Genomic DNA, 57,671 nt, shown 5'->3' on the forward strand with positions numbered 1-57,671 from the left:
TGGCACATAAATCTGTTGTAAGTCTGTTGGGTTTGCTCGTAATTCTCTTGGGTATCGTACTCGTACACCATATCGCTCTCGACCTTCTACCGTTTGGGTTAAGACCATACCACCAACTGCTACTTTTAATACATCTTGAACATCTTGTATCGAAATGCCATAACGTGCAATTTTCTCTCTATCAATATCAATTAACAAATAGGGTTTACCAACAATACGGTCTGCAAAAACAGCTTCTTTTTTAACACCTTCAGCTTCCTTGATGATGTTTTCTAATTGCACACCAAACGCTTCAATCTGCTTTAAGTCTTGACCTTTTACTTTAATTCCCATAGGTGCTCTCATTCCTGTTTGAAGCATTACCAATCGGGTTTCAATAGGTTGTAGCTTTGGTGCAGAGGTTACGCCTGGCAATTTGGTAACTTTTACAATTTCATTCCAAATATCATCTGGTGATTGTATTTCAGGTCTCCAATTACGGTAGAACTCGCCATCATCGTCTGGAATGAGTTGTTCTTTTGCTTTAAGAGATTGCCACGCTTCACGCTGTTCCGCTCGCAATGACATTCCGTTTTTTAACACATATTCACCATCATCATTGACTTTATAGCGTTGGCGTACTCCGTTTTCATTCAGCATATATTCTGGTTTATACTGAATGATATTTTCATACATCGACAAAGGTGCTGGGTCTAACGCTGATTCTGTTCTACCTGCTTTACCAACTACGGTTTCAATCTCTGGAATACTGGCTACTGCCATATCTAATTGCTGTAAAACACGTTTATTTTCTTCCACGCCAGAATGAGGCATCGAGGTTGGCATTAGTAGAAATGAGCCTTCATTTAAAGATGGCATAAACTCTTTGCCTGTATTTTTCATAATGAAAAAACCTGCAATTACAATAGCCGTTGGTACAGATAAAAACAATAACTTATTATCTAAACACCACCTTAAAATACGTGTGTAGTATTTTATAAATAATGAGAAAACACCTAATAAACCAAAGCAAATAACACTCACAAAAATGAGATTCCAAAAAATGCTTTTATCAACGCCTAATGGTCTCCAATATTCGGCTAAAAAGAATACAATAGCTGATGCTGAAATAATGATATTGATAAGATTCGCTTGTTTGTCTGTTATCTTACTTTGAAGATTGAGAAATGCTGTAATCCCAAACGCAATTAAAATTAATCCTAACCAATACCCATAGATAATTGCAGCGATACCTAATGCTATTAAAACAGCATTTAAAACATATTTAAAAGTATTTTTAATGCTTTTCTTTCGGAATAAAAATGCAGCAAACGGTGGAATTAAAAACAACGCTACTATTATAGAAGCTGTTAATGCAAAAGTCTTTGTGAAGGCTAATGGTCTAAACAGTTTTCCTTCCGCTCCAATCATTGTAAATACAGGAATGAAACTGATAATAGTTGTCATAACTGCGGTTACGATTGCACCAGACACTTCAGCTGTTGCGTTATAGACTACTGTGTTTATGGGTAACTTTTTATGAGATTCCTCGTCGCTCGTTCCTTGCTCTGTCGGAATGACATTTTCGTTTTCATCCAAATGCCTTATAATGTTTTCTGATAGTATGACACCTACGTCGACCATTGTACCAATAGCAATAGCAATACCTGATAATGCGACAATATTAGCATCGACACCAAAGAGTTTCATAGCTATAAACACCATTAAAACCGCAACAGGTAATAGTCCAGAAATTAGTACGGAAGCACGAAGATTAAACACCATAATAATTATTACTAAAATGGTAATCAATATTTCAAGAGTTAAGGCTTCGTTAAGTGTGCCTAAAGTTTCTTGTATCAATTCTGTTCTGTCATAAAAAGGCACTATGGTAACTTGTGATGTTCTTCCATCTGCCAAAACTTTTGAAGGTAAACCTGCACTTAATTCATTTATTTTGGCTTTTACATTGTTAATGACTTCCATTGGGTTTGCGCCATAACGAGCTACCACTACTGCACCAACAACCTCTGCACCTTCTTTATCCAATAAACCACGTCGAGTTGCAGGACCTAATGAGACTTTTCCAATATCCCTTATCTTAATTGAAGTATAATCTTCGGAAGTGACTACTGCATTTTCGATGTCTGAAATGGATTTTACATACCCCAAACCACGAACTAAATATTCGGCTTGGTTAATTTCCAAAGTCTGTGCACCAATATCCTTGTTGCTTTCTTTAACCGCTTTTACAACGTGATGTAATCCAATATTATATTGACGCATTAATTCTGGATTCACATCCACTTGGTATTCTTGTACGTAACCGCCAATAGAAGCTACTTCAGATACACCACTTGCAGAGGATAGCGCATATTTCACATAGTAATCTTGAATACTCCGTAATTCGTGTAAATCCCATCCACCAGTAACATTTCCCTTTTCATCGCGACCTTCTAAAGTGTACCAAAATATTTGTCCTAATCCTGTGGCATCTGGACCTAACGCTGGATTAACACCTTCGGGTAATAAACCACTTGGTAAGGAATTAAGTTTTTCGAGAATACGACTTCTGCTCCAGTAAAATTCTATATCCTCTTCAAAAATGATATAGATGCTTGAAAACCCAAACATAGAGGAACTACGAATGGTTTTCACTCCAGGAATACCCAATAATGATGTGGTTAATGGATAGGTTATTTGGTCTTCTATATCTTGTGGGGAACGACCATCCCATTTGGTAAAAACGATTTGTTGATTTTCACCTATATCGGGAATAGCATCTACTGCTACAGGGTTACTTGGCAAAAATCCTGTATCCCAATTAAAAGGTGCATTAACAGTTCCCCATCCTATAAAAAGAACAAGTAATAAAACTGCAACGAGTTTGTTTTCTATTAAAAATTTGATGCTTTTATTTAGCATTAGCTTTGATTATTAAACAGTTAGACATTGGTTTGATACCTAATAAACTTCAAAATAATCGATTGAATTAGTTTCTATTTCCTTTATATTTCAATATAAAATAGAACCGTAACTTTGGCTATGCTTATATTTTCTATTTCATCTAAAGAAAATATAATTCAAATTCACTATCAATCATTTTAAAATTCATTCGGTATTAAGAAAACACCGAATACAGCGAATTATCCTTACGACATAAAGCCATAGGATAAAACAGTCTATTGTTTAAAAATCAAATTAAATAAGTCTCGTCAATCTTGTAGAGTTGCCTTATGACGAGTGGCGGTTTGTATTCTTCGTAAGAAGAAACGTTATTTTCTAAACCTTCAAAAAGGTTAATGTAAGTGTAAACAAATGAAGCTATAAATACTTGTTGTTCAAATGTGATTTTGTCAACTTGCAATTGTAATTCATCTTGACCTTCAATTGTTAATTGTTCATCATCACAACAATTTTTCTTGGTAATAGAACATCCTTCAGTAGATGGTTTTTCCATTTCCATTCCGCAACCTTTGGCTTTATGAAAAATAGCAGTTTCTACTAACGTATCTCCGCAATAATGCATATTCACAGTAAATGACATTGTAGAGCATAACACTACAAAAGCCATTGCTAAAGACATTATTTTATGGAAAAATTGCTTCATTGTAATTGCGAAGTTACGAAATTTTAACAACTATTGATCTTGTTTAACAGAAGTTTAATTGACTAATCTGCTTAATCCCAACTCATTCGTTGTAATCGAACTGCATTTAAAATTGCTAATAATGCTACTCCTACATCTGCAAAAACAGCTTCCCACATTGTGGCTAAACCACCTGCTCCTAAAATCAAGACAATAACTTTAACACCAAATGCTAAAATGATATTCTGCCAAACAATTTTACGTGTAGAACGACTAATCCTAATAGCCCTCACTACTTTTGATGGTTGGTCTGTTTGAATAATGACATCTGCTGTTTCAATAGCTACATCACTACCTAAACCACCCATTGCAATACCAACGTTACTTGCTGCTAAAACTGGTGCATCGTTAATACCATCACCTATAAAAGCTACTTTATTTTCAGGATTTTTCTTTAAAATTTCAACTTCGTTTAACTTATCTTCTGGAAGTAAACCACCTTTTGCATTTTCGATGTTCAACTCTTTAGCGACTTGTTGCGTAATGGAATCTTTATCACCGGAAAGCATCATAATATTTTTAATGCCTACTTTGTGTAATGCTGTAATAGTTTCTTTTGCATCCTCTTTTAATTCATCTGCTATGACTACATAACCTGCAAATTGATTATCGATTGCAACTAATACTATCGATTCTACAATAGATTCCGTTTCCGTTGGAACATCAATATTATTGGCGGTCATTAAGGCTTTATTACCTACTAAAACTGTTTTACCATTAACAACGCCTTTTAAACCTTTACCTGCAATTTCAGAAACGTCTTGTGCTTCAAAATCTTCTCCTTCAGCTTTGTACTCTAAAATGGCTTTTGCAATTGGATGCGTGGATTGCTCTTCCATCGCCATTAAGTATTGCATAAATTCGGTTTCATTCCAACCGATTGCTTTTACTTCTTTGATTTTAAAAACACCTTTGGTTACGGTTCCTGTTTTGTCCATTACCAAAGTATTTATCTTGGTCATTGCATCTAAAAATGAAGCACCTTTAAATAATATTCCATTTTTTGAAGCTGCTCCCAATCCACCGAAATATCCTAATGGAATTGAAATCACTAACGCACAAGGACAAGATATTACCAAGAATATTAATGCTCTGTATAACCAATCTCTAAATATATAATCATCTACAAAAAAGTAAGGTATAAAAGTAACACCAATAGCCAAGAACACTACAATTGGTGTGTAGATACGAGCAAACTGTCTAATGAATAATTCTGTTTTAGACTTACGAGCTGTAGCATTTTGAACCAAGTCTAATATTCTCGCAATAGAACTGTCTTCAAACTTATTGGTTACCTCAACTTCAATAACACTTTCTAAATTGATACTACCTGCGTAAACCTTTGCTTCTTTCTGAATGGAATCTGGTTTGCTTTCGCCTGTTAATGCTGCGGTGTTTAGAGATGCTTTTTCGGATAATAAAACACCATCCAATGGAATTTTTTCACCTACTCGAATTTGAATTTTTTCTCCAATGTTTACATCTTTTGGCGAAACACTTTTATAATCTCCCTCACGAAATACATTGGCTTCTTTAGGTCTAACATCTAATAATGCTTTTATATTTCCTTTTGCACGATTTACAGCAGCACTTTGAAATAATTCGCCTACTGCATAAAATAGCATTACTGCAACACCTTCGGGATATTCACCAATAACAAATGCACCAATGGTTGCTATAGACATTAAAAAGAACTCTGTAAAAACATCACCTTTTTTAATACTATTCCAACCCTCTTTTACAACAGGAAGGCCTACAGGTAAATATGCAATACCATACCAAGCAATACGAATCCAATCCTTAAAGAAGGAAACATCAAAATAATCTAAACCTATACCAATGATAAGCATTGTAAAACTTATGATTGCAGGTACATAGGTTTTGAATGCACTACCATTACCGTGATTATGACCATCATCGTGAGAATGTTGTTCTTCTGAATTTGGTTTTAAATCTCTTAAATTGACTTTCTTTTTTTTCATTTAGTTTTGTTTTAGCAACAACTTTTGTTTTGTTGAATTGGTGGACAAGGAACTGTACCATAAGAACAATACACACAACAATCACCTTCGTTTGGTTTTAGAACCGTTTTACAATTCTCGCACTCGTAAAAGAATTGACAAGCGTTAGTAGGCATATCTTCCACTTTTTTATGTCCGCAGTTAGGGCAAGTGATTTCCGATTTTAATATGGTTTTCATTAATTTTCTTTTTTATTAGTTACTTTATAACCTGTAGAATTAATTGTTTTCTCAATCTCCAATTCATTGGTTTTAGTTTCGTCAAACTCAATGATTGCGTTACCATTTTCGTATGATGTTTTTGAGTTTACAATTCCGTTAAGTTTATTTACTTCGTGGTTTACGTGAGCTTCACAACTGGCACAGGTCATTCCGCTTATTTTATACTCTGTTGTTTTTATATTTGATTTATCAACTATTATGATTTGTTTTTCGGTTTTTGGATATAACATACTTGAGTAGTATGGAAATGCCAACATCACAATTGCAAATACTGTTACAATACCTAAAAAGGTTTTTGACTGCATAAATTTTGGTTTTTCATCCGTTTCACATTCACAATCGATTTCTTTTTCTGGTTTTAATTTTTGATACCAAGCAAACAGAAGAACTACTATTGTTAGCCCAATTAAGTAAGGTCTAAATGGTTCTATCCAAGAAAAAGTTGAAGCTACACCGCTTGTTCCTGCAATTAATGCCAAAACAGGTGTGATACAACACAATGAAGCTGTGATTGCTGTTAGGATACTTGTAACCGCTAATTTATTTTTCATTCTATATCTAATAATTTTTCAATGTCATTTGGAATAGGCATCCGTTTTAATGGTGGCACGTTTGCTCCACCTGTATTGCCAAGTGGTACGTAATTTATAAATGATTTCCAGCCACCCACAAGCAACCTAATTATTTGTCCTATTACCTCTTTAGTGTCTTTATGTCGAAATCCAAATTTTAGCATTAACCAATGTGAATAGGTATGTTCTATTGGATAAGATTGACCTATGATATGACTGCGTTCTAAATGATACCAAGCATCACCAAATCGCTTATTTTCTAAACAGAAACTGTATTGGTTTAATTCTTCATTATACGCCTGTTTCAGATGTTTAGGTATTATAGTATTAAACTTCATATCCTCTAATTTTGTATAAATGTACTGTAATTATAAGTGCAATGGTTGTGCAATAATTAACCACTACACTTATCGCAAATACCTTTGACAACCAAGTTTACATTCTCTGAAACAAAACCATCAGGTACTTTAATTTGTGGTATTTTATGTTCTGTTAGGCAAATGGTTTCATTGCAATTATTACAATGGAAATGCAGGTGTAAATCGGTTTCAATTTCACAATTACATCCTTTTTCACAGAGCGCATATTTTGTAATTCCCGTACCATCGTCTATTTGATGAACTATTCCTTTATCTTCAAAAGTTTTTACTGTTCTGTATAAAGTAGTTCTGTCTGCTTTTTCAAACGCATTTTCTATGTCACTTAAAGTAACAGCGACCTCTTTTTCTGCAAGAAACTTATATATAAGCAAACGCATTGCTGTAATACGAATTTGTTTTGACTCTAATAATTGTTCTACTTCTTTCATTTTACAGTTTCATTAAGATTAATATTTCTCGCTTTACTAAATGCTTCCCATCCTTCTTTTAGTGCATAAGGAACAATAAGAAGTGCTGCAATAGGGTCTGCCATCCACCAACCGAACTGATTTACCAAAAGCAAACCTATAAGTACAACAACGGTTTGGTATAGGCAAATAAATGTGTCCTTTGCATCTGCTAACATTGCTGGACTATCAAGTTTTTTACCGTATTTTCTTTTGAAATAAATAAGGATAGGGTTTACTACCAATGAAACCAATAAAATAATTAATCCCATAGTGCTCCAGGTCGCAGTTTCTTGATTTATAAGTTTTGTAACAGAATCATAAGTAATAAAAATACAGACTAATGTGAAAGATGCTGCAATGACGTAGAGTGTAATTTTCTTTCGTTTTTTTACTTTTTCTTTATCAATACCTTCAATCTCTCCGTGTAATCGCCAACCTAAAGTTGCTGCGCTTATCACTTCGATAGTGCTGTCCAATCCCCAACCTATCAAAGCTGAACTGTTTGAAGCAAATCCTGCAATAAGAGATACGACCACTTCAATAACATCATAAATGACATTCCATATTTGAAGTGTTCTTGCCTTTTTTAAATCTTGTTGTCTTGTTGCATCCATAATTAATGTTCGTGTTCTGCTTCTCCTTTTTTCATTTCTGCGTTAAGGTAATAAGCATTATTATAAGCAAATTGTGTGTTACTTTCTATATCTTCAATAAATTGAACCGATACCCAATCACCATCTTTAGTACCTAATACAACTTCTATGGGTTTAAAACTCCAGTCGTTATTTTCTTTTTCTACTGAAAACACATAATATCTTTCACCTTCTTTTATAACTGCACTTTCTGGTAATGCCTTTGTTTGGGTATTATCTACTTGAATTTTACCTTGAATATACATACCAGGAATTAAGTTACCTTTTTTGTTTTCTATTTCTGCGTGAACGTGGACTGCTTTTGGGTTGTCCTCAAAGGTTTTGCTTACGGAATAGATTTCTGCGATAAGCTCTGCATCTGGTATGGATTGTACCGTAAAGTTAACTTTCTGACCTTTCTGTACTTTATAAACATCTTTTTCAAAAACCATTAAATCGGCGTGAACGTGATGCGTATTTACAATTTCAAATAATTCGGTTTGTGGCTCTACATATTGACCTGTTTTTACTTCAACTTTTTGCACAAAGCCTTCTATTGGACTTCGCAATGCTATGCGCTGTGCAATTGTTCCATTGCGAACTGATGTAGTGTTAACGTTGAGTATTCTTAATTGCGCTTCTAAACCATTAACCATTGCTTTTGATGCTTGATATTCTGCTTCTGCTTTCTGGAAATTAGCACCAGAACCAACACCAGCATCGTATAATTTTTGTTGACGTTCATAATTTTTCTTTGCAAGCTCGCTATTGCTATAAGCGTTTAAATAATCCGTTTGCGCTTGTATGATATTTGGGTGCGATAGATAAGCCACAACTTGACCTTTATTAACCTTATCACCTTCAACCACTTCAATTGAAACGACATTTGCACCAACAACAGTAGTAATAGCTGCTTCGTTTTGTGGTGGTACTTCTAACGTTCCGTTTGCTTCTACATAGCCGCTCATATTACGTAATGCTAACGTATCTATTTTCATTTTCAATGCATCGAATTGCTGTTGTGAAAGCATTACTTCGTCTTCATCGTGATGCTCTTCGTTAACTTCTGTTTTTTCTTCCTCATCGTGGGAATGACTACCATTCTCGTTATGATTTTCTTTATTTCCGCAAGCTGAAACAAATATGGCTAACACGATTACGGTAAGGATTTTATATATTTTGTTTTTCATTATCTTATTTATTAAAATATTGTAATTGAAATGTGCTTTCTAAATAGTTTACTAATGCAGTCTGTGCTTCCAGTTCCGATTGAATTGCTTCTTTTATCAACTGCGTAAATGCAGTATAATCAATTTCGCCTTCTCTATATGCCAGTAATGCACCTGTTTTTTGCTCTTTTGTTAATGGTAAAACTTGGTCTTTGTAAAACTCCCAAGATGTTTTCCATTTCATATAATTTTCTTTAGCCTGAACAAACCTTGATTGTACTTCCTGTTTTTTGAACGCTACATTGGTTTCTGCTATTTCTTTATCAATTCTAGCACTTCTAACTTGTGCTTTGTTAGTACCTGATAAAAACGGAATTGAAATTCCTGCTTGATAGGTGTAAAATCCTGAATTGCCATTTACTTTCTGTATACCACCTTGAAGATTGAACTTTGGCAAATTATCTGCTTTTGCAGCTTTATATTTAGCTTCCGCTTCATCTACAATGTTCTGCGACATACTGTACAATGGATGACTTTCAATACTGAACGTTTCCATATCACTATCTATCGCTACCTCAAATTCATCTGAAACTGTAAAAATTTCTTCTGATACCAACCACAAATTGAATTGCTGTAAGGCAATAAGATAATTACTATAGGCTTGCGCTTTTTTATTCTGAATTTGAAACGCTTGATTTTTTGCTGCCGAATATTCTAATTTAGAAATAGCTTCGACTTCATAATTTAAAGCTACTGCTTGCTCGAATTTGGAATAAATGGAATCCAATTCCTTATACAAATCATAGTTTTGTTTCATTTGATAGCAATTAGACCAAGCTTTTTTAACTTCCAATTCTAATTCCAACTCGGAAAGTTGAAAGGCTTTTTGTGCCAATTGAATGCGTTGTTCTTGTAGCTTCTTTTTAGAACCAATGCCAAATACATCGATATTTGATTGACCAATACCAATGGTTGTATAGATGCCATTTCCATTATCAATTTCTTCTCCACCTGTAAAAATTTGAGTCGTTCCGAAATCATAGGCAGTCGATTTTAATTGTTCTTGTTTTGTAATTTCCAACTGCTTTTGCTTCAATAATGGATAATTACTTTTTGCGAGTTTAACAGCTTCCTGTAATGAAATTTCGGGAATTGTATCATTCAACTCTTGTGCATTACTTTGTGGTGAAAAGCCAAATAGTAATAATACAACTGCTGTTGCTGTTACTAACTTTTTATTTGGCTTAAACGTAAAATATTTGTTTTCTACCCAATGATATAAAATTGGTAAAACAAATAAGGTAAGCAAAGTTGAAGTTAATAATCCACCAATAACTACAGTTGCCAAAGGACGTTGTACTTCTGCACCAGCTGATGATGAAATAGCCATTGGTAGAAAGCCTAATACATCTGTAAAAGCAGTTAGCATAATAGGTCTGATTCTTCGTTTAGTACCTTCAACTATTCTATCTTTTAGATTGGTTACACCTTCTTCTTTTAATTCGTTGAGTCCGCTTATCATTACCAAACCATTTAAAACTGCAACACCAAACAGCACAATAAAACCAACACCTGCCGAAATACTAAATGGCATATCACGTACCCACAACGCCACAACACCACCAATAGTTGCCATTGGAATTGCTATGTAAATCATTAAGGTCTGTGGTAAAGATTTTAATGCAAAATATATTAGTATAAATATGAGTAACAATGCAATAGGCACAACGGTTTGTAATCGGATGCTAGCACGTTCTAAATTTTCAAATGCACCACCATAACGAATAAAATAACCTGATGGTAATTCTAATTGTGCATCTAATTTTGATTTAATTTCAGTTACTAACGATTTTACATCACGTCCTCTAACATTAACACCTACATAGGTTCTTCTGTTGGTATTGTCTCTACTTATTTGCATTGGTCCTGCTTTATAGCTTACATCTGCAATTTCACGTAAAGGAATTTGAGCACCCGAAGGTAAATTGATGTATAAATTTTGAACATCAGAAATATCCCTTCGGTTTTGAGAACTTAAACGCACCACTAAATCGAAACGTTTTTCTCCTTCAAAAATGACACCTGCTGTACCACCTGCAAATGCAGATTGTATGGTCTGATTGAGCGTATTTATTTGAAGTCCGTATTGTGCCAATTTATTCCTGTTGTAATTAATGGTCATTTGTGGTAAACCTGTTGTGGCTTCCGCTTTCATATCACCAATACCTTCAGTACCTGCGATAATTTTAGATATTTCTTCGGCTTTTTGAGATAGAATATCAATGTCTTCACCATAAAGTTTTATAGCAATATCTTCACGAACACCTTCTAATAACTCGTTAAAACGCATTTCAATAGGTTGTGTAAACTCATAATTAACACCAGGAACCATTTCAACTGCTTCTTTCATTGCTTCAATCAATTCATCTTTTGATTCTATAGTAGTCCATTCACTTTTAGGTTTCAGAATTACAAAAACATCGGCAATATCCATAGGCATCGGGTCGGTTGGAATTTCGGCAACACCAATACGACTCACAATTTTATCGACTTCTGGAAATTTTGCTTTTACTATTTGTTCTATTTTGGTAGTAGTTTCAATAGTTTCTGTAAGTGAACTACCTGGTTTTAAAATAGCGTGAAATGCAATATCACCTTCATCGAGTTGCGGAATGAACTCGCCACCCATTCTTGAAAACATAAAAACGGTTATTCCGAACAACACAACTGCAATACCAATTACCCATTTCCCTTTTCGCAAGGCTCTAACCAATAAGGGTTGGTATTTATCTTCAACCCAATGCACAAATCTATCTCCATAAGATTTTTTATCGTTTTTAGGTGCTCTTAATATTAAAGCTGACATCATTGGCACATAGGTTAAACAAAGTACCATTGCACCAATCATAGCAAAAATAAAGGTCAAAGCCATTGGTTTAAACATCTTTCCTTCAATACCTTGTAAGGCTAAAATGGGTAGAAAAACGATAAGGATAATCAACTGACCGAAGAAGGCTGCATTCATCATCTTTTTTGAAGCATTAGAAGCAACTTTATCTCTTTCTTTAGATGTAAGTTGTTTCTTTTTCAAAACTTGTGATGCTATAAGAAAAACAGTGCTTTCAACAATAATTACAGCACCATCTACAATGATTCCGAAATCAATTGCTCCTAAACTCATTAGGTTTACCCAAACATCAAAAACATTCATTAAAATAAAAGCAAATAATAAGGATAATGGAATAGTAGAGGCAACTATTAAACCTCCTCGCCAATTACCTAATAAAAAGACCAACACAAAAATGACGATTAATGCACCTTCAATAAGATTAGTTGTTACTGTAGAAGTTGTTTCGCCAATTAATTTACTTCGGTCTAATAATGGTTCAATAATTACGCCTTCTGGTAACGACTTTTCAATTTGAGTCATTCGCTCTTTTACATTGGCAATAACATCATTGGAATTAGCTCCTTTTAGCATCATTACTAATCCACCTACAACTTCACCTTCACCATCTTGGGTTAATGCACCGTAACGAATTGCAGAGCCAAATTGTACCGTAGCAATATCGCCAATAGTGACAGGTATATTATTAATATTCTTGACAGTGATTTTTTTAATGTCCTCTAAACTTCTCACCAAGCCTTCACCACGAATAAAATTGGCTTGATGGTTCTTTTCAATATATGCACCTCCTGTATTTTGATTATTGGCTTCAAGTGCATTAAACACATCTGTAATGGTAAGGCCAATAGCATTTAAATCGTTTGGGTCAACCGCTACTTCGTATTGTTTTATTTTTCCACCAATAGCGTTTACTTCTACCACACCAGGAACCATTGCCATTTGACGCTGTACAATCCAGTCTTGCATTGAGCGTAAATCTGCAATGTTGTATTTGTCTTTAAACTCTGGTGCAACTTTTAGTGTGTATTGGTAAATCTCTCCTAAACCTGTTGAAATAGGACCCATTGTAGGTTCGCCAAATCCAGCAGGTATTTGCTCTTTGACTTCGTTTAGTTTTTCGGCTACTAATTGGCGAGGTAGATATGTTCCCATATCATCATCAAATACAATAGTAACCACAGATAAGCCAAAACGAGAAATTGACCTTATTTCCTGAACATCGGGAAGATTGCTCATTGCCACTTCAATTGGATAAGTAACAATTTGCTCAATATCTTCAGTACCTAAATTGGGGGATTGTGTTATAACCTGTACTTGGTTATTGGTAATATCTGGAACAGCATCTATTGGCACTTTGGTCATACTCCAAATACCTGTTCCGATTATGGTAAGCGTAAGCAAACCAATAATGAATTTGTTATTGATTGAAAAATCAATGATTTTATTAATCATAGAAAATGTATTAATTCAGTTAAAAAAAATGCAAATGCTTTCCTGAAAGTGAAAACATTAAAAAGGGATATAGCTATCCTTTAAAAACTGAATTAAGCTTGTGGCGGTTGCCAAATATTAGATTGGAAATCAAATCTATAATTTGACTGATAAGTAGACACTAATTTTGTGGTAATTTTATTGAAAGTTAATAACTGAAATATTGCCAAAGGCTCATAGCTAATTGACATACCACAACAATTACAAATACAAGTAACAGGACAAGAATCGTCACTATCCTCTTCATGATTATGTTCAGCAGTTATTTCCTCTTGCTGTTGGTCTTCTACATTTTGACCATCAGAACAAGGCATTGCAGATAATGCTAACATTGTTATAGCTAATATGAATGCTAAAAATTTCATAGTAGCAAATATACAAATTATTAAATGCAATGGTTGTGCAATTATTTTATTTAAGCCACAACCTTTACTTTCTCTTTTAGAGTTTCAAGATGCTTTAGCATATTGCTTTTACAACATACCTCACGAGCTAATTTAGGCGCGTGACCTATCACTTTGGTTAATTCCTTTATTATACTCATCTTATTAATTTCTACATATTTTTTTCTCTCGTAAAAATATTATCGTTTCTTATATAAACTTGTAAATTGTCTTATAATAAGCATTTTCTCATTTACTACAATAAAACCAAAGCCAATAGACCTTGTTGTTGATTGTTGCTAATTTGTTTGAAACAATAGAATAATAAGGGTTTTAAGAGTAAACAAGCTGTACACAATGTAGCAACAATTAAAAAAGTTGTTGTTGTTGTTGTTGTTGTTGTTGTTGTATGTTGTTATGTGGGTTTAATCAAATGTTGTAGTATGTTGTTATTATGTTGTTTAGTTTAATAACATAGCCAATGTAATAGAATAAGAAAACGTGTGATTGTTGTTTTAATGTTGTTGAGTTGTTTATTACCGTAAGTACTAGCTAGCATAGCATTACAGTAGTTTTGCAACAAATCAACTTAACTCTTTAAACATTTGTTTAGTAAAAGTATAATGACGACCTCTATGAGTGGTTTCTTCAACAATAGGAGTGTTTGAAACTGATGTTGACATATAATATTTAGTATATGTACTATTCTTAGATTCTAATTTATATTCATTTTTTATTAACTCAGATAATTTAAAAGAATTGGTTCTTATATTATTTTTACTAAGCTTATCTACCAAGTCTCCCAATGAATACTTTAATTCTTCTTTTTCAAACAAGGCAAACTCATCTGACAAAATTTGCTCTAATTCTTTATCTATAAAGGTTTTATTACCGTTAATTAATATATCTAATGCTTCTGTATGAATTTGCTCTTTAGTAAACCACATTCTTGTTTTTCTAGGACATGAAATCTTTCTTTTGTTTATAAAATGGATAAAGTGCGGTAACTCTTTTTTTAACGATTCTAAAAGGTCTGGGCGGTCATTTGTTAAATCGAATGGAATAATTTTTCTAACCCAGTATCTTACTTCTGAATTATCTATGTAAACAAAATTCTTTTCGTTGTTGGAACATAAAATAAACTTACCAAAAAAATTTCCCTCAACTTTATCTTTACCTTTAGCTTCGCTTTTATAAGTTTTTGCAGTAGATAGATTTTTCAACCTTTCACTATCTTCTCTTTTATCTAATAAAACTTCATCAACAGCAATAATTAACTTTGAAGCCCAATCTGAATTAAATCTACTTCTAAAATCCTCATTATTATTAATTGTCATATTATTTTGGAATATAGATTTTACCCAATTTAAAAAAGTGGTTTTACCTGTATTTCGCTCATTACTCACTAAACACAAAATTGGTAAAACTTGTGTTGGATTTTGCCATAAAACACTTAAGTAATCTAAGCCTAAAATATATTGCTCACCAAAAAAATGCTTGAGAAATTTTTCTGTTTCTGGAAAACTACCTTTTTCAATTTTATGGTCTAGTTTTTCATATTTATTATAAAATCCATTAATTACACGTTTATAATTAGTATGTGATGGGATTAAACAAAAACCATCATATTTTTTTATATCTTCAATGTACTCCTTACCATGGTCGGTTATAATTTCACTTTTTGACCAAGGATTCAACATTTTTATAGTGTCTTTGCTGTTTAATGGCATATTAACTTCTTTAAAGTAAGCTGTACCTATTCTTAAATATTTTTCACTCATAACTAAACGTTTACTGTTAAATTAGCCAATTTGGAATAATCTATTTTTTCAAATTTTGTTGTGAAATAAATTTTCACATCAACTCCTTGAATTGAACTATCTACCTTACACATTTTAATTATTTCTTTCTCAATTTGACAAAGTGGTAATCTTGGGTTATAGTTCATTACTTCTATTGCCAATTTTATTTTTGCTATTAAGTAACTTAATTTTTTAAATGAAAGCGCATTATTTTCATTTGCATATTGACTTAATAAGTCTTTGTGTATATCCTCTATTATATTTAAGCCATCTGGCTTATATGTTTTATTATTTTCCATTTCTTATTATTTATAAATTAATATTTGCTGAGCTGTATCGAAATAAGCTCTAGTACCATCATATCTTGGAGGTAGGTTTTTGATTAAAATTACACCTTGATGAGTCTTATTAATTAGTTTTTTTATATCCCCTTTTGTTGCAGGTTTATTTTCTTCTTTAGTAAATATATTAGTAACAATATTTGTAGCTAAAGTTCCTACAGCAGCGTTTCCTACACCAGACCAACTCATTTTATTGATTGTTGATGGCTTTTCTTGATTCTCTTTTGTAGGTAAATTTCTAGTTACCTTTTTTCTTTTTGTAAAGGCATTTACTCTACAACTATTGCTACAATATTTCTGTTTATACCTTCTTTTTGGAGTGTACTCGACACCACAATAGTTACAATTGTATGTATATCTATCCATTTTGCGTTAAATTAACGTTAGACTAACGATTGTTTAAATCGCTCTAAATGAAAACTTTTATTAAGCTTTCAATTATTTAAGTCTCTTTTTACGATTAGACAATAAGGTATCGACATCAGATTCAAGCTCTGTTGTGCATTTTTGCTTTCCTTCTTTTATCCATTCTATTATCTCGGACTTGAAGAAGAATAAACGACCGTTTTTCTTATGGTGAGGAATGGTGTTTTTTTGACAATAGTTATAAAGTGTTGGTTTTGTATAACCAGAAAACTTTACAATGTCATCAATAGTTTGCGGGTCATCCGTTTGGGATAACGTTTCTGCCTTTTCAATTAAGGCTTTTAATTCTTTGAGGTCTCTTTTTACCTCTGCAACATCTAGTTGCGTTTGTTCAAATGCTATCATTTTAAATGTTTTAAATTAATATTTGTCAATGATAGCGGTTAATTACAGGTTATTTATAATTTCCGTAAGTGCAGTAGTAAAAAACGTAGTACCAGTAGTAAAAAAAGTAGTTACTTTAGTAGTTGAATAGTTTTACTAGGTTTTTTATTAAAATTAACCTTAACATTTTTAAAATCCCATCCTACGAAGTTATCTGTAAGTAATTCTACAAATTTATCTAGAACATGACCAGTTCCGAAATATTGATAATAACTTTCATAAAACTCCCTAAACCTATATTTAACTAAAGTGCTCTCTCCTTTAGGAGCCATATTGAACTTCTGTTTTTTTAAATTAGGGATTCCACAAAATGCTTTCTTTATAAATATATCAAATTGTGTTTCGGTTAGAAACGGTTTACCGTTTTTACTGTTTTTTTCTGTAAAGATTTTAAAATGGTTGACAGCGTCTTCTATTGGCATGGAATTGCAAAAAAGATTTTTATACTCGCTGTAATTACATGTATCTTTATCCTTACTCTTATCATTTTTCAATTTTTCCTTGAAGAATTTTTGCTGTTTTTTTAAAAACTTTAATTGTGGATTAACGAAGTTAGATAAAACTCTATTCGCTGATTTAGCAATTAATTTATGAGTTTCTAATTCCTCGATTGCCTCCGTAACCTCTAGCAAAGCTTCCTTATCCCCCATATCTTTTAAATTTTCTCGAATTGTAAGTATAATATGCGTTAGAAAAATTGAATCAAAGTTATTAGCATCAAATATTAATTTACCATTCTCAAAGCTAAAGTTTACAAATAATTTATAAGACAATGACTGAAGAGCTTCTTTCGATTTGAACAAATGTTCATTAGCTTCAATAAGACCAACAAAAAGTACTATAGGTAGATAAAACTCAAAATCAGCTTCGCGTAAATATTTTTCACAGATTTTATCCTCCTCAAGTTTACTTATACCTCGACATACTTTACAATTTTCTTTCTCTTCTTTAGTGATTGAGGCATGAACTTCTTGACTTATATATTTCAACCAATCATCGTATAACTTATCATCACCTAAGTATTTTTTAAAAAGATCTACAGGCTTACTAATAAGCAAATTGATATATTCATAATTATCATCAAAATTTTCAATAAAAAGATTTACATCTTTAATTACTGTATCCATTGAAAAACTGAAGCGGTTATCTAATTCTTTTAGCATTTTATATGTTTAGAAGTTCATTATTGAGTTTGCAAATTCTTTTTTAGCTTCATCTTCAAATCCAGCAAAATAGTTTTTAGTTACACTTAGGTCACTATGGTTTAATGCTTCACTAATAAATTCCATACTAGCGCCTTTACGCAAAGAATTGGTTGCAAAACTATGCCGAGCATAATAGAAGCTTATATCACTCGGTAATTTATTAGCAACAGCCAACCTTTTTATGTGATCGTTTATATAACGTGTAAAGTTTTTTATTTTTTTATGCTGTTCGTTTGCATCATCATTTTCATTCAAAATATCAAAAACAAAGCTATTTTTATTTTTGCTACCATACTTTTCTATAATACTATTTGTAAAATCAGTTAAGTAGATAATGATTTCGGTTTTCTCAGCTTTTTTATCAAAAGTTTTGGCTCTGTAATAAGTAAATTTATCGTCTTTAATATCAGAATATTTTAAGAGTGCAATATCTTTTGGGTTTATACCATTACAAGCAAAACTAAAAAACCAAAAATCTTTAGCTTTTGATTCATTCTCGTTTGCAGGTTTAGCATCAAATAAAACTTTTAGTTCTTTAGAGTTTAATGCTTTTTTTACTTTTTTTGTTCGTAATATTTGATATTTACTTTTACCAAAAGGATAATACTCTTGGTTAAGGTCTTTAGCTTCGATTGCATTATTAAAAATAACCCGTAAAGTTCTAGTGTATATTGCTATAGTTGTATAGCTTTTACCTTTTTTAACCATGTAAGCCTCGTAATCTCTTAACCAATCAACATTTATTTGTTGAAATTTCAGCTTCTCTATAGGACAATTTTTAACTTCATTACTGAAGGTTGCTAACGAGTTTAATGTGTATTTAAAACTTTCTGCTGTATTTATTTTATTCTTTTTGATACAATTCTCAATAGCTACGTTAAAGTGAAATTGAAGATTATTTTTATCTGAAGCTTTTCTAAACAACTTAAATTCAAAATTTTTAAAGTCAAAAACACCCAATTTACTAGCTTCATCATTAGCTCTATTTTCTATAGCCTGAAGTTTCAGTCGTAATTCTTTATTTTCACCACGTAACTTTTTGTTGTTTGGATTTAACCAAATTTCTTGAAATTTCTTTTCTGTTAAATCAATATCTAAATTATACCATTTCTCTTTTTGAGTTTCTTTTCCATAAACACGAAGTTTTATTGGATACATTCCAGACTTTTTCTTTCTACGATTGTCTAAACGAATTGAAATATTGTAACTCATGGCATAAATGTTTCTGCAAATATATATTATTTGCAGAAAATTTGCAGAAAAAATAGTATAATAGACTATTATTAAATATTAACAAATAATAAACAATTCACTTAAAACGTAGGTTATCAGAAGATTTACACACAAAAAAGGCAATAACAATAAGTAGTATTTATTGATTACGGCTCAAGAGGTTACAGGTTTGAATCCTGTCGAGGTCACTACTAAAACCAACACTTTACAAAGCTTTTGTAAATGTTGGTTTTTTTTATTTGTTCTCAAAACACATGAACAAGTACATATACAGTTCATTTAAAACGTATAACTACAACCTTTACTAATAAATATAGATAGATATAAATAAAAAAACCACTTCTCTTGAAGTGGTTTTTTTATTTATATCTCATAATATTATTCGTCTAACAATAAATTTAATGTTACTGTAATATTATCTCTTGTTGCTTTACTAAACGGACAAACTTCGTGTGCTTTCTCTACCAAATCTTCTCCGGTTTCTAAATCTACACCTGGTATGTAACAATCCAATGTAGCTTCTAAACAGAAACCATCTTCATCTTTACAAAACCCTATAATAGCTGTTACACTTAAAGTCTCTTCGTCTATATCTATATTTTCTGCATTTGCAACAGATTGTAATGCGCCACCAAAACATGCAGCATAAGCTGCTCCAAAAAACTGTTCTGGATTTGCACCATTGCCGCCATCGCCGCCCATAGATTTTGGCACAGAAAGATTAAAATCTAATGGCCCATCTTCAGATTTCACATTACCTTTTCTTCCTCCTGTTGCTATAGTTGTTGCTTCGTATAATGTTTTCATTTTATATTTTTTAAGGTTAATGTAATAAAGATACTACGTAAGTTATGTGATTTAAAATCTAAGCTCTTAAATTTCTCCTAAATTATTTCTGCACTTATGCCAGCTTCTAAGATTTTAGAGCATCTTGGTTTTAAATCTTTAAGTTCTCCTGTTTTTACTGTACATTGTCCTTTATAGTGTACGAGTATTGTGCATTGTTCTGCTTGCTCTGGAGTATGGTCGCAAGCTTTAATGAGTGTATTTATAACGTGATCAAAAGTGTTTACATCATCATTATAAACTACAATTTCATTATTCTTTTTTTCTTTTGTAGCGGTGTCAAATTGCTCTAATACTTTTTCTTTAGTGCTCATTTTTAATATTTTAAACTAAAATAATTTTTTTTAACTATTAAAGCAAAAAGGACGCCAAAAATGACGTCCTCTTTATTAAATTTTAACTTTTAAGCTTAATACATGTTTTGTAATGCTATAATATCATCACTATCAAACTCTCCATCTTCACCCGAGTTAAAACAAGCAACCATTATGGAATTAGGATTGTAACCAGCAGAGGTTCCTGCTACGGCTATTGCTCCAACTCCTGCTTGACCTTCGTTTGTGTTTTGACCGCAACTTTGTCTTGTAGACCAATCTGTATGTCTGAACCCGACAGAATGTCCTATTTCATGAGTTATTACATGCTCTATTACATTCGTGTTATAGTTATCTAAACCATATATTTGAACAAACTTGTGTGGTAATCCATTTGATGGAAAACCTGCAGAACCTCCAGCTCCACTTTGATTTGGGTTGTGATATACTACCATATCTTTTGAATTATAGTCTGTTCCAAATGTTAATGTAAAAGATATAGAAACTCCACTTAAACGGTTATAGTTAGCAACTGCCCATTGTAATGCAGTTTGCTCGTTTTGAGATAACCCAAAACCGCCACCACCGGTGTACCCAATGATTGAGATATTTCTTCCTTGAGAAACTAAATTGTTAGTACGATAGTTTCGGTCTAACTCATTACTGTTAACTTCTTGCTTTAATATTTGAGACTCTGTTAGTAATATATCGTCTTCTATTTGATACATTTCTACAGTTGAGCCATCTGGTAGTTGAAAGTCTACCTTTTGCACATCGTTAACGTTTAGGGATAACTCTGCAAGTTTACTTAAAATTTCGTCTGAAATTTGCTCTTTGGTTTGAACTTCTTCTGGTTTAACCTCATCTTTTTGACAAGATTGAAAGAAAAACGAAACTGCTAGAATTGCTATTAAAAATATTCTAAAATTTTTCATTTTGTTATTAGGGTATTAGATTAATTTAAAAATTAATGTTTACGTAAACAAAAGACATAGGTTTCCAGCTTCAAATTATAAGATTATATAACTGAAAAGTATGTTTTAAAATAAATTTATTTGTGGTGTAAATGTAAGGAATAGAAAAATAAGAATGTTACGGTTTTTACCGTAAATTTCTGTTTTTTCACATAATTATTAATAAATAAACAGTATTTATATTAAAATTATAAGAATTATTAATTTTTAAACTCTAATGCTATCCAATTATTTCGTTCTAATTTTGATTGTAATTTTAGATTGTATTTATTACATTCTTCTTCTATAATTGTGATATCATTATTATAAAATCCGCTTAAAAATAATTGTCCGTTTTGGTTTAAACATTTTGAATATACACCAATATCTTTTAATAGAATATTGCGATTAATGTTTGCTATTATTATATCGTAATTTTTATTTTTTAATAGGCTTGAATCTCCTTCGTATACATTTATGTGTGCAGCATTATTTCGTTCAGCATTTTCAACACTATTTAAATAACACCAGTTATCTATATCTATCGCATCTACAGGTTTTGCGCCTTTAAATGCTGCTAAAATGGCTAATACTCCTGTACCACAACCCATATCTAGTACAGATTTGTTTTGAAATGTATTATTTAATATATGTTGTATCATCATGTGTGTTGTTTCATGATGTCCTGTTCCAAAACTCATTTTTGGCTCTATTACAATATCATACTTTGTATCTGGTTTTTCATGAAATGGTGCACGAACAGAACAAAGGCTGTCTACTATTATTGGGTTAAAGTTTTTTTCCCATTCACTATTCCAGTTTACTTGTTCTATCTCATCGAAGGTGTATGAGATTTTAAATTCGTTATTGGTTAGTACATATATATTATTTAATACACCATCGAACCAATCGTCTTTTTGTATGTATGCTGTTACTCCTGTTTCTGTTTCTACGAAGCTTTCGAAACCTGCGTAACCTAACTCGGCTATTAAAATTTCGGTTGCTGGTTGTAATGGTTCTACTTTAAAGTAATATCCTATATATGTTGTATTAGACATAATTGTTATGTTTTGTATTTGGCAAGTATGCCTTGCGTTAGTGATGGAGGCATTTGTTGAAGCTCCTCGCAGAGAGCGACTGCCGAGAGCACGACCAAGCGATTTTTTTATCGCTTGGTAACGCCCAAATTTTTATTTAAAATGCGTTTACTATGGCTATAAAATCTTCGGCTTTTAGTGATGCGCCTCCAATTAAGCCGCCATCGACGTCTGGTTTTGAGAATATTTCTTTTGCGTTTGCTGGTTTTACGCTTCCGCCGTAGAGTATTGATACGTCTTGTGCGGTATTTTCGCCATATTTATTTTGTAATGTTTGGCGTATAAATTTATGCATGTCTTGCGCTTGTTCTGGACTTGCTGTTTCTCCTGTACCTATTGCCCATACTGGCTCGTAGGCTAAAACTATGTTTTTAAATGCTGATGCTTCTAGGTGAAACAATGCGCTTTTTATTTGGTTTTCTACTACTTGTTCTTGGTTTCCTGATTTACGATCGCTTAATTCTTCTCCAAAACAAAAAATTATTCGTAAATCGTTTTTTAATGCGGCATCTACTTTTTTTGCTAAAGACTCATTGGTTTCGTTAAAGTATGCGCGACGCTCGCTGTGGCCTAATATTACTGTTTTTACTCCTACACTTTTTAGCATTGTTGCGCTAATTTCTCCTGTATATGCGCCGTTTTCTGCAAAGTGCATGTTTTGTGCTATTACTTCTATATTAGAGTTTCTTGTAGCATCGAATGCTTGATAAAGGTTTACGTAGGTTGGTGCAATCATGACCTCGGCATTTGAGGTTTGTGTTTGTTTTAATAGGTCTACGATTAATGCTTCGGTTTGAGGTAAATCGTTATTCATTTTCCAGTTTCCTGCTACTATATTTTTTCTCATTTTAGTAATGCTTTATAGTTTTATATTATTAGTGTACTGCCTTTTTGTTGGCTTCACTTTTTTATTTATTCTAATTTTACTTTTGGATCAAGCCATGCATATATTATATCTACAAAAATATTGATTATTATAAAAAGTAAGGCTATAATTAATACTGAACCCATAATTACTGGTAAATCTAAAGTATTTAGTGCGTTTACAATTTCTTTTCCTAAACCATTCCACCCGAAAATGTATTCTACAAAAACGGCTCCTGCTAACATTGATGCAAACCATCCTGATATTGCTGTTACTACTGGATTTAATGCGTTTTTTATAGCGTGTTTTTTTATGATCTGGAATTCGCTTAATCCTTTTGCTCTTGCTGTACGAATGTAGTCTTGATTAAACACTTCTAACAACGAGTTACGCATTAATTGTATTACTACTGCTAATGGCCTAATACCTAAAACAATTGCTGGTAATATTAGGTTTTTTAGTTTTAAATTTACTTTTTCGCCATAGTTATCGAGCTCATACAAACTGCCTGTCATCTCCAAATTGGTATATTTATGTAATACAAAACCAAAAAACCAAGCAAATAAAATAGCACTAAAAAATGAGGGCACACTCATGCCAATTGTGCTTATTATTTGTATTGCACTATCTATAAACGTGTCTTTTTTTAGTGCTGAAATTACACCTAAAAAAATACCTAATATTAATGCTATTATTATTGCTGATACTGCTAATACAAATGTATTTGGTAGTGTTTCACCTAAAACTGTACTTACTTTTTTTCCTTGTTTTGTAAACGATTCTCTTAAATATGGGTATTTTAAAACTGTTGTTATATTACCTACTGTAAAAAGCTGTAATGCTGTATACTTATTGTCTTGCAAATATGTATAATCTTCTTGCGTATTAGAGTGAAATGATAGTACTGATAAATCGTTTAAATAGTATGCATATTGTGTAGCTAACGGCTTATCGAAACCATACTTTTTTTTAACTATGGCCAATTGCTCACTATCTTCGTTTTGACCCAACATCATTTGTGCTGGATCTCCAGGTAAAACATTAAATAAAAAGAATATGACTGTAACTACTCCAAATAAAGTGAGTAGTGCATAAAAGGTTTTATTTAAGAGATAGCTTAGCAGATTATTACTCTTTTTTTAAAGTTATTTTTACAATACCCGTAAAATTAGATTCGTTTAAAGCATTGTAATTCTCTAATTCTTCTCCTTCTTTTATTACATTAATTTGCTCTATACTTTCTGTTTCTAAAGCATCTGCTTCTGCTTTGGTTATTGTTTCTTCGTTTAAAAGATACACTACATTTTCTTCTACTGTAGTTTCTATTTCTGGCTCAATTTCACGTTCTACTTCTGGTAAATCGATATTATCAACATCGTTAAAATGTGCTTTTTGTACTACAGTACCTTTTTTTAATTTTACTACTCCTGGATTAGAGCGCACTACTGTTTTTAATGCTTTTTCGTCACACAGGTAAAAATCAAAATCAAAACCATAAGTTTCTTTTGCATATTGTTTTGCTTCACTTCCTGATGCAGATAAACCTATTACTGTGTATCCTCTTTTTATTGCTAAATCTGTAAAGCTTTTAATGTTTTTTAATCCATTTGTATTTGCTGTTTCAAGATTGTATGCAACAACCATTATTAAATTTTCTTTAGCTAAAAACTTACTTGTTAAGTTCTCGTCTTCACTTTCTATAGAGAAGTCTTTTACCGGTGGATCGTAACCTTCTTCTATTATTTTTGTTGTTACGCCAACATATTCTCCATCTACAGTTGGATAACTACCATCTGTTACATATTCTTTTTCTTCTCCATTTACATTAAAAGTCCATGTAAATTCTTGCACTGCTTTTGGTGCGTTTTCTGGAACAACCATACCATCTGCAATATTTTTACCTACGGCATAAGCTCTAAAATCCCATGTTGGCAAATGCATTAGCACGTGGTAACCAAACCATAAACTACCTATAAAACCTAATAAAGCTAATAGTGTTGTTGGAAACTTACCAAAAATTGGCTTAATGTGTTTTATTCCAACTACTAAAACGAGAATTAAAATTAGAAGCGTGACATCTTTCCAGAAACTTTCCCATGGTTTTAATGGCAAGAAATCACCAAAACAACCACAGTCTTTTACTACTTCAAAAAATGCTGCATAAAATGTTAGGAATGTGAAAAATATAATCATTGCTAAAAGCATCCAAACAGTAAATTTGCGCTTATAACCTAATAATAAAAATACTCCTAAAACTACCTCTAACACTACTACAAATACCGAAATACCTAAAGCATAAGGATCTAAAAAAGGCAGATTTAAAACCTCTTCACTAAAGTATTCTTGTAACTTATATGAAAACCCTAATGGATCGTTAAGTTTTATTAATCCTGAAAAAATAAACAAAGCTCCAACGAGTATTCTACATATGTGAACTAAATATTTCATAACTTATTTTGCTATTAATTTGTTAGGTGAATCATTGCGAAAATGGCATAGTTTATCATATCTTGATAATTAGCATCAATACCTTCGCTTACAATTGTTTTTCCTGCATTATCTTCAATTTGCTTAACACGTAAAAGTTTCTGCAAAATCAAATCTGTTAAAGAGCTTACTCGCATATCGCGCCAAGCTTCTCCATAATCATGATTTTTATCTTGCATTAGTTGTTTTGTAAGTGCTACTTTCTCATCATACAAAATAGTAGCTTCATTTGTAGACATATCTGGTTGTTCTACAACACCTTTTTCTAATTGTATTAATGCCATAATACAATAATTTATAATACCTATAAACTCACTTTGTTCTCCTTCGTCAACTTTTCTTACATCGTTTTGTTGCAAACTTCTAATACGTTGTGCTTTTATAAAAATTTGATCTGTAAGCGATGGTAATCTTAAAATTCGCCATGCACTTCCGTAGTCACTCATTTTATTTATAAACAGACTACGGCAGGTTTTTATAACCGCATCATATTGTTTTGAAGTATCTTGCATAAGTTGTTTCAATTTTGCGTAAATTTCGCATAAAATTGTTTAAAATTCAAGGTTTAGCGTTTATACTTTTTAAATGCTTTACAAACTACAAACTTAAAGGTATCTATGACCATTAATTGCAAAGGAAAACTTATAGATTTATCTACTCCCAAAGTTATGGGAATTCTTAACATAACTCCAGACTCTTTTTTTGATGGCGGTTTTTATAAGGACGAATCTAAAATCATTAATCAAGTAAAAAAAATGCTTAATGATGGCGCAACTTTTATAGACATTGGTGCGTATAGTTCTAAACCAAATGCAGATGATGTTTCTTTAAATGAAGAGCTAAGCCGTATTTTACCAATAATAGATTTACTTATTAATCATTTTCCAGATATTATACTTTCGGTAGATACTTTTAGAGCTGAAGTAGCCAAACAATGTTTAGAAAAAGGTGCTGCACTTATTAATGATATTTCTGCTGGACATTTAGACAAAAATATGCTTGATATTATTGCAACGTTTAATGTTCCTTATATTATGATGCATATGCGTGGTACACCACAAACTATGCAACAACATACTAATTACGAAAATATTTTAAAGCAAATACTTTTTTACTTTTCTGAAAGAATCACAACAGCAAGAAGCTTAGGTATTAATGATATTATTTTAGACCCTGGTTTTGGTTTTGCAAAAACCACCACTCAAAATTTTGAGGTTTTAAAATCTCTTGATAGTTTTAAAATTACTAATCTTCCTTTTTTAGCTGGAATTTCAAGAAAATCTATGATTTACAAAACACTAAACACAACAGCAACTGAAGCATTAAATGGCACTACCGCTTTAAACATGGTTGCTTTACAAAAAGGCGCCTCTATTTTACGTGTACATGATGTAAAAGAAGCTGTAGAATGTGTAAAATTATTTACAGAACTCGAGGCTTAATTCTTTTAAATTTTTAAATTTACCTAAACCAACTTCAATTTTATTTTTTGGACCAACTATTTGACACCGTATTAAAATTTAGTTTAGTAGACATTATAGATGTAGTACTTGTTGCGCTCTTATTATACTATGTATATAAGCTTGTACGTGGTACAGTAGCTATAAATATTTTTCTAGGTATAGTAATTATTTACATTATCTGGAAAATAACACAGGCTTTACATATGCAACTACTTAGTAATATTTTAGGTGGTTTTATTAGCGTTGGTATGTTTGCTCTTATTGTAGTATTCCAACAAGAGATTAGAAAATTTTTATTAATGATTGGCTCTACTAATTTTGCTTCTAAACGTGGTTTTTTAAAACATCTAAAATTTTTAAAAACCGAAGCTGTTTCTAATACCAATATAGATGCAATTATTGCTGCTTGTAATAAAATGAGTACTACAAAAACTGGAGCTTTAATTGTTTTAGAACGTAATAATAATTTAGATTATTTAATTAATACTGGTGACGAAATGAACATTAAAGTCACCCAACCAATTATAGAAAGTATATTTTTTAAAAATAGCCCATTACATGATGGTGCAATAATTATTGAAAACAATACTGTAAAAGCAACACGCGTTATTCTACCTGTTAATAATGAAAAAACCATACCACAACGTTTTGGATTAAGACACAGAGCAGCTGTTGGTATTACCGAAAGAACCGATGCTATTGCTATTGCTGTTAGTGAGGAAACTGGACAAATTTCATGTTTTAGAAATGGCACTTTTGTAGACTTTAAAGACTCTACAGAATTAATTGAAATTATTAAAGATGATCTAGATTAATGGTTTGTAAAAATTGCAAAAGGTTATTACCACAGCAAATAAATTTTTGCAATGGCTGTGGCGCAAAAGTTATTAGAAACAGACTAACAATGCGCAATCTTTTTGAAGACATCGCTTACCGTTATATTAATTACGATAACCAATTTTTACAAACAATAATCACCTTACTTAAAAAACCAGAACTTGTTATAGACAGTTATATTAATGGTGCAAGAAAGTGCTACGTAAACCCAATTAGCTTTTTTGCTATTAACTTAACATTATCTGGGTTTTATATTTTTATAATTCAAAAATATTTTGGAAATGCATTAAATTTCGATACAATGGTTGCAAACCAATCTGTAGGCAAACAGAAAATAAACGCATCTATAATGAGTATGGTTTACGATTATGGCTCTTTAATTAACTCTTTAATAATTCCTTTTTTAGCACTTATTTCTGTAATAGTATTTTATAATAAAAAATACAATTACACAGAGCATATTGTATTATTTCTCTATACCATGTCACTATTTTCTTTAGTTACAATGGCAATAAGTTTAATTGTTTTATCTGTAAACGAAAGCTACTATATTACTATAAGTATGGTATTATATATATTTGCTTTTATATACCATTGCTATGTATTTAAGCGCTTATTTAAATTAAGTGCAAAGCAACTTTTTATAAAAATATTATTTTTTATACCAATATTTTTTATGGCTTATATTGGCATGTCTCTAGCAGGAGCCATTTTATTTTTTATATTTTCAGATGTCTCTTTGCAAGACTTTGCTCCAAAAAATTAAGCAACTTCAGCTTTTAAAAATTGAACTTCATAAAGGTTTCTATAATAACCATCTTTATTTTTAAGCAATTCTTGATGTGTTCCTTGCTCTACAACTTCACCAGCATCCATAACAATGATTTTGTCTGCTTTTTGAATAGTTGCTAATCTGTGCGCTATTACAATAGAAGTTCTTCCTTTAGTAATCTTATCTGTAGCTGTTTGTATTAACTGTTCAGAATAAGAATCTACAGACGATGTTGCTTCATCTAAAACTAAAATACTAGGGTTTGCTACATAAGCTCGTAAAAACGAAATTAATTGTCGTTGCCCAGAACTTAACATCACACCTCTTTCTTTTACATTATAGTGATATCCATTTGGTAAGCTTGATATAAAATTATGAATACCAATATCTTTTGCTGCTTGAATTACTTCTGCTTCGGTAATATTTGGATTGTTAAGTGTAATATTATTCATAATAGTATCTGCAAACAAGAAAACATCTTGTAAAACCACAGCTATTTGACTTCTTAAAGATGCCAATGTTACGGTTTTAATATCTGTTTTATCTACACTAATACTTCCGCCATTAATTTCATAAAAACGACTTAACAGGTTTATTATGGTTGATTTTCCTGCGCCAGTCGCACCTACAATGGCTACGGTTTGTCCTGCTTCTACATTAAAAGAAATTCCCTTTAAAACTTCTTCGTTATCCACATAACTAAAACGTACATTATTAAAGGAAATTTCGCCTTTAAAATGTGCCGCTTCATTAACTCCTGTATCGTTAATTTGCGAAGTTGTGTCTATTACTTTAAACACACGCTTTGCAGCTACCATACCCATTTGCAAGGTATTAAACTTATCTGCAATTTGTCTTAATGGTCTAAACAACTGTGGTATCATCATTATAAACATAAATAATTCACCTTCGGTTGCGGTACCTTCTAAAACCACCATTAAACCACCAAACCAAACTATTAGTCCAGAAGTAATTGATGAAAGAAAATCTGCAATAGGAAAAAATATAGAGTTATACCATATTGTTTTTAACCATCCTTTTTTATGACGCTCGTTTATTGCCTTAAAATTTTTATGTTCTGTTGCTTCTCTTGTAAAAAGCTGAAGAATTTTCATTCCAGTAACACGTTCCTGAACAAAAGAATTTAAGTTTGAAACTTCGGTTCTAACTTCTTCAAAAGCCTTTTTCATGTAACGCTGAAATATTTTTGTAGCATACAATACTATTGGCATTGTTATAAATACTATTAAGCTTAGCTTAAAGTTTTCAAACAACATAACTCCAGAGATTACAAGCATAACCATTAAATCCCTAGAAATCATAAACAAGCCTTGCCCAAAAATATCGGCAATACGCTCCATATCTGTTACTGCTCTGGTAATTAAAGTACCAACCGAAGAATTGTCGTAGTACTTCATTTTAAATTTAAGCATGTGATTAAATAACAAAACACGCACATCTTTAACGATGTTTTGTCCCAACCATGCTGCATAATATTGAAACAAAAACTGAAATATAGTTTGCAGTAAAAGCAAACCAACCATTAAAGAAATATAAAATAAAAAGCCATCATCATTATTTAGCTTAATATTATTATCTATTACAATTCTTAACAAGTAAGGTATTGCAATACTTAGTCCTGCAATAATAAGCACAGATAACAAAACACCATAAAAAACTGTTTTATAGGGTTTTGTGAATTTAAACAAGCGTTTAAATAAAGTGACATCAAAAATATTTTCTTTTTTATTACTCAAACTAATAGATTATAATTTTATAGTCTTTGGGTAAGCGACTTCGGTTAAGTATAATGCATGTGCTGGCACAGAAAATCCGGCTTCACTTCTATTTTTAGATTTTATAATATTATGCATATCATTAACTTCTAATTTTCCAACTCCAACATTAATTAAAGTGCCAACAATTGCCCGCACCATATTTCTAAGAAACCTATCGGCTTTAATTGTAAATTGAAGCTCATTACCAACAACTTCCCATTGGGCTTTCATTATATTACAATTATACGTTTTTACATCTGTATTACTCTTAGAAAAGCATTGAAAATCTTTATAATTAAATAAAATTTTTGTTGCTTCTTTTATTCTATCTATATCCAATTTCGCTTTTAATAAAAAGGCTTGTTCTGTATTAAATGGGTTTTTTTGAAGTGCAATTCTATATAAATACTGTCTGCTAACAGCATCAAAACGAGCATGAGCATCTGCTTTTACTTTAAATATATTTTGAATTGAAATAGCCTCAGGTAAAAATGAATTTAATTTATACTGAAGCATATGCTCTTCAAAAATCACTTCTGTGTCAAAATGAGCAAATAACTGTATTGCATGAACTCCAGCATCTGTTCTTCCTGCACCCATTGTAGATATTTTTTCTTTTAACAAAGTAGACAATCCTTTTTCTAAAACTTCTTGCACAGAAATAGCATTAGGTTGTACCTGCCAACCGTGATAAGCTTTTCCGTTATATGAAAGTTCTATAAAATATCGCAAAGAAAGATGTATTTTTACGTTTTTTAAAGTAGCAAAGATACTTCTTTTTGTTGCTAAAGAAATGCTAAAATTGTAATAAAAAAGACATTGAAATTCTCTCCCAATACATGAAAAAAATCCTTCTCTTATCAGACACTCACAGTTATATTGATGATGATATTTTAAAATATGTTAAACAAGCAGACGAAGTTTGGCATGCTGGAGACATTGGCGATTTAAAAGTTACAGATGCTATTTCAAAACTAAAACCCTTACGTGGTGTTCACGGCAATATAGACGGCGACAAAGTACGGTTAGAATTCCCAGAAAACAATAGGTTTATGTGTGAAGATGTAGATGTCTGGATAACACATATTGGTGGTTATCCTAATAAGTATAATGTTAGAGTTCGTGAAGAAATTTACAAAAATCCGCCACGAATTTTTATATGTGGACATTCTCATATTTTAAAAGTAATACCAGATAAAAAATTAAATTTAATACATATGAATCCTGGTGCTGTTGGTAAACATGGGTTTCATAAAGTTAGAACCATGTTGCGTTTCACTATAGATGGAAAGAAAATAGAAAATTTAGAAGTAATAGAGTTTCCAAAACGTTATTAGAAAAAAAAAGCCCAAGATCTTCACCTTGGGCTCACGCACTAATACTACTAAGATGATAGGTTTATCGTAATCTATCTACAGATTTTACGAGATCTTCATCCTTTTTAATCGCCTTATTAGCTAAAACCAATAATACAATAGACAGAATTGGAAGAAAAATCCCAATACCTTTCTCAGAAACCAAAGCTTCTCCAGATACATTTAGAGATTGATATACAAGTAATCCTAGTAAAATAAAGTTTAATATTATATTAAGTCGTCCCAACATAAATTGAGATTTCCTTTTCTTAAAATTAAATATAGATACTAAAGACAAGAAAGCAGAAGCTAAAAACATGCCAAAATATAAAGGCTCATCTATAGCAAAAACTTTTACATCTTCATTAGTTATCCATAAATGAAAAACAAAAATCAATCCAGCCGATATACCTGCGGCAAGTAATAAATAGAAAGATTGTATGCGTTGTATCATTTATTTTATTCGAAAAATTTGAGTTTCAAAAATATAACTTCTTTTGCAAATTTTAGCTAAAAAATTAAAATAAAGTCGTATTATTGCATTAACGATTTGCAACAACCACAGTAGCAAGACGTTATTTCTTCAAAAAATTCAATTATAATTTTCTTCGGAAATTTTTCAAAAACATATTTTTCTAAAAAAATATTCAATTAAACAATTCATGTTTGAAATCTCACAATTAAAAGAAATGAAACTTCCTGAGTTACAGGAAATGGCTAAAAAATTAAGCATACCAAAGTTTCGATCACTAAAAAAATTAGATCTTGTTTATCAAATTTTAGACAAGCAAGCAGCAAACCCAAAAGCTGTACAAGAAGTAAAAGTAGATGCGCCAGCCGCAAAACAAACTACTACTAAAAAAGCACCAGCTGCAAAGCCAAAAAGAGAGCGCGTACAACGTACTCCAGCAGCTAAGCAAAATAAACCTAATCCTAAAGCAAAAACAAACCAAGAAACTTTAGCTTTTAAGGATAAAGAAGAAGACGATAAAAAACAGAGCACTAAAAAGGAAGCAACTCCTACTGCTGCAAAAGAACAAAAAGCAAAGCCACAGCATAAAAAGCCTGTACATAATCATCAAAACAGAAAAGACGATAATAAAAAAGATAATAACAACAATCAAAATCGTCAAAACAATCAAAATAAAAACAATAACCGTAATCAAGGTAAAAACGGAAATACTCACGGAAATAAAGACACCCGCAACCGTTACCGTGAACCAGATTTTGAATTTGATGCTATTATTGAAAGTGAAGGCGTATTAGACATCATGCAAGATGGATATGGTTTTTTACGATCATCAGACTATAATTATTTATCATCACCAGATGATATTTATGTATCACAATCTCAAATACGTTTATTTGGTTTAAAAACCGGAGATACAGTACTTGGAAATGTAAGACCACCAAAAGAAGGCGAAAAATACTTTCCACTAATTAAAGTAAATAAAATTAACGGCCAAAGTCCAGATGTTGTTAGAGATCGAGTATCTTTTGAGCATTTAACACCGTTATTTCCACAAGAGAAATTTAATATCGCTGAAAAGCAATCTACAATTTCAACTCGTATAATGGACTTATTCGCTCCTATAGGAAAAGGACAACGTGGTATGATTGTTTCTCAACCTAAAACAGGTAAAACAATGTTACTTAAAGATGTTGCAAATGCAATAGCAGCTAATCATCCAGAAGTATACCAAATGATTTTACTTATAGACGAACGTCCAGAAGAAGTTACAGATATGCAACGTAATGTTCGCGGTGAAGTTATTGCTTCTACTTTTGATAAGGAAGCTCATGAGCATGTGAAAATTGCAAACATTGTATTAGAAAAAGCAAAAAGATTAGTAGAATGCGGTCATGATGTTGTTATACTTCTAGACTCTATTACACGTTTAGCAAGAGCATACAATACTGTACAACCTGCTTCAGGAAAAATACTTTCTGGTGGTGTAGATGCAAACGCTTTACACAAACCAAAAAGATTCTTTGGTGCTGCACGTAATATTGAAAATGGAGGTTCGCTAACAATTATCGCTACAGCATTAACAGAAACAGGTTCTAAAATGGACGAAGTAATTTTCGAAGAATTTAAAGGAACTGGTAATATGGAACTACAATTAGATCGTAAAATATCTAACCGTAGAATTTTCCCAGCTATAGATTTAACATCATCTAGTACAAGACGAGATGATATTTTATTAGATGATAAAACTATACAACGTATGTGGGTAATGCGTAAATATCTTGCCGATATGAATCCTGTAGAGGCAATGGAGTTTATAAACGATCGTTTTAAACAAACAAGAACTAACGAAGAGTTTTTAATTTCAATGAATGGTTAATCGGTTAATCACTTTAATTAAATATTAGGATGTTATATCCTAACTAAAAAAAGCCTTGATACATCAAGGCTTTTTTAGTTAAATAAATCAACAAATAAGTTTTTATGAATTATTTTAACATAAAAGACTATAGCGTCGCCAAGCTATTCGTTTTCTCTTTTTTATTATTTACAAAAGCACTTCTATACTTTTTAAAACGATAGATATAACTTGATATATTAACTCAACACTTAACGTAGTACATTAACTATACTAAAAAATATAAAACAAAAAAAAGCCTATTGAGATTTCAATAGGCTTTTCTTAAATTTAAAGTCTTAATTATATAGTAGCAACGTGCTTTGCTAAACCAGATTTTAAGTTCGCAGCTTTATTAGCATGAATTACATTTTTCTTAGCTAACTTGTCTAACATAGAGAATACAGAAGGTAATAAAGCTTCAGCTTCTTTCTTATCTGTTAACTCACGTAATTTCTTAATCGCATTACGAGTCGTCTTGTGCTGATATTTATTTCTTAAACGCTTAGTTTCAGTTTGTCTAATTCTTTTAAGCGCTGACTTATGATTTGCCATTAGTTTATATTTTCTTTATTAAAAAATTGTAGCCCGTAGGGGAATCGAACCCCTCTTACATGGATGAAAACCATGCGTCCTAGCCGATAGACGAACGGGCCATTTATTTAAGAGTGTGCAAATATATAATATTTTTTTTACTCTGCAAAAACTTATTTTAAATAACTTAACAATGTTTCCATTGCGGATGCAAAAATACAACTAATTTCTACTTTTGCAATACTTATTTAAACTTTTTTTTATTTTTTTTTAATTAATATGCTTTTGCGAACAAAACTCTTCGTTTAGAAGGCTTTCCAGAATACACACAAACACCATCAACCAACTCTCCTTCAAGAGGTAAGCAACGTATTGTAGCTTTTGTAATTTCTTTTATCTTATCTTCAGTTTCAATTGTACCATCCCAATGTGCTGAAATAAATCCTCCTTTTTCTTCTAAAACAGATTTAAATTCTTCAAAATTTTCTACTTCAGTAATGTGAGAATTTCTAAAATCTAATGCTTTATTAAAAAGTGAATCTTGAATTTCAACCATTAGTCCTTCTACTTTATCTACTAAAGACTCTAAATACACTGTTTCCTTAGTTAAAATATCTCTACGAGCTAGCTCAACAGTTCCGTTTTCTAAATCTCTTGCTCCAATAGCTATACGTAATGGTACACCTTGTAATTCGTGCTGTGCAAATTTAGCGCCTGGTCTATGTGTTGTCCTATTATCAAACTTTACCGTAATATGTTTAGCACGTAAATCTTTCATTATACCATTTACAACATCTGTTATTTGCTCTAATTGCTCATCTGTTTTATATATAGGAACAATCACTACTTGATTTGGTGCTAAGTTTGGTGGTAGCACCAAACCTTGATCATCACTATGTGTCATAATTAAGGCTCCCATTAATCTTGTTGAAACTCCCCAAGACGTAGCCCAAACATAATCTTGTTTTCCTTCTTTATTAGTAAATTTAACATCAAATGCTTTTGCAAAATTTTGTCCTAAAAAATGAGATGTTCCTGCTTGTAATGCTTTTCCGTCTTGCATTAAAGCTTCTATACAATATGTCTCTTCTGCTCCTGCAAATCGTTCACTTTCAGATTTCAATCCTTGGACAACAGGAATGGCCATAAATTCTTCTGCGAAAGTTGCATAAACATTATTCATTGTTTCTGCTTCAGCTAAAGCTTCTACTCTAGTTTCATGAGCCGTGTGACCTTCTTGCCATAAAAACTCAGCTGTACGTAAAAATAATCTTGTACGCATTTCCCAACGCACTACATTTGCCCATTGGTTAATTAGTAACGGTAAATCTCTGTAAGACTGTATCCATCCTTTATATGTATTCCAAATTATAGCTTCACTTGTTGGCCTTACAACAAGTTCTTCTTCTAATTTAGCTTCAGGATCAACTCTAAGTTTTCCTTCATTGTCAGGGTCATTCTGCAATCTATAATGAGTTACAACTGCACATTCTTTTGCAAAACCTTCTGCATTTTTTTCTTCAGCTTCGAATAGGCTTTTAGGTACAAATAATGGGAAATACGCATTTTGATGTCCTGTTTCTTTAAACATTCTATCTAATTCGGCTTGCATTTTTTCCCAAATAGCGTAACCATATGGCTTAATAACCATACAACCTCTTACCGCTGAATTCTCTGCTAAATCGGCCTTGACAACCAATTCGTTATACCATTTTGAATAATCTTCTGCTCTACTCGTGAGTTTTTTGCTCATATACAGTGTTTTGGCACAAATTTTGTGACTATGTTAAAAAAAGAAATAGTTGGACAAAACTAACTATTTTTGTTATGTTCAACAATAAAATCTCATAGTTATGCAATTAAAAAAATACTTACTTAATAAATTACCAGCAATTACTAGTTTAATTTTAGTGTTTAGTCTCACTTCATGTGGCTCTTATCAATATGTTGGACAAGAGAGTGACGGTATTTACGTAGATGATACTTCAATACAAGAAGTCACTTATGCTGAAGCTCAAGAAAGTTCTAATAGCGATTACTATAAAAATTATTTTAAAGAAAAATCTCTAGAATTAGAAGCTGCCGACAACGAAGTTTTTGTTGATATTGATTCTTATCAAGGAAATTACGAAGAAGGTGTTGAATCTGAAGGTTACGGCGCTTGGGGTGACAATGGTAATGAGGTTACTATAAATGTTTATGATAACAATTACAGCAATTGGGGATGGACAATGCCATATTGGGGATGGAATAGATTTGGCTGGAATCGACCTTATTACGGTTGGAATTCAGGTTTTGGATATAATGGTTTTGGTTGGAATTCAGGTTTTGGATTTAGTGGAGGTTTTTATAACTCTTATTGGTATCCAAACTATGGCTATGGATTTGGCTACCCTAATCACTATAATACTGGTTATTATTACCATAGACGTAGCGCATATAATAGAAGTAGAAGAAATACTTTAGCTTCAAGGTATACTACATTAAATGGTAGAAACTATAATACTTCTGCTAGAACGAGAAGTAACTCTACGAGAACCCGTTCTAGAGTTAATACTAGAACTAGATCAACTAATACAAGAGGTTTTAATTCTAACTCTAGAACTAGATCAAGAGTTAAAACTAATTCTTCAGTGACACCTTCAAGATTTCAAAGTACTAGAAATAGAACTAGAGTAAATAATAATTCTACCCCAACAAGAACACGTACAAGAGCAAATTCCTCACCAAGAAGTTCTCGCTCTTATAGTAGTCCTTCGAGAAGTTCTGGCTCTTCTAGATCATCTGGATCAAGAACAAGTTCTCGTAGAAGAGGTTAATATTAAAAAATAGCTTTATATAATTTTATGAAAAAGATAATATTTGTTTTCGTAGGCTTGATAAGTATGTCTACACTTTATAGTCAAAGTATAAATGACGCAATAAGATATAGTAATGGAGAAGTTATTGGATCAGCAAGATTTAGAGCCTTAAGTGGTGCTTTTGGAGCACTTGGCGGCGATTTGAGTGCTGTTAATATAAATCCTGCTAGTTCTGCTGTTTTTTCTACTAGCTACGCCTCATTCTCTTTAAACAATATGAATATTGATAATGAGACCAATTATTTTGGAGGAAAAAAATCTAATTCAGAGTCGGACCTTTCTTTAAATCAGGCTGGTGGTGTTTTTGTTTTTAGAAATAGAAACGAAAATTCTCAATGGAAAAAGTTTTCTTTCAGTATTGCTTATGATAACACAAAGAATTATGAAAACAATTGGACTGCAATAGGAACCAACAATAAAAATGTTAATTCAGGTGGTTCTATTGCTAGTTTCTTTTTAAATAATGCTAATGGATTAAGACTTGATGAAATTTCTGCTTTTGTAGGTGAATCTAATTCTGAAGCTTATTCTGAAATAGGAAGTTTTTATGGCGAACAAAACCAACAAGCATTTTTAGGTTATACTTCTTATATAATTGAATCTGAAACTGGTGATGATGCTGATACTAATTATTTCTCTAATGTTGTTGGAGATTCATTTAATCAACAATATAACTACACTAGTACAGGTTATAACGGAAAATTAGCTTTTAATGTTGGCGCACAGTATGGTGACAATATCTATTTAGGACTTAATTTAAACTCTCATTTTATTAATTATGAACGTTTTAGCGCACTTAACGAATCTAACGATACTTCTGGAGCTGTAGTAAATGACATTTATTTTGAAAATATATTAAATACTAATGGTTCTGGTTTTTCTTTTCAATTAGGAAGTATTTTTAAAGTAACCAATAATTTACGCTTAGGTTTAGCTTATGATTCACCTACATGGATGACTATAGAGGAAGAAACTACTCAATTTATTCAAACAAGAAGTCGCGATGGCATTCCCCTAGAAGATGGAAGTACTTTTTTCTCTGAAACAATAAATCCTCAAGTTGTTAATGTTTTTGCTCCTTATAAGCTACAAACTCCAGGTAAAATAACTGGTAGTATTGCTTATATTTTTGGGCGTAGCGGTCTCTTAAGTTTTGATTACTCTAGAAAGGATTACAGTAATACAAAATTTAAACCTACATCTGATGCTTATTATTCTCAGTTAAACTCTGAGATTAACAATATTTTTACTGCCGTAAATACCTATAAGGTTGGAGGTGAATATAAAATAAAGCAATTAAGCCTTCGAGCTGGTTATAGGTTTGAAGAAAGTCCTTATAAAGATGGAACAACTATTGGAGATTTATCTGGTTATTCTCTAGGCCTTGGATACAAATTTGGAAACACATCTATTGACTTAACTTATGATCATGCGGAACAATCTAGAAATCAACAAATATTTAATACAGGTCTTATTGATCGTGTTAACATTGAAAATACCAATTCTAACATCACATTTTCTTTAGGGTTTCAACTATAATAAGCAAAAAACAATTTTCAATTAACAGGGATAAATTTAATTTACCCCTGTTTTTTTTATTTTGAACTTAAATCAAATAGATTTATTAAAAATTAAATACATCTTTAGATGTATATGCACAATAAAACTATTAATCCCTCGATATAAACTTTATAAAGAAATAATTAATTCTCCTAGATAGCATTGCAAAAAATCTACTTAACATTATATAGTATTAAGTATTTATTTTGAAATACAAATAAAAAGTGAAGATGAATTAAATAAAAAAACCTGAACGACGAATCGTTCAGGTTTTTTTGTGTTTACTATTTACTATGTGTTTTACTTTAGTTTTAACGCTTTAATGTAAAGTGTGCTCTAAAGTGCTTTTTAGTATTTGTTGCTGTGTCTGTATATTCTACTGTAAACCAGTAGTCACTTGTTGGCATTGGGTTACCATTGTAAGTTCCGTTCCAACCATCACCTAATGGACTTATTTGTTTTAATAGTTTTCCAAAACGATCAAAGATGTAAATCTTAGCATCTGGGTAATTTGAGATGCTATATATATTCCATGTTTCGTTATAACCATCGCCATTTGGTGTAAAGTAAACTGGGTAGTCTAGTACCATGATTTCTTCACTTACTTCTCCACAACCATTAACATCTCTTGCTGTTACAACTATACCGCCTGCTGGTATGTTGGTAAAGGTGTGACTGTAACTTCCATCTGCATTTGCTGTTCCTAATTGCCAAGCACCACCGTTTAAACTAAATTCATACACGGCTATTGAAGTTGCTGTGCTTCCACTTGCTGTTACTTGCACATCGTGTTGGTCTGCAAAGGCTGCTGTTAATAGCTCGTAACTAATTACTGGTGGTTCGCTTACATCTACTACTGTACTATCACTACTCATACACATTGTATTTGCACTTGTAGAGGTATCTGTTACTATTACACTATAGTTTCCGCCTTCGGTTGGCATGATTGATGGTCCTGTTTCTCCTGCCATAACATTGCCTTCATAGCTCCATTCAAAACTATATAATGAAGCATCTAAACCTGTATCTACTAGTGGTGAGTTTACTACTTCTGTACCATTAGTATTGATACATAGTAGGTAACTATCGTCTAAATCAAAGGCTGGTAACGGGTTGACTTGTAGAGTAACTTCAGCGGTTTCATAACATATTGAACTGTCTTGACCATTATCTACAACGCCATCGTTATTTAGGTCTACTAAATCACCATTGCCATCGCCATCTAAATCTATATAATCTATAATACCATCGGCATCACTATCAAATCCTTCTGCTATGCCATCGCCATTGATATCTACTATATCGAACACGCCATCGCCATTGGTATCTATTGTATCTATATTTCCATCACTATCAACATCTAATCCTGTTGTTAAACTGCTTAGGTCTAAACTTATTGGTGTTACTATCATGGTATCATTATCTACACGAACAATAATTACTTGTGGATTACTAGTGTTTTCGTATAAAAATGGTAATGGGTTTGTACCTGCATCTGCATCTGCTTGATTTTCATAGTAACTTACAGTGTAGTTATTAGCGTCTTGTCCATCTAAAACAAATGGGTTTTGTGTTTCTAAATTAAACTGTACTGTATCGTTACTTGGGTCGCCATCAAACTCCATATTGTCATCACATTGCTCATATACTATTGCTACTCCATCTGGATTGGCTTGTGCTGCTTCTTGTACTTCTATATTAAAGTTTAGTGTCGCTACATCACAGCCTGTAATAGTATTGGTGATGTTTACATATATGGTTTGTGGATTGGTAATATTGGTATACGGACTGTTTAATCCATTGATGGCTGCATCTGCTTCTGCCTGTGTTTCATGATAACTTACAGTGAATATTGACGGGTCTTGACCGTTTAATATTGCTGCTGTCATCGTGCCGTCTAAATCAAAATCGGCCATACCATCATTAAACAGCTCACAAATAATATAATCGTCTACTGGTGTTACTGTTGGTAATGGGTTTACAATAACATCAAAACTTACTAAACTGTAACATCCTGTACCGTTTAATCCTGTGTTATCATCGCCATTGGTTAGACGTACATAAATGGTTTGTGGTGTTATACCTGTTCCTGGATTGTTTGGATCTTCATTAGTATGCATTGTTGGGTCTGCTATTGCATTGTTTCCTGTAATGGCATCGTCTTGACTGGTGTAGTAACTTGCCGTTACATTTAATTCTCCATTAATAATTGCTATTTCATTTTGTGTTAAATCGAAAACTTCTATTAAATCACCTGCGTTGGTATCATCACACACTATCAAATCTTCTGGATCTGGTGTTGGTGATGGGTTTGGAAGTACTCGTAATGTCACTGTTGTAAATGAAAAACACCCTGTATCGTTATCGGTCACACGTACATAAAGTGTTTGTGGACCATTCATGGTATTGGTATAGTTGGTTGGGTCTGCTATTGCATTTACATCGCCTTGAGCATCTGCCATTGTTTCATAATAGGTTACAACCCAACTGTTGTTGCCATTTACTATTTCTGAATCTTCTACTGTTAAATCAAAAGAAGTGAAACCGTCATTGGCTTCCATATAGTTAGCGTCTAAATCATCACATTGTGCTAACTCATTATCGTAGTTTGGATCTAATACTGGTGGAAACTCTACACGTATTATAAATTCTCCTGTAGTAACACATCCATTAGTATTACTCTCTAATCGAATGTAAATGGTTTGTGGGTTAGAGTTATTTGTATAGTTACTGGTATTAATAATTGGGTTGTTTCCTGAATCGGCATTAGCTTGTGTTGTGTGATACGTTAGTGTGAAATCTGCCACTGTTTGTCCTGCTGTAAAGATTTGTGGTGTGATTACTGCATCAAAATCAAATTGATTGAATCCATCATCATCGTCATCACAAATAATATAGTCCTCGATATCTAATGGTACTACTGGTGCTGGTTGTACAATTAATGGCATTTCGACTATTGTAAAACAGCCTGTGTTATCATTTTCTGCTAAAACATAAATGGTTTGTATATTGGCTACAATATTATTGTATGGACTCACTAATGGGTTTACCATATTCATAGCATCATCTTGCGTCTCATAGTAACTAATAGTGATATCTGGCTCTCCATTGGTGATTATAGCACTTTGGGCGTCTAAATCGAAACTTGCAAAACCATCATTATCATCATCACATTCTTCAATAGCTGCTGGCATTGCAACTGGTGATGGTAATGGATTGACACGAAGGTCTAATGTGATCGTGCTTACACAGCCTGTGTTATCATTTTCTGCTCGTACATATACTGTTTGTGGGTTTACCGTATTGGTATATGGACTGAATATTTGTGCGGCTGCATCATTAGTATCGGCTCCTGCTTGTGTATCAAAGTATGTTAGTGTTATACCCGTTTGACCGTTTAGTATTTGTGCATTTGCATCTTCTAAAGTGAAGGCTTCTACTTCATCTCCTGGATTATTAACATCACACAAGGCTAAAGGATCTGGTTGCACAAGTACTGGTAATGGGTTAACTATAAGCTCTAATGTCGTGTTTGTAAAACAATCATTAGCTGTGTCTTCTACTCGTACATGTACTATTTGCGGGTTACTAGTATTAACATAAGCGTTTGGTGTTGCTATTGGGTTTGTACCTGCCATAGCATCGCCTGGTGTTATATAATATGTTACTGTGTATTGCGTTGGATCTAAATCGTTTGTTGGATCGGTATCTAATAAATTTAGAATCTCGGCATCTTTACTTGGTAAATTAAATGTAGCAAAACCATCGGCATCATCATCACAAACTTCTAACGCTGTTGGATCGGTTATTTGTGGTGTTGGGTTGACTATTAATACAAGTTCTACAAAACTCGCACAGTCTGTTGCTATGGTAGAGCTTTCTACTCGTACATAAATTGTTTGCATGTTTGCTACAATGTTATTGTAAGGACTTGATAAGGCATTAACATTATTCATAGCATCGGCCATCGTTTCATGGTAAGTGACTGTTAGTCCTGGTGCGCCTGCTGTGATTTCTGCTTCGGTATCTGATAGCATAAACTCTCCAAACCCATCACTGTCTGGATCACAGTATTCTAAAGCTGCTGGTGTAAAGGCTACTGGTGCTTGCTCAACTACTAATTCTAAACTCGTTGTATCAAAACATCCCGTGTTTGCATCTTCTACTCGAACATATACCGTTTGCATATTTGGTGTTTGGTTGGTATAAGGTATGGCTAATGGATTGGTTGCATTTATTGCGTCTAATGGTGTAAAATAATAGCTTACTGTATAGGCTGGATTTCCGCCTGATATCTCTTGATTTTTTAATGTTAAATCTATTGCTGTTATTCCATCTGGTGTCGCATCATCACATACTTCTAAAGGTGTTGGTGTTACTACTGTTGGTAGTGGGTTGACAACCACAGTGTCTGATTCTGTTAAAACACCTACACATGAAGTGTTGGAATCAAGCACTTCTTCTAACTGCAATTCTTGATCTACTGCAGGAGCAAAAACTGTAATAATAGACTCTCCTGATGCATCTAATACTGTTTGAGTAGTAGCGCCTCCATTAATATTATAATCTACTGTATCACCTGCTACACCTGAAATAGTAAAAACAGCATCATCTCCTGGACATATAGCTATATTACTTGTAACAGTCGCCATTGGGTTTGGATTAACTATAATTGTTGCTGTATCTGTAAGCACACTAGAACATGACGTTGTAGCACTTGTTACTTGTTCTAAAGTAATTATTTGATTAGCAACAGCTCCAATTATTGTTACAATAGCATCTCCAGATGCGTCAACTGTAACTTGCTCTGTTGCTCCTCCATTAATATTATAATCTATAATATCGTTTGGAGTTCCTGTTATTGTAAATATTGCATCGTCTCCTGAACAAATATCTGTATTTGTTGTTAATCCTGTTACAAAAGGACTAGGCTCTATTGTTACCGTATTAGTGTCTGATAAAATACTAGAACAAGAAGTTGTAGGATTAATTACTGATTCTAAAGTAATTGTTTGGCTTGAGGTAACTCCTATTATAGTTACTATAGCTTCTCCTGTTGCGTCAATAGCTACTTGTTCTGTAGCTCCAGAGTTAATATTATAATCTACTATATCTCCAGCGTCTCCTGAAATAGTAAAAACAGCATCATCTCCATTACAAACAGCCGTATTACTACTTAAAACTACTGTAGGATTAGGATTAACAACAACTGTTGTAGACTCAGTAAGGATAGCATTACATGTAGTACTAGAATCTACAATAGATTCTAATGTCAATACTTGATTAGTAGTTGCTCCAATTATAGTAATAATTGACTCTCCCGAAGCATCAAGTGTAGTTTGCAATGTTCCTCCTCCGTTTATATTATAATTAACTACACTTGCTGTTGTTCCTGTAATTGTAAAAATAGCATCATCTCCAGAACATATATCTGTATTACTTGCTACTGTAGCTGTCGGACTTGGATTAACAATAACGGTATCTGTATCTGCTAATGGTGCAGTACATGATGTTGCGGCACTTGTAATTTGTTCTAAAGTTATGGTTTGATTTGCTGTAACTCCTGTTAAAGTAACAATGGCATTACCAGATGCGTCAACTGTTACCTGTTCTGTAGCTCCTCCATTTATATTATAATCTATAATATCATTAGGTGTTCCAGAGATAGTAAATATTGCATCGTCTCCTGAACATATATCTGTATTTGTTGTTAATCCTGTTATAACTGGATCTGCTTCTATAGTTACGGTATTAGTATCTGTTAAAGTACTTGAACAAGATGTAGTTGGGTTTGTTACAGTTATTAATGTTATTGTTTGATCTGTAGTTACATTTGTAATTGTTACAATTCCTTCTCCTGTACCATCAATAGTTACTTGTTCTGTTGCTCCTGAATTAATATTATAATCTACTATATTACCAGAATCTCCAGTAATAGTAAAAATAGCATCTCCTCCAGAACATGTTACGTTATTACTAGATAAAGTCACAGATGGACTTGTTCCTATAGTTACTGTAGCAGATTCTGTTAATGGCGCACTACATGATGCAGATGCGTCTGAAACTGATTCTAAAGTTATAACCTGGTCTGTAGTTACACCCGTAACAGTAATAGTAGATTCTCCAGAAGCATCAAGAGTTGTTTGTAAAGTTCCTCCTCCATTTATGTTATAATCTACAATATTAGTAGCATCTCCTGTTATTGTAAACACTGCGTCACCTCCTGTACAAACAGTTGCACTAACAGGTGTCACACTAGCAGTAAAATCATCTTGAAATGAAATTACAATATCATCTTGAGCACTACAAGGATCTCCAAAAGCAGCATCTGTACCATCTGCTAACAACGTATAAGTTCCTGATTGATTTACTGTTATAGTAGAACTAGTTTCTCCTGGTATTGTTACACCATCTAATTGCCATTCAAATGTATTGAAAGCTCCATTAAACGAAGGTGTAATTGTATAAGAATCTCCAGAACATATAGATTGGTCATCTCCTAAATCTACTTGACAAATAATATCACAATTAGTATCTATTGATCCCGGATTAGGGACTAAATTAATATAACCATCATCTTGACTATAATTTGTTACTAAAAGCATATAAAATGAGTTCGCTGGTGCATTTGGAACAAAAATCTGTTCTGTAGCAGAACCAGAAAAACTACAATCTACTTGAGTTGTAGAGTTTAAGTTTGAAGCACCACATTGAGGCTCTGTAAAAGGTCCCCAAATTATGAAATCGACATCATTTCCACCACCTGTTTGATTAGGACCATCAAATTGTGTTAAAGTGAAATCTAAATCTCCAGCTACATCACCCGTTTGTAAAAAATACCATATTGGATCTGGTTGAGACCCTAAACATCCATAATCTATTCCTGCCTCAGCATTATTTGGACCTGTTTGAGAAGGTACATTTACAATATCTGAACATATAGGTTGTGCGGCAATACAAACATCAGAATTTAAAACATTTATTGTAATCGTATCTGTATCTGCACAGTCTAAAGTATTATCATCATCTACTGTAAATGTTACAGTATAACTTCCTGCCACACCATAAGCATGTGTTACATTTAAACCTGTTTCAGTAGGTGTTCCATCTCCAAAATCCCATGTGTAAGTTGCATTAGTACTATCTCCAGAAAATGTACCACTTCCATTAAAAGTAACTACTTCTCCAGGTAACACTGCTATAACACCAGCTGTTGCTACAGGATCTGTACTATCTATAGATGCTGTAATATCTTGACAAGGTACAACACATTCTATTGCAGCTTCCCAACCAATTGTATTTCCTCCTCCATCACTTACAAAGTGAATTGTTAAACAGCCTGAAGTATTTGCTGTAGATGTCACAATAGTTCCTGGAAAGTTTGTAGCTCCACCTCCAGAATAACTTCCTATTACAGGTGCTGTAGTGTCATCTCCATCATAAATTGTCATAATATCTGATCCTCCTTGAGTACCAAATGTAATAAAGTCTAATACTACAGCTTCACCTGGTGTAGGAGAACAAATTGTAAGTACAAAATCTTCGTTACTAGAATAATTTGAGGCTCCTCCAGAATCTAAAAAAGAACCAGAGCATTGACTAACTGTACCGTTTTGCATCAAGACATCTTGAGCAAAACAATTAATTGAAATAAAAATTGTTATAAGGGTAATAATACGTTTCATAGAGATCCTAATTATTTTCTGTATTGTGATTTAATTTGTATTACATAATCTGTATTATCAATAATATACATATATGTTCCTTTAGAGAAAAAAGCCATTTTATATTTTAAAGGGTTAAAGTTTTCTATACTGTTAACATTTTCTTTCTTTTGTAATACGTAATCATTAGACATAGCTACTTGAGATAAAAGTAGACCTTTTTTTCCTTTAGAATTAGGAGCTATCTTTTTTATTGTTATTCTATTTCTAAGAAGATGTTTTATACTTTTTAAAAAATTAACATCATTAAAAACAAGCTCATCGGCTTTATCACCAAAAACCTCTACAATAAACTGTTTCTCTTTTTTTGTTAACTTTCCATCTAAATTGTTAGCTTTTGCATAATTTACATCTGCTTTTTTTGCCCAATCAGACTGAGCTTCAACCTTATTCGCTGCGATTGAGAAGAAACAGCTAAAGATTATAATAGTAATAATTCTCATATTAATTACGTGTATTTTAGTTTAAAAAATTAAGTTGCGGAAATTAATAAATTTTTAACAAACCAACTGTTAAATTACTGTTTTTTACTTTAAACATACAACAACACAAATTAAAAAACTCCTACCTAGTAGCACTCTTTTTTTTATTACTTATCTTTGCAGACTAAAGATTTTTTTTTCAAAATATGAAGGTTGAAAACACAACAAATGACTATGACGAATTAGGAGAAAACCACGTTGGCACTTCTTCTGATACTCCCATGAAATCTGACGCTTTTAAGCTAACAGACAAAGAGAAAATAGACCGTATTCAAAATGATGTTCGTAACATCATGGAAACACTAGGTTTAGATTTAACAGACGATAGTTTGAGTGGTACACCAAAACGTGTTGCAAAAATGTTTGTAAACGAAATATTTGGTGGTTTAAATCCAGACAAAAAACCAAATGCTTCTACTTTTGATAACAAGTATAAGTATGGTGAAATGCTGGTAGAAAAAAACATTACACTTTACTCTACCTGCGAACACCACCTATTACCAATAGTTGGTAAAGCACATATAGCTTACATTTCTAATGGTAATGTCGTTGGTTTATCTAAAATGAATCGTATTGTAGACTATTTTGCAAAACGCCCACAAGTACAAGAACGTTTAACAATACAAGTTGTAAAAGAACTTCAAAAAGTTTTAAACACAGAAGATGTTGCCTGTGTAATAGATGCTAAACACCTATGCGTAAATTCAAGAGGTATTCGTGATATTGAAAGTAGCACGGTAACTTCAGAATTTGGTGGTCAATTTAAAAACAAAGAAACCAAACGTGAGTTTTTAGATTACATTAGCTTAGAGACTAAATTTTAATATTTTTGTCTTCCATTTAAAACACAAAAAGTTTCATTCTAACTATAAAAGCAATGCAGTTATACAAAAATCAACAAATAAAAATCTATAATTCTTTAACAGGAAAAAAAGAACCTTTTAAATCTATAAACGAAGGTTATGTTGGTATGTATGTTTGCGGTCCTACTGTTTATAGTAATGTACATTTAGGTAATGTAAGAACATTTATGTCTTTTGACATGGTTTTTCGCTACCTTAAACATTTAGGATATAAAGTGCGTTACGTTCGTAATATTACAGATGCTGGACATTTAGAAAACGATGCAGATGTTGGAGAAGATAAAATAACAAAAAAAGCACGTTTAGAGGAAATAGAACCAATGGAAATTGTACAGCGTTATACTGTAGATTTTCACAATGTAATAAACACATTTAATTTACTACCTCCAAGTATAGAGCCAACAGCAACAGGACATATTATTGAGCAAATAGAACTTATAAACGCTATTATAGAAAATGGTTTTGGTTACGTAGTAAATGGCTCTGTATATTTCGATGTTCACAAGTATAACGAAACCAACGACTATGGTATTTTAAGCAAGCGAAAACTTGAAGACTTAATACATAACACCAGAGCATTAGACGGACAGAGCGACAAAAAAAACCCTCAAGATTTTGCACTTTGGAAAAAAGCCGAACCCACACACATTATGCGTTGGCCATCACCATGGAGTGACGGTTTTCCAGGTTGGCATTTAGAATGTACAGCCATGAGCACAAAATATTTAGGTAATCAATTTGATATTCATGGTGGCGGTATGGATTTAAAATTTCCACATCACGAATGTGAAATTGCCCAAAACCAAGCAGCACTTGGGCAATCTCCAGTAAACTACTGGATGCATGCCAATATGTTAGAACTTAACGGCGCAAGAATGAGTAAATCTACAGGAAATATTATAAATCCTGCCGAGCTACTTTCAGGCAAAAACAATATCATGTCTAAAGCCTACAACCCAAGTGTTGTACGATTTTTCATGATGCAATCTGCATACAGAAGTGTTTTAGACCTAACAGACAATGGTCTTTTAGCAAGCGAAAAAGGCTTTAATAGGCTAATGAATGCTGTAGCCGATATAGAAAAGCTAAAAACAGCAAACCAAACCAATTTCGATATACAAGCATGGAAGCAATCTTGCTACGATGCCATGAACGACGATTTTAATACACCAATTTTAATTGCAAATCTATTTGAAGGCGTAAACCAAGTAAATGCAATAAAAGAAGGAAGCAAAACAATAACAACCGAAGACTTAAAAACACTAAAAGACGTTTTTAATATTTTTGTGTTCGATATTTTAGGCTTAAAAAACAATCAAGAATCTGGTGCCGGAACAGAAAAACTATCAGGAGCCGTAGAGCTACTAATAAAATTAAGACAAGAAGCAAGAGCAAATAAAGACTTTGCCCTATCAGATAAAATACGTGACGAATTAGCAGCAGTAGGCATCACATTAAACGACAGCAGAGAAGGCACAACATTCACAACAAATTAGTCTAAAAAAGACTAATAACTGTTGTATAAAAAATGAAAAAAATAGCAATCGCACCCTTTCTATTTATAATAAAAGTCTATCAAACTTTTATATCACCATTTACACCAGCAACGTGTAGATACCAACCTACATGCTCACAATACACCAAAGAAGCATTAACAAAACACGGTTTTTTAAAAGGAATGAAACTAAGTATAAACCGAATATTGAGTTGTCATCCTTGGGGAGGCAAAGGTTACGATCCAGTACCATAAAATTAATAGCGTTACCAAGCCAGCAAGCATGTCTTGGTCAGGCTGTACACTATATCTTTTTTTTGCCATATACGGCAGCAAAAAAAAGGATGCCGTTTCCATCCTTAACGCACTACCAAAGATTAGTTTTTAAATAAACATTGTAATCTCCAATGGTTAATACTATATTTACGCTTATTAAAAAATAACCTATGTACTTATTAGAATTCAACTGGAATCCATTAACAGGAATTGATATTGTTGGAAATTTTAAAATTCACTTTTACAGCCTAATGTGGGTCATCGCATTTGTTTTAGGCTGGAATATAATGAAACGTATTTTTTTACGAGAAAAAGTAAACATAGAATATTTAGACCCACTATTTATTTACACCGTTTTAGCAACCATGCTTGGTGCACGATTAGGTCACGTAATTTTTTATCAACCAGAACTATTCTCTCAAGACTTTTTTAGTGTATTTCTACCATTTCGTTTTAATCCAGTGTTTGAATTTTCAGGATTCTCTGGTTTAGCAAGTCATGGTGCCGCAATAGGAATTATAGTTGCTATGTATTTATACCGCAAAAAATATAAGTACAAATCTATAATGTGGATTTTAGACCGTATTGTAATAACCGTAGCATCTGGTGCTGTATTTATAAGAATAGGAAACTTTATAAACTCTGAAATTATAGGAAAAACAACAGACTCTCCATTAGGCGTACGGTTTATACAAGAATACTACAGAAAAGAAGAAATTGTCAAGCTTACTGGAATTCAAGATTACAAAAAAGCTTACCAAGCTGTAACAAACAATCCACAATTTCAAAACCTATTAGAAGCCGTACCTTATAGGCATGCAGCACAATTATACGAAGCATTTGCTTACATATTTGTTTTTCTAATACTTTTATACTTCTATTTAAAAACAAATAAAGGCAATCAACCAGGTTTTCTATTTGGGTTATTTTTAATCCTATTATGGACAGTACGTTTCTTTGTAGAATTTGTAAAAGAAGCACAAAATGCAGAGCGCGCAGAATGGTTACTAAATACAGGTCAATTATTAAGTATTCCATTTATTTTAATAGGACTTTACTTTGTGTTTTTTTACAAACAAAAACAAACTAACTAATAATGAGGATTTTTAAAATATTACTATTAAGCTGTTTTGCTCTATCTACAATTGTAGCTTGTAAAAATGAACCCAAAACAGTTAAACAAGCTAAAGTAACTTTCTCTAAAGAAGGAGAATTAACACTTAACAAAAGTGATAGCGATACTGTTGTAGCAAAATTAGATATTGAAATTTCTAAAACAGATTTTGAAATACAAACAGGTTTAATGTATAGAGATGGCATGAAAGAAAATCAAGGCATGCTATTTGTTTTTGATGAGATTAGCGAACGTAATTTTTACATGAAAAACACACGTTTTCCTTTAGATTTAATTTTCTTAGACCATAATAAAAAAGTAGTTAGCTTTCAAGAAAATGCTCAACCTTTAGACGAGAGTTCTTTACCATCTAATGCATTAGCTCAATTTGTTTTAGAGGTAAATGCAGGACTTTGCGAAAAATGGTTTTTAGAGGTTGGTGATACAATGGATTATTTTGAATATAAAATAGTGCAGTAATTTGAAACAATTTTGTGTAGAAATAGAGTCGAGTAAAAATCATTCTGTTTTTACAACTCAATTTGTACCTGCATCTAGTAATAATAAAAGTATTGTAATCTCATCTGCAACCGGTGTTTTACAATCGTTCTATTTTAAATTTGCCGAGCATTTTTGCTCATTAGGCTTTACTGTTTATACTTTTGATTATTCTGGTATTGGCTTATCTAAAAAAACAAGCTTAAAAAATAACACTTGCGATTTATACGATTGGGCTAATAACCAAGCCGATGTTTTAAAATTTGCTAAATCGCAAAACCTTAAACATACTATTACTTTAATTACACATAGTATTGGCGGACAACTTATAGCGTTTAACAAACATATTTCACTTGTTTCTAATATTATTACTGTTGGGTCGCAATCTGGCTATTGGAAATTATTTAGTGGCTTGGGTAAACTAAAAATGTTTTTGTATTGGTATTTGCTTATTCCTACCGCTACTCCTTTATTTGGTTATTTTCCTGCTAAAAAATTACGCCTTTTTGAAAACTTACCTAAACGTGTTGTTTACCAATGGCGCAGTTGGGGAATTAAAAATAATTACTTTTTAAGTAATGCAAAAACTAATGCTTTATTTATAGATAGTATTACTTGCCCAATACTAGTTTTAAGTTTTCCGAATGATGGTTTTGCTCCTAAAAAAACGGTGGATTGGTTAGCTGATGTTTTTAAATATGCCAAAGTAGATAGGCAGCATATTATACCTAGTGATTTAAATATTGAAGATGTTGGCCATTTTGGTTTCTTTAGACTACGTTTTGCTAATTCACTTTGGGTTAGCACAAACCATTGGATTGAGAAACACTCTTAGGCTTGCCCGCGTTAAGGATGGAGCAATTGTTGGAGCTCATTTTTAATAGCGACTTGCGAGAGCCTGACCAAGACATGCTTGCTGGCTTGGTAACGCCCAAATCATTATTTTTAATGTATAAAAAAAGCCTTTTAGTTTTATACTAAAAGGCTTTTTTATTGTTTTAAGGTTTTAGATTAAGCTTTTGCTTCGTCTAATTCTTCTTCTTGTACTTTGTTTCTTAAAGCATCTGTTGCATCTCCTTTTTTAACACTATCGTACATGATTGGTGTTGCGATAAATAAAGATGAATATGTACCTACTATTACACCTACTATTAATGCAAACATGAAACCTCTAATTGATTCTCCACCAAAAATAAAGATGGCTAATAATACTACTAATGTAGTTAAAGAGGTGTTTAATGTTCTACTTAATGTAGAGCTTAAAGATTTGTCTATTACTCTATCGAAATCCCAGTCTGTATGCTCGTTAAAGAATTCACGAATTCTATCGAATACAACTACGGTATCATTTAATGAGTAACCAATTACTGTAAGTATGGCTGCTATAAATGCTTGATCTATTTCCATTGAGAATGGCATAAACTTGTATGTTAGAGAGAATACTCCTAATACGATTAATACATCGTGGAATACTGCTGCTACTGCACCAAGTGAGAATTGCCATCTTTTAAAACGGAATAAGATGTATAGGAATACTACAATTAATGATCCTAAAACGGCCCAGAATGATGCCTTTTTAATATCGTCTGCAATTGTTGGACTTACTTTATACTTTTTCATTAGTCCTGCTGTTTTTCCTTCGGCATTACTAATAAATGCTGCATAATCCATACCGTTTAAGTGTGGTTGTAAAGCATTAAATAAAGTTTGACGCATTTCTTCGTCTGCTTCTTCTGTTGCTTCATCAATTCTATGCTTTGTTGTAATTTTTAACTGGTTGTCTTCTCCAAATGTTTTAGCATCTGCACTACCAAATACTGCTGCGTCTGATAATGTTGCTGTAATTTCTGATGCGCTTACTGGTTGATCAAAACGTACTTGGTAAGTTCTACCTCCAACAAAATCTACACCTTCGTCTAAACCATTAGTAAATAATGATGCTAAACTTCCTACTATTAATACTGCAGAGATAATGTAGGCTGTTTTACGTTTCTTTAAGAAGGCTATATTAATGTTTCTAAATAAGTTTTTAGTAATTCCTGTTGAGAAATCTAACTTACCTCCTTTGTTTGCATACCAGTCTACTAATAATCTTGTAATAAAGATTGCTGTAAATAATGATGTACCTATACCTATCAATAATGTAGTTGCAAAACCTTTAATTGGTCCTGTACCAAATACAAATAATATTAGTGCTGTTAATCCTGTTGTTATATTGGCATCTAAAATTGAAGATAATGCATTACTAAATCCATCTTTAATTGCAGATTTTTGGTCTTTACCTTTTGCTAATTCTTCTCTAATACGCTCGAAAATAAGTACGTTTGCATCTACCGACATACCAATTGTTAATACAATACCAGCGATACCTGGTAGTGTTAATACAGCACCAATTCCTGATAATACTCCAAAAATTAATAAGATGTTTAATAGCATTGCAATGTCTGCAAATAAACCTGCTTTACCGTAGTAAAAGAACATCCATATTAAAACTAATGCTAAAGCAATACCAAAAGACATTGTACCACTATCTATCGCTTCTTGACCTAATGTTGGTCCTACCTCATCACTTTGAATAATTGTTGCTTTTGCAGGTAATTTACCAGCACGTAAAACGTTTGCTAAATCTATTGCTTCGTTTACTGTAAAGTCTCCTGAAATTTGAGAACTTCCTCCTGCTATAGGTCCATTATTAATACCTGGCGCAGAGTATACTAAGTTATCAAGTACAATAGCAATTTGGCTTCCTTCTTTATAAGCCTTAGTTGTCATTTCTTCCCAAATTCTTGATCCCTTTGCATCCATTTGCATAGAAACAACTACTTGGTTCGCTAAGTTATAATCTTGTCTTGCATCATCTATACTACCACTTAATGGTGGTACATTATCTCTATTACCTTGTAAAGCATATAGCGCTATTAATTCGCTGTCTTTTTCTGGCTTACCAAATACAAATTTAGCTTCTTTAGCATTTGCAGGTAAAAGCGATTTAATTTCACGGCGATTTAATATATCTAATACTTTTTGCTTGTCTGTAATATTAAACATCCCAAGTATTGGGCCTCCTTGGTATCCAGGACCTTTAACTAAATCTAAAAATGGGTTAACTACTGTTGTAGTCTCATCTGTTTCACCTGTTAAGTCACCAATTAAATCATCGGCTTCTTCTGCTTCGTCTGCTTCTACTGCTGTAGAATCTGTAGCTGTAACTGCTGCTTCTTGTTCGTTTTTTAAGAAAGCGTTTACATCACTCATATATTGATATAAACCATCTGCTTTCATAGCAAACCAAAACTCTAATTGTGCTGTTCCTGTTATTAATGCTTTTGCTCGCTCTACATCTTTAACACCTGGTAATTCTACTAAAATTCTACCAGAAGTTCCTAAACGTTGAATGTTTGGAGATGCTACACCAAATTGGTCAATACGTGTACGTAATACTTGTAATGCAGAATTTATTGACTCATCAATTTTTCTTGTAATTACTCTTTTTACGTCTTCTTCTGAAGAGTCCATTCTTATTTCATCTTCTAAAGAACGTGTTGCAAAAATATCTGGAGATGATAATTTTTTATCTCCTTTTATAGCATCAAATGATGTATAAAAATCTTCGATATAATCGTTTTGAGAATTTTTTTGAAGCTCGTCTGCATCTTCTAAAGCTTTATTAAATACAGGATCTTTACTGTTATTAGCCAATCCTTTTAAGATATCTTTTACAGATACTTGTAAGATAGCCTCTAAACCACCTTTAAGGTCAAGACCTAACTTCATTGAGTTTTCTTTAACCTCTGCATAAGTGCTTCCCATGAATACACTTTCTTTTGAAGATGCTAATGAATCTAAATAGTTTACTTCTAAGGCTTTTCTTTTGTTTTTAAAATCTTCTACGGAAGCATCTATTTTTGATGCTGCGAATTGTTCGGCATCAGATTCTATACTGCTGTTTCCAAATGAGAAAGACAACTGATAAATACTTACCAAACCGAATAAAATAGCAAATAATATTACTAATCCTTTGTTTTGCATGATTGTGTTAATTTGTAGTCAAAATATGCTCTTTTAGCTTGCAAATTTGCATTGCATTTCTATTTTGACAATTGTTTTATTAAATGTTGAAATGAATTTTGCTTATTTTTTGTTTAAAAAATAGGCGTTCTTAAAATTAAAATAACCTGTTAGCAGATTGGTCCAGCACGAACCTCAGGTATTTTGTATGAATAATTATCTATTGCACCGGCAACAGATTCGTTAATTTTATAAGCAACTTTAAATAAGCTGGTTGTTTCCTTATTTACAATATTTACACAGTATAAAACAACATTAGGATTATAGAACCTAACATATTCTTGCTTTAACTCGAATACAAATTTATCACCAACTCCAGAAGTAGAATCGTTTGCTTTTAAAATTTCGTAAACATCAAGGTTATAAGTTTTTTTATCTTGATTTAATGGTGTCTCTCCATCTTTAGTACTTTCTACATCTACAATGTTTGATAGCGCTGCTTCTACATTAGCTGTGTTTGTGATACTAAGGTAAGTGATTTTTAAAGTTCCGTTTTTTAATTCTTGAACTTGAATATGTTTAGCACCAACACTTTTTAACTGTTGTTTTACAGTTAAAAGAGCTTCTTGCTTTTCACTTAAATCTATTTTTTTGTTAGAAAACTGAAGTAAGACTTCTTGATTTGGTACAACGCTTTGCTCCTGCGACATACTTAATACCGCAAAAACAATAATTAAAGCACTTATGTACCATTTTATCTTCATGCGCCAAATATAGAAAAATAATGGTGTTATGCACCAAAAAAGTCACAATAAAAAAAGTTATAAACTGTTGCTATTTAATTGTTTTAAACAAAAAAAAAGAGCAACATGAATGTTGCTCTTTTTTTTGTTGCAAATAATAAAAATTATTCTGCTTTTCTTTCTTGGTAACCTGCTGGAGGCGTCATATCAAACTTATCAGCCGAAACAGATTCTTTTTTGATATCTGTAACTTCGTTAATGATAGTCATTTTTGATCCACCTTGATCCATTGTCATTTTAAAGTACAATGGAAACCCTTCAACTTTTTGAGAAAAACCTGCTGTTTGTTGAGAGTAAGCATTTATTGCTTTAGTTGCAAATATTTCCATATCCATGCTTTGTCCGCCTTGCGCCATTGTTACAACGTATTGATCACAATCGTAACCTAATATTGTTTTTTTCTCATCTCCTTTAGTTACAGAAATGCCTTTTAAATCTTCTTCAGAATCTTTAATTTCAGATTTTGAATACATTTTTCCGGCCATAGGATTATTCATTAAAATCATAAGCTCTTTAGCGTCATTATCTGCAATTGTAATAACTTCACCAGTCATTGGGTTGTTAGTTTCATTACGAGATTTAAGGCCTTTAAAATATGTTGTAGATTCTAAGTCTCCTACCATAGCTAATTGAGCATTCATTTGCTCATTGTCACTTGACATTGTCATTTTACTAACTAAAACACCTTCAGCTAATTTTTCTTGTGCAAAAGCGTTAAAGCTAATGGCTACTAATAAAATAAGTACTAATTTTTTCATTGTTTAAATTTTATTGATTACAGTATATTTTTTTGTTACTCTATACAAATAGACAATTACCTTGCCACAAGTATTTAAACAACAAAATGTGTTAATTATTAAAGCTCTAAAAGACCGTTTGTTTTCTTAACACCTTCAGCAGATTCTGATAGTTTTTCTTTTTCAGCATCTGTTAAACTTATTTCTACAATTTCCTCAATACCGTTAGCACCTAATACACAAGGTACTCCAATTGATAAATCGTTTAAACCAAATTCTCCATCTAATAATGCAGAACATGGAAATATTTTTTTAGTATCGCAAGCAATTGCTTGTAC

Annotated in this window: 49 protein-coding genes and 1 tRNA gene (2 of these 50 only partly in view); 13 read left to right on the forward strand and 37 right to left on the reverse strand. The window is 32.3% G+C overall.

Features of this window, described 5'->3' with window-relative positions:
* From LACAL_RS01595 to LACAL_RS01710, 25 genes are all read right to left on the reverse strand, one after another.
* Positions 1-2,904: the 5' portion of an efflux RND transporter permease subunit gene (locus LACAL_RS01595; protein ID WP_013868945.1), read on the reverse strand. The gene continues 843 nt to the left of window position 1, outside the view; only the first 2,904 of its 3,747 coding nucleotides appear in the window; it begins with the start codon at positions 2,902-2,904; the stop codon falls past the left edge of the window.
* A gap of 271 nt (positions 2,905-3,175) precedes the next feature.
* Positions 3,176-3,589: a hypothetical protein gene (locus LACAL_RS01600; protein WP_121053060.1), complete on the reverse strand. Its 414-nt coding sequence runs from the start codon at positions 3,587-3,589 to the stop codon at positions 3,176-3,178.
* A 71-nt stretch (positions 3,590-3,660) separates the two neighbouring features.
* Complete coding sequence (locus tag LACAL_RS01605; RefSeq protein WP_013868947.1) at positions 3,661-5,610, reverse strand: heavy metal translocating P-type ATPase; 1,950 nt, start codon at positions 5,608-5,610, stop codon at positions 3,661-3,663.
* An 11-nt stretch (positions 5,611-5,621) separates the two neighbouring features.
* Entirely contained in the window at positions 5,622-5,828 is a 207-nt protein-coding gene (locus tag LACAL_RS15150) for a GDCCVxC domain-containing (seleno)protein (RefSeq protein WP_013868948.1), read from the reverse strand.
* On the reverse strand, positions 5,828-6,421 hold the full coding sequence (merTP, locus tag LACAL_RS01610) for a mercuric transport protein MerTP (RefSeq protein WP_013868949.1): 594 nt from the start codon (positions 6,419-6,421) through the stop codon (positions 5,828-5,830). The genes LACAL_RS15150 and merTP overlap by 1 nt, the downstream gene beginning before the upstream one ends.
* Positions 6,418-6,780: a DUF3703 domain-containing protein gene (locus LACAL_RS01615; protein WP_013868950.1), complete on the reverse strand. Its 363-nt coding sequence runs from the start codon at positions 6,778-6,780 to the stop codon at positions 6,418-6,420. The genes merTP and LACAL_RS01615 overlap by 4 nt, the downstream gene beginning before the upstream one ends.
* A gap of 56 nt (positions 6,781-6,836) precedes the next feature.
* The gene (locus LACAL_RS01620) at positions 6,837-7,250 is read right to left on the reverse strand and encodes a Fur family transcriptional regulator (RefSeq protein WP_013868951.1); all 414 of its coding nucleotides are present in this window, start codon (positions 7,248-7,250) and stop codon (positions 6,837-6,839) included.
* Positions 7,247-7,885, reverse strand: a complete 639-nt coding sequence (locus LACAL_RS01625; protein WP_013868952.1) for a cation diffusion facilitator family transporter — start codon at positions 7,883-7,885, stop codon at positions 7,247-7,249. Before LACAL_RS01625 ends, LACAL_RS01620 begins: the two co-directional genes overlap by 4 nt.
* Positions 7,886-7,887: 2 nt before the next feature.
* Entirely contained in the window at positions 7,888-9,093 is a 1,206-nt protein-coding gene (locus LACAL_RS01630) for an efflux RND transporter periplasmic adaptor subunit (RefSeq protein WP_013868953.1), read from the reverse strand.
* A gap of 4 nt (positions 9,094-9,097) precedes the next feature.
* Positions 9,098-13,432, reverse strand: a complete 4,335-nt coding sequence (locus LACAL_RS01635) for a CusA/CzcA family heavy metal efflux RND transporter (protein WP_013868954.1) — start codon at positions 13,430-13,432, stop codon at positions 9,098-9,100.
* A 92-nt stretch (positions 13,433-13,524) separates the two neighbouring features.
* Positions 13,525-13,836: a DUF6660 family protein gene (locus tag LACAL_RS01640; protein WP_041301240.1), complete on the reverse strand. Its 312-nt coding sequence runs from the start codon at positions 13,834-13,836 to the stop codon at positions 13,525-13,527.
* Positions 13,837-14,438: 602 nt separating this feature from the next.
* Positions 14,439-15,635, reverse strand: coding sequence for a primase-helicase family protein (locus LACAL_RS01645; protein WP_013868956.1), 1,197 nt, complete (start codon positions 15,633-15,635; stop codon positions 14,439-14,441).
* A gap of 2 nt (positions 15,636-15,637) precedes the next feature.
* Positions 15,638-15,955, reverse strand: coding sequence for a hypothetical protein (locus LACAL_RS01650; protein WP_013868957.1), 318 nt, complete (start codon positions 15,953-15,955; stop codon positions 15,638-15,640).
* A gap of 6 nt (positions 15,956-15,961) precedes the next feature.
* Complete coding sequence (locus LACAL_RS01655; protein ID WP_041301242.1) at positions 15,962-16,363, reverse strand: hypothetical protein; 402 nt, start codon at positions 16,361-16,363, stop codon at positions 15,962-15,964.
* 72 nt (positions 16,364-16,435) lie between these two features.
* The gene (locus LACAL_RS01660; protein ID WP_013868959.1) at positions 16,436-16,768 is read right to left on the reverse strand and encodes a helix-turn-helix domain-containing protein; all 333 of its coding nucleotides are present in this window, start codon (positions 16,766-16,768) and stop codon (positions 16,436-16,438) included.
* Between the two features lie 110 nt (positions 16,769-16,878).
* Positions 16,879-17,970, reverse strand: a complete 1,092-nt coding sequence (locus LACAL_RS01665; protein WP_013868961.1) for a hypothetical protein — start codon at positions 17,968-17,970, stop codon at positions 16,879-16,881.
* A gap of 9 nt (positions 17,971-17,979) precedes the next feature.
* Positions 17,980-19,224, reverse strand: a complete 1,245-nt coding sequence (locus tag LACAL_RS01670; protein WP_013868962.1) for a site-specific integrase — start codon at positions 19,222-19,224, stop codon at positions 17,980-17,982.
* 399 nt (positions 19,225-19,623) lie between these two features.
* The gene (locus LACAL_RS01675) at positions 19,624-20,052 is read right to left on the reverse strand and encodes an organic hydroperoxide resistance protein (protein ID WP_013868963.1); all 429 of its coding nucleotides are present in this window, start codon (positions 20,050-20,052) and stop codon (positions 19,624-19,626) included.
* Between the two features lie 77 nt (positions 20,053-20,129).
* Entirely contained in the window at positions 20,130-20,405 is a 276-nt protein-coding gene (locus tag LACAL_RS01680; RefSeq protein WP_013868964.1) for an ATP-dependent Clp protease adaptor ClpS, read from the reverse strand.
* Positions 20,406-20,500: 95 nt separating this feature from the next.
* Positions 20,501-21,340 carry a M57 family metalloprotease gene (locus tag LACAL_RS01685; protein WP_013868965.1) on the reverse strand — a complete coding sequence of 280 codons (840 nt, stop codon included), beginning with the start codon at positions 21,338-21,340 and terminating at the stop codon, positions 20,501-20,503.
* A 239-nt stretch (positions 21,341-21,579) separates the two neighbouring features.
* Positions 21,580-22,416 (reverse strand): 50S ribosomal protein L11 methyltransferase, encoded by an 837-nt coding sequence (prmA, locus tag LACAL_RS01690; RefSeq protein WP_013868966.1) that lies wholly within the window; start codon positions 22,414-22,416, stop codon positions 21,580-21,582.
* Positions 22,417-22,552: 136 nt separating this feature from the next.
* The gene (gene tpiA / locus LACAL_RS01695; RefSeq protein WP_013868967.1) at positions 22,553-23,302 is read right to left on the reverse strand and encodes a triose-phosphate isomerase; all 750 of its coding nucleotides are present in this window, start codon (positions 23,300-23,302) and stop codon (positions 22,553-22,555) included.
* A gap of 65 nt (positions 23,303-23,367) precedes the next feature.
* A complete protein-coding gene (locus LACAL_RS01700) occupies positions 23,368-24,444 on the reverse strand; it encodes an ABC transporter permease (protein ID WP_013868968.1) in 1,077 nt (358 codons plus the stop codon).
* A 4-nt stretch (positions 24,445-24,448) separates the two neighbouring features.
* Entirely contained in the window at positions 24,449-25,768 is a 1,320-nt protein-coding gene (locus LACAL_RS01705) for a BT_3928 family protein (protein ID WP_013868969.1), read from the reverse strand.
* Between the two features lie 14 nt (positions 25,769-25,782).
* Positions 25,783-26,319, reverse strand: a complete 537-nt coding sequence (locus LACAL_RS01710; protein ID WP_013868970.1) for a DUF1599 domain-containing protein — start codon at positions 26,317-26,319, stop codon at positions 25,783-25,785.
* Positions 26,320-26,424: 105 nt separating this feature from the next.
* Between LACAL_RS01710 and folP the strand changes: the two genes are divergently transcribed.
* The 3 genes from folP to LACAL_RS01725 all read left to right on the forward strand — a co-directional run bounded on the left by folP (position 26,425) and on the right by LACAL_RS01725 (position 28,873).
* Positions 26,425-27,249 carry a dihydropteroate synthase gene (gene folP / locus LACAL_RS01715; RefSeq protein WP_013868971.1) on the forward strand — a complete coding sequence of 275 codons (825 nt, stop codon included), beginning with the start codon at positions 26,425-26,427 and terminating at the stop codon, positions 27,247-27,249.
* A 47-nt stretch (positions 27,250-27,296) separates the two neighbouring features.
* Complete coding sequence (cdaA, locus tag LACAL_RS01720) at positions 27,297-28,085, forward strand: diadenylate cyclase CdaA (protein WP_013868972.1); 789 nt, start codon at positions 27,297-27,299, stop codon at positions 28,083-28,085.
* Positions 28,086-28,174: 89 nt separating this feature from the next.
* Positions 28,175-28,873, forward strand: a complete 699-nt coding sequence (locus LACAL_RS01725) for a DUF3667 domain-containing protein (protein WP_158306389.1) — start codon at positions 28,175-28,177, stop codon at positions 28,871-28,873.
* Here LACAL_RS01725 and LACAL_RS01730 read toward each other — a convergent pair.
* Together LACAL_RS01730 and truA are read right to left on the reverse strand one after the other, a co-directional pair.
* Positions 28,870-30,636 (reverse strand): ABC transporter ATP-binding protein, encoded by a 1,767-nt coding sequence (locus LACAL_RS01730; RefSeq protein ID WP_013868974.1) that lies wholly within the window; start codon positions 30,634-30,636, stop codon positions 28,870-28,872. The two genes, LACAL_RS01725 and LACAL_RS01730, sit on opposite strands and share 4 nt — an antisense overlap.
* Positions 30,637-30,645: 9 nt before the next feature.
* A complete protein-coding gene (truA, locus tag LACAL_RS01735; RefSeq protein WP_013868975.1) occupies positions 30,646-31,389 on the reverse strand; it encodes a tRNA pseudouridine(38-40) synthase TruA in 744 nt (247 codons plus the stop codon).
* A gap of 107 nt (positions 31,390-31,496) precedes the next feature.
* Between truA and LACAL_RS01740 the strand changes: the two genes are divergently transcribed.
* Complete coding sequence (locus LACAL_RS01740) at positions 31,497-31,994, forward strand: metallophosphoesterase (RefSeq protein WP_013868976.1); 498 nt, start codon at positions 31,497-31,499, stop codon at positions 31,992-31,994.
* Positions 31,995-32,055: 61 nt separating this feature from the next.
* Here LACAL_RS01740 and LACAL_RS01745 read toward each other — a convergent pair whose 3' ends face one another.
* Positions 32,056-32,466, reverse strand: a complete 411-nt coding sequence (locus LACAL_RS01745) for a DUF4293 domain-containing protein (RefSeq protein WP_013868977.1) — start codon at positions 32,464-32,466, stop codon at positions 32,056-32,058.
* Positions 32,467-32,674: 208 nt separating this feature from the next.
* On the opposite strand from LACAL_RS01745, the gene rho reads away from it, so the two are divergent.
* On the forward strand, positions 32,675-34,360 hold the full coding sequence (rho, locus tag LACAL_RS01750; protein WP_013868978.1) for a transcription termination factor Rho: 1,686 nt from the start codon (positions 32,675-32,677) through the stop codon (positions 34,358-34,360).
* Between the two features lie 321 nt (positions 34,361-34,681).
* On the opposite strand, the gene rpsT is transcribed toward rho, so the two are convergent.
* The 3 genes from rpsT to proS all read right to left on the reverse strand — a co-directional run bounded on the left by rpsT (position 34,682) and on the right by proS (position 36,665).
* Complete coding sequence (rpsT, locus tag LACAL_RS01755; RefSeq protein WP_013868979.1) at positions 34,682-34,933, reverse strand: 30S ribosomal protein S20; 252 nt, start codon at positions 34,931-34,933, stop codon at positions 34,682-34,684.
* A 29-nt stretch (positions 34,934-34,962) separates the two neighbouring features.
* A tRNA-Glu gene (locus tag LACAL_RS01760) sits at positions 34,963-35,034 on the reverse strand.
* A gap of 152 nt (positions 35,035-35,186) precedes the next feature.
* On the reverse strand, positions 35,187-36,665 hold the full coding sequence (gene proS / locus LACAL_RS01765; protein ID WP_013868980.1) for a proline--tRNA ligase: 1,479 nt from the start codon (positions 36,663-36,665) through the stop codon (positions 35,187-35,189).
* A gap of 100 nt (positions 36,666-36,765) precedes the next feature.
* Here proS and LACAL_RS01770 point away from each other — a divergent pair, with 100 nt between their 5' ends.
* Both LACAL_RS01770 and LACAL_RS01775 read left to right on the forward strand, forming a co-directional pair.
* Positions 36,766-37,731, forward strand: coding sequence for a prolyl-tRNA synthetase (locus LACAL_RS01770; RefSeq protein ID WP_013868981.1), 966 nt, complete (start codon positions 36,766-36,768; stop codon positions 37,729-37,731).
* Positions 37,732-37,758: 27 nt separating this feature from the next.
* The gene (locus LACAL_RS01775; protein ID WP_013868982.1) at positions 37,759-39,312 is read left to right on the forward strand and encodes an OmpP1/FadL family transporter; all 1,554 of its coding nucleotides are present in this window, start codon (positions 37,759-37,761) and stop codon (positions 39,310-39,312) included.
* 332 nt (positions 39,313-39,644) lie between these two features.
* On the opposite strand, the gene LACAL_RS01780 is transcribed toward LACAL_RS01775, so the two are convergent.
* A complete protein-coding gene (locus tag LACAL_RS01780; protein ID WP_013868983.1) occupies positions 39,645-47,018 on the reverse strand; it encodes a T9SS type B sorting domain-containing protein in 7,374 nt (2,457 codons plus the stop codon).
* 11 nt (positions 47,019-47,029) lie between these two features.
* Positions 47,030-47,500, reverse strand: coding sequence for a hypothetical protein (locus LACAL_RS01785; RefSeq protein WP_013868984.1), 471 nt, complete (start codon positions 47,498-47,500; stop codon positions 47,030-47,032).
* A 185-nt stretch (positions 47,501-47,685) separates the two neighbouring features.
* Here LACAL_RS01785 and folE point away from each other — a divergent pair, with 185 nt between their 5' ends.
* The 6 genes from folE to LACAL_RS01815 all read left to right on the forward strand — a co-directional run bounded on the left by folE (position 47,686) and on the right by LACAL_RS01815 (position 52,620).
* Positions 47,686-48,363 carry a GTP cyclohydrolase I FolE gene (folE, locus tag LACAL_RS01790; protein WP_013868985.1) on the forward strand — a complete coding sequence of 226 codons (678 nt, stop codon included), beginning with the start codon at positions 47,686-47,688 and terminating at the stop codon, positions 48,361-48,363.
* 53 nt (positions 48,364-48,416) lie between these two features.
* Positions 48,417-49,898, forward strand: coding sequence for a cysteine--tRNA ligase (gene cysS, locus LACAL_RS01795; RefSeq protein WP_013868986.1), 1,482 nt, complete (start codon positions 48,417-48,419; stop codon positions 49,896-49,898).
* A gap of 32 nt (positions 49,899-49,930) precedes the next feature.
* On the forward strand, positions 49,931-50,152 hold the full coding sequence (gene yidD, locus LACAL_RS01800) for a membrane protein insertion efficiency factor YidD (RefSeq protein ID WP_013868987.1): 222 nt from the start codon (positions 49,931-49,933) through the stop codon (positions 50,150-50,152).
* 191 nt (positions 50,153-50,343) lie between these two features.
* A complete protein-coding gene (lgt, locus tag LACAL_RS01805) occupies positions 50,344-51,267 on the forward strand; it encodes a prolipoprotein diacylglyceryl transferase (protein ID WP_013868988.1) in 924 nt (307 codons plus the stop codon).
* Between the two features lie 2 nt (positions 51,268-51,269).
* Positions 51,270-51,767, forward strand: coding sequence for a DUF192 domain-containing protein (locus LACAL_RS01810; protein ID WP_013868989.1), 498 nt, complete (start codon positions 51,270-51,272; stop codon positions 51,765-51,767).
* Position 51,768: 1 nt separating this feature from the next.
* The gene (locus LACAL_RS01815) at positions 51,769-52,620 is read left to right on the forward strand and encodes an alpha/beta fold hydrolase (RefSeq protein WP_013868990.1); all 852 of its coding nucleotides are present in this window, start codon (positions 51,769-51,771) and stop codon (positions 52,618-52,620) included.
* Between the two features lie 176 nt (positions 52,621-52,796).
* Here LACAL_RS01815 and secDF read toward each other — a convergent pair whose 3' ends face one another.
* The 4 genes from secDF to LACAL_RS01835 form a co-directional block, all read right to left on the reverse strand.
* The gene (gene secDF, locus LACAL_RS01820) at positions 52,797-55,814 is read right to left on the reverse strand and encodes a protein translocase subunit SecDF (protein WP_013868991.1); all 3,018 of its coding nucleotides are present in this window, start codon (positions 55,812-55,814) and stop codon (positions 52,797-52,799) included.
* A 149-nt stretch (positions 55,815-55,963) separates the two neighbouring features.
* A complete protein-coding gene (locus LACAL_RS01825; RefSeq protein WP_013868992.1) occupies positions 55,964-56,557 on the reverse strand; it encodes a hypothetical protein in 594 nt (197 codons plus the stop codon).
* Between the two features lie 143 nt (positions 56,558-56,700).
* Positions 56,701-57,354, reverse strand: a complete 654-nt coding sequence (locus LACAL_RS01830) for a DUF4412 domain-containing protein (protein WP_013868993.1) — start codon at positions 57,352-57,354, stop codon at positions 56,701-56,703.
* 98 nt (positions 57,355-57,452) lie between these two features.
* On the reverse strand, positions 57,453-57,671 hold the 3' end of the coding sequence (locus tag LACAL_RS01835; protein WP_013868994.1) for a malate dehydrogenase. Its footprint extends 708 nt past the window's final position; only the last 219 of its 927 coding nucleotides appear in the window; its start codon lies off the right edge, out of view — the gene reads right to left on this strand; it ends in the stop codon at positions 57,453-57,455.

The sequence above is a fragment of the Lacinutrix sp. 5H-3-7-4 genome (assembly GCF_000211855.2).
In the GTDB taxonomy this organism is placed as follows: domain Bacteria; phylum Bacteroidota; class Bacteroidia; order Flavobacteriales; family Flavobacteriaceae; genus Lacinutrix.

Bases quoted from the DNA above. Each gene is read 5' to 3' on its own strand.
- LACAL_RS01645 (WP_013868956.1), bottom strand. From the start codon at position 15,635: ATGAGTGAAAAATATTTAAGAATAGGTACAGCTTACTTTAAAGAAGTT.
- LACAL_RS01620 (WP_013868951.1), bottom strand. From the start codon at position 7,250: ATGAAAGAAGTAGAACAATTATTAGAGTCAAAACAAATTCGTATTACA.
- LACAL_RS01640 (WP_041301240.1), bottom strand. From the start codon at position 13,836: ATGAAATTTTTAGCATTCATATTAGCTATAACAATGTTAGCATTATCT.
- LACAL_RS01600 (WP_121053060.1), bottom strand. From the start codon at position 3,589: ATGAAGCAATTTTTCCATAAAATAATGTCTTTAGCAATGGCTTTTGTA.
- LACAL_RS01615 (WP_013868950.1), bottom strand. From the start codon at position 6,780: ATGAAGTTTAATACTATAATACCTAAACATCTGAAACAGGCGTATAAT.
- LACAL_RS01685 (WP_013868965.1), bottom strand. From the start codon at position 21,340: ATGAAAAATTTTAGAATATTTTTAATAGCAATTCTAGCAGTTTCGTTT.
- LACAL_RS01775 (WP_013868982.1), top strand. From the start codon at position 37,759: ATGAAAAAGATAATATTTGTTTTCGTAGGCTTGATAAGTATGTCTACA.
- LACAL_RS01740 (WP_013868976.1), top strand. From the start codon at position 31,497: ATGAAAAAAATCCTTCTCTTATCAGACACTCACAGTTATATTGATGAT.
- LACAL_RS01725 (WP_158306389.1), top strand. From the start codon at position 28,175: ATGCGCAATCTTTTTGAAGACATCGCTTACCGTTATATTAATTACGAT.
- LACAL_RS01810 (WP_013868989.1), top strand. From the start codon at position 51,270: ATGAGGATTTTTAAAATATTACTATTAAGCTGTTTTGCTCTATCTACA.
- folE (WP_013868985.1), top strand. From the start codon at position 47,686: ATGAAGGTTGAAAACACAACAAATGACTATGACGAATTAGGAGAAAAC.
- merTP (WP_013868949.1), bottom strand. From the start codon at position 6,421: ATGAAAAATAAATTAGCGGTTACAAGTATCCTAACAGCAATCACAGCT.
- LACAL_RS01705 (WP_013868969.1), bottom strand. From the start codon at position 25,768: ATGAAATATTTAGTTCACATATGTAGAATACTCGTTGGAGCTTTGTTT.
- LACAL_RS01605 (WP_013868947.1), bottom strand. From the start codon at position 5,610: ATGAAAAAAAAGAAAGTCAATTTAAGAGATTTAAAACCAAATTCAGAA.
- secDF (WP_013868991.1), bottom strand. From the start codon at position 55,814: ATGCAAAACAAAGGATTAGTAATATTATTTGCTATTTTATTCGGTTTG.
- LACAL_RS01665 (WP_013868961.1), bottom strand. From the start codon at position 17,970: ATGCTAAAAGAATTAGATAACCGCTTCAGTTTTTCAATGGATACAGTA.
- LACAL_RS01785 (WP_013868984.1), bottom strand. From the start codon at position 47,500: ATGAGAATTATTACTATTATAATCTTTAGCTGTTTCTTCTCAATCGCA.
- lgt (WP_013868988.1), top strand. From the start codon at position 50,344: ATGTACTTATTAGAATTCAACTGGAATCCATTAACAGGAATTGATATT.
- rho (WP_013868978.1), top strand. From the start codon at position 32,675: ATGTTTGAAATCTCACAATTAAAAGAAATGAAACTTCCTGAGTTACAG.
- yidD (WP_013868987.1), top strand. From the start codon at position 49,931: ATGAAAAAAATAGCAATCGCACCCTTTCTATTTATAATAAAAGTCTAT.
- rpsT (WP_013868979.1), bottom strand. From the start codon at position 34,933: ATGGCAAATCATAAGTCAGCGCTTAAAAGAATTAGACAAACTGAAACT.
- LACAL_RS15150 (WP_013868948.1), bottom strand. From the start codon at position 5,828: ATGAAAACCATATTAAAATCGGAAATCACTTGCCCTAACTGCGGACAT.
- LACAL_RS01745 (WP_013868977.1), bottom strand. From the start codon at position 32,466: ATGATACAACGCATACAATCTTTCTATTTATTACTTGCCGCAGGTATA.
- LACAL_RS01680 (WP_013868964.1), bottom strand. From the start codon at position 20,405: ATGAGCACTAAAGAAAAAGTATTAGAGCAATTTGACACCGCTACAAAA.
- LACAL_RS01650 (WP_013868957.1), bottom strand. From the start codon at position 15,955: ATGGAAAATAATAAAACATATAAGCCAGATGGCTTAAATATAATAGAG.
- LACAL_RS01630 (WP_013868953.1), bottom strand. From the start codon at position 9,093: ATGAAAAACAAAATATATAAAATCCTTACCGTAATCGTGTTAGCCATA.
- LACAL_RS01670 (WP_013868962.1), bottom strand. From the start codon at position 19,224: ATGAGTTACAATATTTCAATTCGTTTAGACAATCGTAGAAAGAAAAAG.
- LACAL_RS01625 (WP_013868952.1), bottom strand. From the start codon at position 7,885: ATGGATGCAACAAGACAACAAGATTTAAAAAAGGCAAGAACACTTCAA.
- folP (WP_013868971.1), top strand. From the start codon at position 26,425: ATGACCATTAATTGCAAAGGAAAACTTATAGATTTATCTACTCCCAAA.
- LACAL_RS01830 (WP_013868993.1), bottom strand. From the start codon at position 57,354: ATGAAAAAATTAGTACTTATTTTATTAGTAGCCATTAGCTTTAACGCT.
- LACAL_RS01660 (WP_013868959.1), bottom strand. From the start codon at position 16,768: ATGATAGCATTTGAACAAACGCAACTAGATGTTGCAGAGGTAAAAAGA.
- LACAL_RS01780 (WP_013868983.1), bottom strand. From the start codon at position 47,018: ATGAAACGTATTATTACCCTTATAACAATTTTTATTTCAATTAATTGT.
- LACAL_RS01655 (WP_041301242.1), bottom strand. From the start codon at position 16,363: ATGGATAGATATACATACAATTGTAACTATTGTGGTGTCGAGTACACT.
- proS (WP_013868980.1), bottom strand. From the start codon at position 36,665: ATGAGCAAAAAACTCACGAGTAGAGCAGAAGATTATTCAAAATGGTAT.
- prmA (WP_013868966.1), bottom strand. From the start codon at position 22,416: ATGTCTAATACAACATATATAGGATATTACTTTAAAGTAGAACCATTA.
- LACAL_RS01710 (WP_013868970.1), bottom strand. From the start codon at position 26,319: ATGCAAGATACTTCAAAACAATATGATGCGGTTATAAAAACCTGCCGT.
- LACAL_RS01770 (WP_013868981.1), top strand. From the start codon at position 36,766: ATGCAATTAAAAAAATACTTACTTAATAAATTACCAGCAATTACTAGT.
- LACAL_RS01825 (WP_013868992.1), bottom strand. From the start codon at position 56,557: ATGAAGATAAAATGGTACATAAGTGCTTTAATTATTGTTTTTGCGGTA.
- tpiA (WP_013868967.1), bottom strand. From the start codon at position 23,302: ATGAGAAAAAATATAGTAGCAGGAAACTGGAAAATGAATAACGATTTA.
- cysS (WP_013868986.1), top strand. From the start codon at position 48,417: ATGCAGTTATACAAAAATCAACAAATAAAAATCTATAATTCTTTAACA.
- LACAL_RS01635 (WP_013868954.1), bottom strand. From the start codon at position 13,432: ATGATTAATAAAATCATTGATTTTTCAATCAATAACAAATTCATTATT.
- LACAL_RS01675 (WP_013868963.1), bottom strand. From the start codon at position 20,052: ATGAAAACATTATACGAAGCAACAACTATAGCAACAGGAGGAAGAAAA.